Here is a 43,089-nt window from a genome sequence, read left to right as displayed (position 1 = left end):
GCGGGGGCGGGGTGGCGGTCGTGGGGCCGGGGGCCGCGGCGGCGGCGGAGACGGCCGCGGCCTGAGCGCCGGGCGGCACCGTCCGGGGACCGGGCCCGGAACCGCCGCCCGACCGCGTCAGTCCAGACAGAACTCGTTGCCCTCGGGGTCGGCCATCACGATGAAGCCGGCACTCATCGGAGGAGCGGGCTCGAAGCGGCGCATCCGCTTCGCCCCCAGCGCGACGAGCCGGTCGCACTCGGTCTCCAGCGCCGCCATCCGCTCTTCTCCCTGCAGCCCGGGAGCCGCACGGACGTCGAGGTGGACGCGGTTCTTGCCGGCCTTGTCCTCCGGCACCCGCTGGAAGAACAGCCGCGGGCCGCGCCCGTCCGGGTCCTCGATGGCCGACGCCGAGTTGCGCTGCTCCTCCGGCACGCCGGCCCGCGCGAGGAAGTCGTCCCACGCTGCCAGCGGGTCGGCGCCCTCCGGCAGCTCGACCCCGGGCGGGCCGGGGTGCACGTAGCCCAGCGCGTCGCGCCAGAAGGACGACAGCGCCCGCGGGTCGTGGGCGTCGAAGGTGACCTGGATGTGGCGGCTCATCGTGTTGCTCCGTCCGTGGCGGGTCTCGTGTGCGGTCAGGCGGCGGCGTCCGGTTCAGGCCGGTTCCAGCCGGGTCCGTCCGCTTCCGTGACGTCATCCTGACACGCCTGGCGGACAGGATCGGTCCGCTATCTCTGGCAAAGTGGATCACATGGACGCGACGGGCGATGACGGGCGGGGCACGACGGAGCGGGTGCTCACCCTGCTCGGGCTGCTGCAGCAGCGCCGGCTCTGGACCGGCCCCGAGCTCGCCGACCGGCTCGGGGTCACGCCGCGCACGGTACGGCGCGACGTCGAGCGGCTGCGCACGCTCGGCTACCGGGTCCAGGCCGGCCAGGGGGTCGGCGGCGGCTACCGGCTCGGCCCGGGACAGGACCTGCCGCCGCTGCTCCTCGACGACGAGGAGGCGATCGCCACCGTGCTCTCGCTGCTCGCCGGCGCGGGCGACCCGGGAGGCACGGGAGGCACGGTCGCCGGCTCCGGAGACGCCGCGCTCCGCGCGCTGACCAAGCTCGACCAGGTGCTGCCCGCCCGGCTCCGCCAGGAGGTGCGCGCGCTCTCCGGCGCGGTGGAGTCCTTCGGCGGAGGCCGTACGCCCGTCGACCCCCAGGTGCTCATGACGCTGGCCGGAGCCTGCCGCGACCAGGTCGAGGCCGGTTTCGGCTACCCGTCGGGGAGCGAGGTGCGGCCGCGGCGGGTCGAGCCCCACCGCCTGGTCGCCTCCGACCGGCGCTGGTACCTCCTCGCCTACGACCTCGACCGCGACGGCTGGCGCAGCTTCCGCGTCGACCGGATGACCGAGGTGTCCGCCCGGACCTGGCGCTTCCGCCCGCGGGCGGCGCCCGACGCGGCGGCGTACGTGCAGGAGGGCGTGGCGAGCCGGGTCTACCCGCACCGGGCGCGCTTCCTCGTGCACGCGCCCGCCGACACGGTGCGCGCGCAGGTCCCGGCGTCGGCGGCCGTCGTGCGACGGCGGGGGAGCGGGCGGTGCGAGGTGCTCAGCGGCGGCGGCAGCCTCGACTCCGTGCTCATGCACGTGCTCGCGCTGGGGCACGACTTCGAGGTGATCGAGCCTCCGGAGCTCCGGAGCCGCTGCCGCGTGCTGGCGCGGAAGCTGCTGTCGGCCGGCGCGGCGGCCCCACCGGCGCCGGACACGGAGGATCCGGACGCGGAAGGGCCCCCGGAGGATCCGGACGCGGAGGAGCCGTGAGCCGCGACCGCGACGGCGGAACGACAAGGGCGCGGGCGCACCCTGAAGGTGCCCCCGCGCCCCGTGGCCCCTGCCGGGGGCGTCCCCCGGCAGGCCGTACGGCTCGCCGCCTCAGGCCGAGCGCGCCATCCGCGCCTCGTCGGCGTGCTGCGCCGGGACCGGCACGGTCGTGTCGGCCGCGCGCCGCGCGTCGAGGGCCAGCATCAGCCGGTCCTCCAGCTTGAACGTGCCGACGATCAGGTGCCGGTAGGCGCCCGCGAGCGTGTCCGGCGGCGGCTCGAAGGCCTCGTCGTCGAGTTCGATGACCTCACCGATGCGGTCCACGAGCAGGCTCACCCACTCGTCGTCCACCGAGACGATGACGTTCATCGCCGGGACGCTCAGGTCCCGGGGCGGCAGGCCGAGCTGGACCCGCAGGTCCACCGCGTCGATGACCTGGCCGCGCAGGTTGAACAGGCCGCCGACCGAGGTCGGGGCGAGCGGGACACGGGTGTACTCGTGGAAGCGCAGGACCTCCTGCACCTGGGCCACGTCGACCCCGAAGAGCTGATCGGCCACCTCGAAAGTGGCGTACTGGCGACTGGGCATCTCAGGCTCCCACCATGGATTCGGACATCTCCGCGTAGAACCGCGGGTCGGCGGCGAGGATCGCGCGCCGCACGTCGAGCAGCTCGGTGACCCGCTGCTGGATCACCGCAGAGCCGGTCAGGCCGTCGTCGTCGAGGTCGCTGCGCGACTCGATGTGGTCCTCGACGATGTCGACGATCTGCTGGACGACCAGGGCGACGCTCCGCCCCCGCTCGGTGTAGACCACCGCGGGCACGGTCTCGCCCTCCTCCACGTCGTAGCAGCCCAGCAGCGAGGCCAGGCGGATGACCGGCAGGATGTGGTCGCGGTACTGGACCACCTCCCGGCTGCCGACCCGCTCGATCCGCTGCACCGGGAACTCCTCCAGGCGGGTGACCATGTCGAGCGGGATCGCCACCCGGCGCTCCCCGATGCCGGCGATGAGCAGGCGCTCGATGTGGCTGTCGCGGGGACGGGAGTCGGCCTGGTCCACCTGGGCACGCTCGACGGCCTCGGCGGCCAGGTGCGCCCGGCGGGCCAGCGACGGGATGTCGAGGATCAGCGCGACCTTGCCGTCGCCGACGATGGTGGACCCGGCGTAGACGCCGACGTCCTTCATCCGCCCGCTCAGCGGCTTGACCACGATCTCCTCGGTGTTCAGGACCCGGTCGACGACCAGGCCGAAGCGGCGGCCGTCGGCCTGCAGCACCGCGATGTAGACGTCGCGGTCGCTGTTGCGGACCGGCAGGCCCAGCGTCTCGTCCAGGCGCACCAGCGGCAGGAGCTTGCCCCGCAGCCGGTAGACCGGCGCACCCGACACGTGCTCGATCGTCTGGCCGGACTGGCCGTCCACGAACACCAGCTCGTCCACGCCCACCTGCGGGATGGCGTAGCGCTCGGCGCCGCACTCCACGGTCAGGGCCTGGATGATCGCCAGCGTCAGCGGGATGGTCAGCCGCCACGTGGTGCCGGCCCCCAGCGTCGAGTCGACGTCGACGGCGCCGCCGATCTGCTCGATGTTGGTCTTCACCACGTCCATGCCGACACCGCGGCCGGAGACGTTGGTGACCTTCTTGGCGGTGGAGAAACCGGGCCGGAAGACCAGCGCGATGATCTCGCGCGAGTCCATCCGGGAGAGCTGGTCGCGGGTGACGACGCCGCGGTCCAGCGCGGTCTGCGCCACCCGGTCGACGTCGATGCCCGCGCCGTCGTCCTTGATCTCGACCACGACGTGGCCGCCCTCGTGGGCGGCGCGCAGCGTCAGCGTGCCCTGCGGGTCCTTGCCCTTGGCGACGCGCTCGGCGGAGGTCTCGATGCCGTGGTCGACCGCGTTGCGCACCAGGTGCGTCAGCGGGTCCTTGACGGCCTCCAGGAGGCTGCGGTCGAGCTCGGTCTCCTTGCCCTCCATCGCCAGCTTGACCTGCTTGCCCATGGCGCCGCTGAGGTCGCGCACGACGCGCGGCAGCTTGGACCAGATGTGGTCGATGGGCTGCATGCGCGTCTTCATGACGCTCTCCTGCAGCTCACTGGTGATCAGGTTCAGCCGCTGGGTGGTGCGCACCAGGGCCGGGTCGGAGATCTCGCTGACGCCGCGCACGATCTGGTTGCGGGTCAGCACCAGCTCGCCGACCAGCCGCATCAGGGTGTCGAGCAGGTCGACGTCCACGCGGATGGAGCTGTCGGCGATGCTGCGCTTGTTGTTCTGGCCGGTGGGCTCGTCGGAGGCCTGGCCCTTGGCCGCGCGGGCCGGTACGGCCTCGGCGGTCTCGACGGACTCCACGACCTCGGCGGCGAGGGCTTCGGCCGCCTCCGGTTGCTCGGGCGCCTGCACCGGTGCGGTGGGCTCGGCGGACTCCACGGCCTCGGCAGGCCGCGGCTCGGCCTTGGGTGCCGGAGCGGAGGCCTGGGCCGGCTTGGGCGCGGCCGGGTCCTCGATGCACGCCGCCACCATGGCGATGACCGGCTCGACGTCGACGTCGCCCTCACCGCCGCTCTCCTCGATCGAGCCGAGCAGGGTGCGCACGGTGTCCACCATGGCCAGCAGAGCGTCCGCGCTGGCGGGGTTCATCCGCTGGGCTCCGTCCCGGAGCCGGGACAGCAGCGACTCGCCCGCGTGGGTGAGCGTCTCCAGGCGGTGGAACGCCAGGAAACCGCTTGTGCCCTTAATAGTGTGGATAGTCCGGAAAATGCTGGAGAGCATCTCCCTGGAGCCCGGGTCCTGCTCCAAAGCCACCAGGTCCCGGTCCAGCTGGTCCAGGTTCTCGTGACTCTCGACCAGGAACTCCTGGATGATGTCGCCCAACTCGTCCACGACGGTCCTCTCCCTCTCTCATACGCAGCCCTTCCATCGGCCTTCGCCGACGCCACCTGAGGAAGACCGGGGACCGGAACCGCCTTGTCCGCCACCTTTTCCGGGTTTCCCTCAGGACGCCGCCCGGGATGCCGATGCGGGGTCATCGGGCTTCTCGCCCGAGCCCGCGGCGGACGCTCCGGCGGCCGCCGCCCGCAGCGGCAGGGACGCCGCACGCGGGGGAGCTCCCGGGCGCCATGGAAGGGACACAGGATGCGCCGCAACGGCGATCGATCGCGCCGGCGTGCCCGCGCGACGACCCCCACCGGTCCACCGGCCCGCGCACTGCCGTACGGCACGGCCCTGAGCGCCGGAGCCGTCACCGCCCCGCGCCCGGCCTCCCGTCCGTCCTCCACCCCGCACGCTGCGGTCCCGGCCCGCGGTGCCTCCGGATTCCGGGCAGTGCCCTGAGATCTCCGGCGCACCGCCCCTGAAGCGTGCCCGGTGCCCGTGGCGATGCCCCGCCGCAGGCACCGGGCGCAACCAATCCGCGCTCGCAGCGCAACCGGGAACGTGACCCGGATCACAGTCAATAGCACTAGATTGAAGCGTCGACGGAGAGCCATCCGACGCCAGGCGGATGAGGAGATGACGACCTGATGACCATCGAGCTGAACAACACCGTCCGAGCCGAGGCTCTGGCACTCGCGCCCGTGTCCGCCTCCGTCCTGCTGGACCGCGAGGACGCGGACGCCATGATCTCCCAGGCGATCGTCCTGCACGGAGGCGAGGAGGGCTGCGCCGCGGCGCTGGCTCAGGAGTTCGGGGAGCACCCCGAACTCGTCGTCCAGCGGATGCGCTGGGCCAGTTCGATCGTGGGCCGTCTCTACGGCTGATCGTTCCGTGCTGTGCGACCCTTACGGATTTACAATGTAAATCCGTAAGGGTCGCACAGTCGTTTTCCCGGCCCGGCGGGGGGAGTTCAGGTCCCGCAGGTGAACCAGACGGTCTTGCCGCCGGCGACCCGGGTCGAACCCCAGCGCTCGGTCAGCCCCGCGACGACGTGCAGGCCCCTGCCGGACTCGTCGAGATCGCCCGGGGAGCGCAGCACCGGGAGCCGGTGGTCGTCGTCGCCCACCTCGAACAGCACGGCGTCGGTCAGCACCAGGCGCACCGAGACGAGCCGGGTGGCGTGCCGGCAGGCGTTGGCGACCAGCTCGCCGGCCGCCGCCTCCACCCGCCCGCTGAGATGTTCCAGTCCCCACTCGTGCAGGGTCCGCCGGACCAGCGCCCGGACCTGGCCCGGCGTCCGGTTGTGCGGTTCCAGGAACCAGCCCGCGACGTGCTCGCTGGGGATGCCCCGGAACCGCGCCATGAGCAGGGTGACGTCGTCCTCGGTCCCGGTGGCCTGGGTCATCAGGGCGTCGCACGTCTTCTCCAGCGGGCCGTCCGCGGTGCCGGCCGTGGCGCGCAGCCGCTCCAGGCGGTCGCCGATGTCGTCGCCGCGGCACTCCACCAGCCCGTCGGTGTAGAGCACGAGCGTGCAGCCGTCCTCCGCCGCGATCTCCGTGGTCTCGATCGGGGGCCGGCCCAGGCCGATCGGCAGCCCGGTGGACGGGCCCGGGTCGAGCAGCTCCGCGGTGCCGTCCCGGCGCACCAGGACGGGCGGCAGGTGGCCGGCGCTCGCGATGGAGCAGCGCCGCGCGACGGGGTCGTAGACCGCGTAGAGGCAGGTCGTGATGGAGTCGTCGGCCAGGCGCCTGGCGATGTCGTCCAGCGAGCGCAGCACCTGGTCGGGCGGGAGCTCCAGGGCGGCGAGGGTCTGCACCGAGGTGCGCAGCTGGGCCATGATGGCCGCGGCCTCCAGGCCGTGGCCCATGACGTCGCCGACGACCAGGGCGACCCGGCAGCCCGAGAGCGGGATGACGTCGAACCAGTCGCCGCCGACCAGCATCCGCTGGTCTCCGGGCCGGTAGCGGTGGGCGAGGTCCACGCCGGGCAGCGGGGGAGGGGGCGCGGGGCGCAGGCTCTGCCGTACGACCTCGGTGACGGCCTCGTGGGCGAGCTGCACGTGGGCGTGGTGGACGGTCAGCGCGGCGACGGCGGCGAGCTGGCCGGCGACCAGCGCGTCGGCGCCGTCGAAGGGCGGCCGGGCGGGGCAGCGGGTGAGCACCGCGCCGCCCACCCGCTGCCCCCGTGCCTCCAGGGGTACGGCCAGCGCGTGCGTGCCGGGCCCGGCGTTGCGCCCGCCGTCCTGGTCGGCGGCCCGTGCGCGGGTCCCGGGGGAGGGGACGGCGGCCGCCGCGAGGTGCGCGGCCGGGTCCGGGGTGCCGGGGGCGCCGGTGGACAGGGCGGCCGCCCGGTGGTGGCCGCCGGGCGGGCGGCAGGCGGGTCCGGGCGGGTCCGCCAGGTGCACCAGGGCGGCGTCGGCCAGGTGCGGCACGAGCTCCGCGCAGAGCAGCCGGGCGGCCGTGGCGGGGTCGTCCGCCTCGGCCAGGCGCGCGGTGGCCCGGTGCAGGAACACCAGGTCCGGCGGTACGGCGGGCGGGGTCGGGGGGCGTTCCGGCGCCGGTTCAGCCGCCACGGCGCCGGCAGTCGAGGAAGAGCTGGACTTCGGGCGGGGCCTGCGTGGTGGCGGGGGCGTAGGAGATGGTGTCGGTGCCCAGGACCTCGAAGCCGGCGTCCTCGACGACGGCGCGCAGGTCGTCGCGGAGGTATCCGGTGACGCGCACGGGGGCGCCGAGGAACTGGAAGCCCACGTCGTCCATGTCGATCTCGACCATCGACAGGCAGAGCAGCCCGCCGGGGACCAGCAGGGCGTGCAGGCGGCGCAGGGCCGTCGCGATGTCGCGGCGCGGCAGCATGAGCAGGGAGAAGAAGGCGACGGCGGCGTCGAAGGAGCCGATCGCGTCGCCGGGGCCGTCGCGGAGGGCGTCGCCGGGGTCCAGCAGGTCGGCCTCGAGGAACCGGGCCCCGGGCACGTTCTTGCGGGCCAGGTCGAGCATGACGGGTGAGATGTCGATCCCGGTGACGGCCATCCCGGCGTCGGCCAGCTGCCGGGCGGTGGGCAGGCCGGTCCCGCAGCCGGCGTCCAGGACGGGGGCCCCGGGCGGCAGCCTGCGCAGCAGCCGGGCTCCGGCCCGCTCCTGTCCCTCCTTGTGCGGGAAGGCCTCGTCGTAGCGCTCTCCGATGCGGTCGAACGCCGCGGCCTGCAGGGCGCGGTACTCCTCCCGTCCCGGCTCCGGCGGGGCGCTCCCCGGGGTGGACGTGGGATCTGACTCGGCCATTTTCCCGCCTCGTTCGTCTCGGAGTCCTCTGGACCCAAAGACATAGTGGATCTTGATCGGCGAGTCAACAGATTCTCCCGTAAATGGCCGATTCAGGACTTTGTCCGGTCAATGGGGTCCGTACTCCGATGCGGTCCGTCCGAGGATCACGGCGGGGCGCAGTAGGAGGTCGGGCCGGGTGCTGGGGCGGGCGGTCCGCGCCGGGAGGGTGCGTCCGCGGTCTCCTGAGGGTCGTCCGCCTCCGGCTCCCTGGCTGCTCCACGCATTGATGAGATATACGGACATCTGCGAAGATAGGCCTTTACACAGTAGATTTACACCGTCCGAGACCGGCGGTGCGTCACGCGCCCGAGGCCCCGATCGCCGCGCCGGCCCCCGCACCCGGAGAGCCCCAGCGGCGGCCGAGCCGGTCGGTGCCGGGCCGGGAGGCCCGCGCGGGGACCTGCTGGTCGGCGGAGGCCTTCCGGCGCTCCCGGGAGGCGGCGGCGATGGCCTGCAGGCGGGCCCGCAGCGGCCCGATCAGCTCCGCGGGCGGGTCCACGCGCCGGGCCTCCAGCCGGGCCCGCTCCTCGGCCCGGGCGGCCTGTTCGGCCCGGCGCCTGCGGTCGGCCCTGGCGATGACCTGGGACGGCAGCGGGGCGGCGAGCCTGCCGGTCTCCTTGTCGAACCAGGTCGAGACCCGGTGGCGGACCCAGCCGACGAGGTTGCGCGGCGGGTCGGTGTTGGGCCACGGCCGCCCGTCCGGCCGGTGGTTGATCACGTACTTGGCGTCGGCGAGGGTCGCCCCGGCGGCGAAGAGGGGACGCAGCAGCGACCGCAGGTACTTCGCCGACACGCCGCGCAGCGTCTGGTCCTCGTAGCGCAGCCGCTCGCAGGCCTCGAGTCTGTCCGATTTCTTCCCCGGCGTGACGGTGTTCGGCCAGAGCCGCTCGGGTTTCGTGGTCGGAGGGCTTGCGCTCGGCCAGCGCGGCCGTGTATCACGCGCGTCGCGCGCACGTAGGGGTTTACTTTCTCGCGGTGAAAAAGCTGAAACCCGGGGGGTGCAAATTTCGCGCGCAGCCAGCGTTTCCACAGGCCAGGGGGCCTCTTTCCACTCCTCCTGGGACATGGCGGGGAAGGGCTCGCGGATCATGGGCTGGGGCTCGGGCTCGCGGATCAGCTCCTCCACCTGCTCGTCGTCGAGCCCGAGGGTCCGCAGTGCGTCGATGGGGATGGTGAGGAGGTACTCGGCGGCGAGGTTGCCGAGGCCGTCGTCGAGCAGGCCCCGGAAGGTGCCGGACCGGTAGCGGGGGGTCGATCCCTCGGTGATCTGCAGCAGGTAGCCGCGCTCCTTGGCCCAGGCGAGCCGCCCGGCGAAGGTGCGGCGGCGGACGCCGGCGTCGTCGGCCATGACGCTCCAGGTGCCGCCGCGCTTGGGCGAGGTGATCATGTGTCCGTCGATGCGGCGGGCGACGGCCCGCATCACGGCGTTCGTGTTGCGCCACCAGTCCGTGCGGCGCGAGGCCTCCTCGGGGTCGGCCGCGACGGCGGCGAGCCAGAGCTCGACGGAGGGCGCGACGATCAGGTCGCCGCCGGCGATGTTCAGCATGCGGCGGACACGCCGGGAGGTGTTTTTGCCAATGGGGGACATAGAAAAGCGAAACCGTATATTCTGGGGGACGGGTCGAGATCGGGACACGCGGAGACGGCAGTTTCCGGGCGTCACTGGCCGACCCGGGGACTCATCGTCTATGGTGGTCTCCAGGTGTAAAGACCCAGACGACATACAGAATCGAGCTCGGAACGCAGGGGCGCGATCCAGAACCGTCTACGGCGGTCCGGGGCCGGTGCCGGTGCGAAACGATTTCGAACCTGGTCATCTGGTGTGTGTATTGGGGAAGTCCCTCGCGTACGGTTTCTGAGGCCTGGTAGCGCGGGGGCTTCCGCATTTATGGGCCGCTGTCGATCAGCGGTCGTAGATTAACCCTTCGGGATCTCCCTCCGTGTGAAAACGGTAAAGTTCACGCCGCTGCGTGCTGCCGTCCCTCGATGAGTGGGAGCGGCTCCTGAGCCACCGGTCGCGGGGGCGGGGCCAGAACGTAGTCATGCTCACGTGCGAGCACCGTGACGATGTACTCGTTCACAGAACATCCGCGCTGCTGGGCGGAGGCTTTGATGTCTCCGAGCAGGTCTACGGGCACCCGCAAGGGGTGCTGCTTCACAGGTCCCCACTTCGGATCAGGTCCGCGTTTGCTTCCACTCATGACTGCAGTTATATCGAATTGGCGAATCTCCGATCGAGCAGTTCCCCCGGCGCGTCGCGAAAAAGATTCGACGTTCTCCGGTCAGGGCCCGGGGTGCTCGCATTAAAGGCGAATCCCATACCTTTTCGCGGTTTTATCCATACGTCCCGTTATGCGCTTCCCGGTCCGGAGGGTGCGCCAGAGTGCGGGCGGACGCGTACCCTGGCGCCGGCCGTTCCCGCCCACCGCCCTCCGGCGTCGGCGGAACGCCGCCGCCTTCTCCGCGCGCGCCGGAGGGGGCCGCGGCGGATCCGGGGAAATCGCGGCCGCCGGATGGGAGAAAGGCGAGCATCGGCCGTTCCCGGACGGATCTGAGGGCTTCTCGAGGGCGGCAACCGTTCTGCACCTCAAGCGCACTTTGTGTGCTACATCCGGACGGCTTACTGGAGGGAGTCGACCGGACGACGGTCGCAACGGCCTGAAAACCCGAGCACCGCCCTCCGGCCGAGGGATGACCTGCACCCTGACGAAGGATCTTCTCTTCCCATGACTGCCACCACCGCCCGCACCCGCACCCTCACCGCCGCCCTCGGCCTGGCCCTGGCCGCCGGGACCGCCCTGACCACCGGTACGGCCCACGCCGACACCGCGCCGCAGGCCCCGGCCCCCGCGCAGGCCCCGCTGCAGGCCCCGGCGCAGGCCGCGGCCCCGGCTCCGGCGCAGTCCCAGGCCGTCAAGCCGCGGGTGACGGCGGACGCCCTGCTGAAGGTCGCCCGGACGCAGGTCGGCGTGGAGGAGAACTCCGACGGCGGCGGCACCAAGTTCCACAAGTGGTACATGAAGTCCCAGCGGGCGCAGGAGACCGTCGAGCGCGACGGCGGCAGCGTCAAGGCCTACTCCGACGCCCCCTGGTGCGCGATGTTCGTCTCCTGGGTCGGCGAGCAGACCGGCATGCGGACCACCGTCGGCTGGGACGCCTATACCGTCACCTACGCCGAGTGGTTCGAGGCCAACGGCAAGTTGGGCAAGAAGGCCGCCCCGGGCGCGGTCGTCTTCTTCGACTGGGAGCAGGGCGACGACCTGTCCGGCATCGACCACGTCGGCCTGGTCAAGAAGGACAACGGCGACGGCACCATCTCCACCATCGAGGGCAACACCGGCAACGGCAAGGTCGAGGAGCGCGTCCGGCCCAAGTCCCAGGTCGCCGGCTACGGCTACCCGCAGTACGCGTCCTGACGCGGTGCCGCCGCCGCGGAACCGGGCGGCGAGGCGGAACGCGGGGCTTCCCGGGACGGGGATCCGCGCGGTGCGCGCAAGGGGGAGGGGACACGGCACACGCCGTGTCCCCTCCCCCTTTTCACGCGCCGCCGGTGCTCACATCGCGGAGGCCGGCACGAAGGTGTAGCCGAGCTTCCTGATGCCGTCGACGGTCTCCAGCAGCCACTTGGTGCCGAGGTAGGGGTGGTAGAAGAAGCTGGCCACGCCGTCGCGGACGGCGAGGTTGGCCCGGGCGGCCTTGACCAGGTCGGCCGGGAGGACCACCGGGTGGTTGTTGAAGGACTCCGGCTCGATGTTGCCGACGTTCTCCGGGATCACCTTGGAGCCGTAGACGTCGGTGACGGTGTAGGGGAAGAACTGCCCGGCCATGTGGTCGTACTGCGGCGCCGTGCCCGAGAGCGTGCCGGCGAAGTAGAGGCTGCGCTCGTAGCGGGCCTTGAACCCGGCCCGGCGGACGGCCTCGTAGTCCACGGCGGACCCGGCGTAGTGCGGGAACTCGAAGTACTGCGGCACCGGGAGCCGGGCGGCGCGGAACTCCGCCTTCATCTTCTCGATCCGGTCCGCCGCCCAGGCGGGGGAGTCCTCGGCCACGGGGCCGTCGTAGCGGACGTAGTTCTGCTCGTCGACGTGCGCGGTGTAGAACTCGAAGTCGTCGCCGCTGGTGCCGTTGTAGGGGTTGGGCGCGTCGGTGTACTGGTGGGTGTAGCCGTGGGCGATCATCGTGCCGCCGTTGGCGAGCATGTACTTGATCGCCGCGACCACCAGGGGGCGCTGCCGGAGCGCGACGGTCTTGCCCGGCTCCTTGTAGACGGTGTAGACGCCGAAGGAGTAGGGGATCTTCCGGCGCTTCAGCTCGACGGCGATCTTCATCAGCTCGGCCGGCTCGGCGTTGGGGCCGATGTCCTCCAGGCGGAGCAGGGCCCGGTGGCGCTCCTTGGTCTGCGGGGCGAGCGCGTCGAACAGCAGGTCGGAGAAGACCAGGTAGCGGTCGGAGGCGGTGGTGTAGGCGAAGGGGATCTCACCGATGTAGGTCAGCTCGCCCGAGCGGACCGCCCACGGGATCCGCGTGCCGTCCTCGCGCACCGCGGCGGCCAGGACCTCGGCCTTGGTCTCGTCGACCGAGGCGTAGTCCATGATGCCGGAGGCGTTGCGGCCGTCGCGCGACAGGTCCCTGCCCTTGTAGACGACGCCCTCGACGGTGCCGAAGTCGAACTGCGACCACATCCAGCCGTAGTCGGCGGCGAAGGTGGGGATGGAGGCGGTGAGCTGCCAGATGTTGTTGTTCATCCAGATCACCGGGCGGTCGGCGTCGCGCACGTCGGCCAGGAACGCCTCCGGCAGCGGCTCGTCGTAGGTGGAGCCGACGTAGACCACCGCGGTGTAGGCGTCCATGGCGCCGGCGGTGTACGCCGAGACGGGCAGCGCGGCGAACGTGCCGAAGTGGCCGGTCAGGTTGGCGGTCTGGGCGGCGTACAGCTCGCCCAGCCAGCCCCACTGGCCGGTCGTGTCGTACAGCACGAGCGTGGAGCGGCCGGTGCCGGCCAGGCCGCCGGTGAAGGCCTTGGCCCTGGCGGACGCGCCCGCGGACGCGGCGGACGCGGACGCGGTCGGCGTCGCGAGGCCGGTGGTGAGCAGCAGCACGGCGGAGAGCAGGGCCGCCAGCGCGGGCAGGACGGCCCTGCGCCGGAGGGAGGAAGCGGGCATACGGGAAGACCCCCACAACGAAGCGAGATCGACGCCGCCGGGGCGTCGCATGACAGGGTGTGGGTTCGGTCTCGCCATTGGCTCCCCGGAACGGCTAGGCGGCCGAATTCCTACGTGCGCCGTCAAGCGCCGTTGAGGCCGTCCCGGATCATCGCTTACCCCGTGAACTACCGCGGCATATGCCCCTACCTGCGGGTTCTCGTTCAGAGTAACTTTCGGTCACCAGTGCGGCAAATCGATCACCGCGTTCTCCACCGAGAGTGACACGGGCGGCACGGCGGTCGCGGACCGCCCGCCGTGCCGCCCGGTGCCCGGTCCCCCGTCCGGCCTACATGGCGCTCGCGGGCACGAACGTGTAGCCCAGGCTCTTGATGCCGTCGATGATCTCGCCGAGCCGCCCGGTGCCGAGGTAGGGGTGGTAGAAGAAGCTGGCCACCCCGTCGCGGACGACGAGGTTGGCCCGGGCGGCCTCGACCAGGTCTGCCGGGAGCACCGACGGGTGGTTGTTGTAGCCGGTGGGGATGAGGTTGCCGAGGTTCTCCGGGATCACCTTGGAGCCGTAGACGTCGGTGACGGTGTAGGGGAAGAACTGCCCGGCCGAGTGGTCGTACCGTACGGCGGTGCCCGACAGCGTGCCGGCGAAGTACATGCCGCGCTCGTAGCGGGCGGCGAAGCGCGAGCGCACCGCCCGGTAGTCCTCGGCCGACCCGGCGTAGTGCGGGAACTCGAAGATCGTCGGCACCGGCAGGCCGGAGGCGCGGAACTCCGCCGCCGCGGCGTCCAGGCGGCCCTGCGCCCATTCGAAGGAGTCGCCGGCGACGGGGCCGTCGTAGACCACGTAGTCCTTCTCGTCGACGTGGGTGGCGTAGAACTCGAAGTCGTCGCCGCTGGCGCCGTTGTAGGGGTTGGCCTTGGTGCCGTACTGGTGGGTGTAGCCGTGCATGATCATCGTGCCGCCGTTGGCGAGCATGTACTTGATCGCCGCGACGACCTCGGGCCGGTCCCGCAGCCGGATCTCGACGTCCTTCTCCGGCTCCCGGTGCAGGGTGTAGACGCCGAAGGAGTAGGGGACGCGGCGCTTCTTCAGCTCGGCGGCGACCGCCATGAGGCCGGCCGGGTCGGCGGCGGGGCCGATGTCCTCCAGGCGGAGCAGGGCCCGGTGGCGCTCGGCGGTCTCCGGGGCGAGCGCGTCGAACAGCAGGTCGGCGAAGGCCAGGTAGCGGCCGGCCGTCACGGTGTAGGCGAAGGGCATCTCGCCGACGTAGGTCAGGTTGCCCGAGCGCACCGCCCAGGGCAGGCGGGTCCCGTCGGTGCGCACGGCGGTGGCCAGGACCTTCGCCTTGGTCTCGTCGAGCGTGGCGTAGGCCATCACGCTGGCGGTGTCGGCGGTGTCGCGGGCGAGGGTGCGGCCCTTGTAGACGACCTTGTCGATGGCACCCTGGTCGAACGAGGACGGCGCCCAGCCGTGGTCGGCGGCGAAGGTGGGGCTGGAGGCGGCCAGCTGCCAGATGTTGTTGTTCAGCCAGATCACCGGGCGCACGGCGGCGCGCACGTCGGCCAGGAACGCCTCCGGCAGCGGCTCGTCGTAGGTGGAGCCGACGTAGACCACCGCGGTGTAGGAGTCCATCGCGCCGGCGGTGTAGGACGTCACCGGCAGGGCGGTGAACGTGCCGAAGTGGCCGGTCAGGTTGGCGGCCTGGGCGGCGTACAGCTCGCCGGTCGGCGCCCACCGGCCGGTCGTGTCGTACAGCACGAGCGTGGAGCGGCCGGTGCCGGCCAGGCCGCCGGTGAAGCCGCCCGCCCGGGCGGTGGCCGCGGACTGCGGAGCCGAGCCGGCGGCCAGGAGCAGCCCGGCGGTCAGCGCCGTCAGCACGGTCAGGGCCAGCGCGCGGAGGCGGGAACGGGAGCGGGGCGATGCGGTCATGTCAGTCCCGGGACGAGGCGGCGGTCGGGTGTGCGGTCCGGCGGCCGGATGCGGCGGCACGGGCCGGGGACGGGTGCGGAGGCGGTCCGCGTCAGGTGCGGTCTGCGCCGGGTGCGGTCCGCGTCAGGTGCGGGCGGTCTTGAGCCAGGTCTGGCGGCCGGAGAGGGCGCGCCCCACCGCCCACCAGCCGGCCGCGAACCACTGGTAGCCGTAGAGCACGAACGCGTGCCCCAGCAGCAGGGAGCGCAGCAGGCCCAGCTCCCGGTCGCGGCGCCAGTACACGTAGCCGTAGATCAGGCCGACGCCGAAGGAGAGCGCGTACCAGGCGGCGAACACGGCGGGCGAGACCACGCTCTGCCCGGCCTGCAGCGAGGCCAGCGCCAGGGCCGCGCCGGAGGCGAGGAACGCCAGCGGCAGCAGCGAGGTCAGCAGCAGGAACCACGGGCTGAGCAGGTGGTAGACCAGGTCCGGCGCGGCGGCGAACGGCGCGCGGCGGATGACCAGCGGCAGCAGCCTGCCGGCCTGCAGGTGGCCCTGGAACCAGCGCGAGCGCTGCCGTACCAGCCGCTTGGGCGACAGGACCGCCTGCTGGTGCACGGCGGTGGTGTGGCAGAACCGGTTCTGCCAGCCGGCGGCGAGCATGCGCACGCCGAGGTCGAGGTCCTCGGTCAGGCAGTCGCTCCACGGGTCGGCGCCCAGCCGGGTGAGCGCGCTCAGCCGCATGAACTGGCCGTTGCCGCCGAGGCCGACGCTGCCCAGGTGGCGGCGGCCGTTCTGGAAGACGTCGGTGTAGACGACGAACTCCATGTCCTGCAGCCGGGCCAGCAGGCCGGTGTGCCGGTTGTACATCCGCACGCCGACCTGGACCGCGCCGGTGCCGGGGTCGGCGAAGTACGGCGTGACCTCCTCCAGGGCGTCGGTGTCCAGGCGCCCGTCGGCGTCGAGCACGCACACGACCACCCGGTCGGGGTCGCGCCCGGTCAGCAGCCCGGAGTCCAGCAGGTGGGCCAGGCCCGCGTTGAGGGCCGCGCCCTTGCCGCGGCGGGCGTCCGGCAGGGTGCGCTGCAGCAGCCAGATCCGGCCGTCCTCGGCCGCGGCGTCGCGGACGATGTCGGCGGTGGCGTCGGAGGAGGCGTCGTCGACGACCAGTACCGCGAGGTCGCCGGGCAGGCCGCGCAGCCGCTGCAGGCTGGCGGCGAGCACTTTCTCCTCGTCCAGGCAGGCCATCAGGAAGACGTAGAACGGCGCGGGCTCGGCCGGTCGGGCGGGGCGGCGCACGCCCCGCGACAGCACGAACATCACGCAGGTGTAGCCGAGCCCGAGCACGATGACCGCCGAGCTCAGCCAGAGCAGGGGGCTCATCGCAGCAGCTCCGCCACCTGGTTCCGGCCCTCGGCGCCGGCGGCGGTATGACGGGCGCGGCGGTCGGCCCGCGGCAGGGCGCGCCGGCGGCGGGCGGCGTCGACGCCGCGCAGCACGGCGCCGGCGGCCAGCAGGACGGCCATGGCCAGCAGGAAGAGGCCGAAGCCCGCGCCGGTGATCATCAGCAGGGTGCGGGCCACGTCCGCGGCGGGGGACAGGGCGGCGTCGGCGGAGGAACCGGAGTGCAGGGGCGGGAGGGCGACGGAGCCGGCCACGCTCATTCCGGCGCCGGTGAGCGCGAGGGCGCTGTTGGCGTACATCTCAGGCACCCCCGGCGATCGCCCGGAGGGCGGAGGCGGAGAGCGGAGCGCACGGCGGAGGCGCGGAGCAGGCGGGCATGGCAAGGACTCCCACGACGAAGAAGAACCCGGACGCCTTCGATGGAAGGACGTCAGATGACGGCTGGGTTCGGTCTCGCCATTGGCTCCCCGGAACGGCTAGGCGGCCGAATTCCTACGTGCGCCGTCAAGCGCCGTTGAGGCCGTCCCGGATCATCGCGTACCCGCTGAATGCCGCAGGCATATGCCCCTGCCTGCGGCCTCCCGGTCACACTAACTGTCCGTCACGAAAATGGCAAACCGGGCGTCAAATATATTACGTAGCGTGATACTCACACACGGTAACAAAATAGGATCTTCTTCTCTTATAGGGACACCGCACTCGCGTTTCCCTCAGCTCCGGGAGCCGGCGGCCGCTCCCCCGGAGGGCGGGCCGGGTCCCGTGCGGTGGCGGCCTGCGTGATCCCGTCCGGCGGTCCTGCGGCCAGGGCCTCCCGCCTCGGCCGTCCGCCCACCGGGGGAGCGGCGGAAGCCCTCCGAACGGACGTTCGGAGGGCTTCATCGTGCGGTCAGAGGCGGCCGATGCCGCTCTCAGGCGGCGAGGCGGTGGGTGCCGGCGGCGGAGCCCTTGGCCTTGAGGGTCATCACGAAGGCCAGCACCTTGGCGATCGCGCCGTACATCTCGGCCGGGATCTCCTGGCCGATGTCGCAGCTCTTGTGCAGCGCGCGGGCCAGCGGGACGTCCTGGACCATCGGGATGCGGTTCTCGGCGGCGATCTCGCGGATCTTCGCCGCGATGGTGCCGGAGCCCTTGGCGACCACCCGGGGGGCGCCCTTGGCCGGGTCGTAGCGCAGCGCCACCGCGACGTGGGTGGGGTTGACCAGGACCACGTCGGCCGTGGGGACGTCGGCCATCATGCGGTTGCGGGCCATCGCCTGCTGGCGGGCGCGGATCTGCCCCTTGACGTGGGGGTCGCCCTCGGAGCGCTTGTACTCCTCCTTGACCTCCTGCTTGGTCATCCTCAGCTGCTTGCCGATGCGGCGGCGCGCCATCGCGTAGTCGGCGGCGGCCAGCGCCAGGCCGGTGGCGCCCGCGAAACGCATCAGCGACAGGATCGCGTCGCCGGCGCTGGACAGCAGCACGCCCAGGGGCAGGGAGCCGGAGGCCAGCAGGATCGGGATCAGGTCGCGGATCGCCATGTAGGCGATGCCGGTCAGCGTGGCGGTCTTCATCAGCGCCTTGGCGCTCTCCCACAGCGCCTGCCCGCCGAACATCCGCTTCAGGCCCTGCAGCGGGTTGAGCTTCTTGAACTGCGGCTTGAACAGCTTGGTGGCCGGCTTCAGGCCGCCCTGGGCCGCGGCGGCGGCCAGGGTGATGACCACGGTGGCGGCCGCGATCGGCGCGACGGCCAGCATGGCGTCGCCCAGGCCGGAGATGAGGATCTGCAGCACCAGCGCCGGGTCGGGGTTCTCGATGACCTCGCCCACCCGGAGCATGATGCCCTCGGCCGCCTCGACCGAGTCCTCCAGCACCATCGGCATGAGCACGCCCGCCGCCAGCATCGACGCCCATGCGGCGAAGTCCGGCGTCCGGGCGATCTGCCCTTCCTTCTGCGCGTCCTGCTTCTTCTTCGCTGTGGGCTGCTCGGTCTTCTCTCCGCCGCCTCCGCCGCTCATCCGTTCGCCAGTCCCGTCATCATGCGCACCGCGCGGTCGGTCAGCCCGTCGATCACGCCGGGCAGCACCGAGATGGCGATGCCGGCCAGGGCCAGGGTCAGGAAGATCTTCACCGGGAATCCGAGGGAGAAGGCGTTCAGGGCCGGGGCGGCCTTGCTGAGCAGGCCGAGCGCGAGGTCGGCGATGAACAGCACCGCGATGATCGGGCCGGCGATCTGCAGGGCGGAGACGAACAGCTCGGCCAGGCCGCCGGTGATCAGCTCGCTGAGGGTGTCCAGCGACAGGGCGCCGTCCAGCGGGAGCAGCCGGTAGGTCTGGGTGAAGCCCAGCAGCACGAACTGGTAGCCGCCGCTGACCAGCAGCAGCGTGGTGCAGAGCAGGCCGTAGAACTTGCCGAACACCGAGTTGGACGACATCGACATCGGGTCGAAGGCGGTGGCCAGGGAGAAGCCGCCGAAGATGTCCAGGAGGTCTCCGGCGGCCTGGACCGCGGCGAAGACCATGGCGGTCAGGAAGCCGAGGGCGACGCCGACCACGGCCTGCTCGGCGGCGACGACCAGCATGGCGGCGGGGGAGACGTCGGAGATCTGGGCGGCCAGCTTGGGGGCCAGCGGCAGCGCGATCGCGACGGCGAGCAGCGCCTTGACCTGGCCGGGGATCGCCTTGTTGTTGAACGGCGGGCTGATCAGCAGCCAGGCGGCCGACCGGACCGAGGCGAGCAGCAGCGCGACCAGCGTGGTCTCCGACAGCATCCCCTCCACCGGCTCAGCCGCCGTGGATGAGCTGCGGGACCTGGTCGAACAGCTGCGTGGTGAACGCCACCATCTCGTGCAGCATCCAGTTGCCGCTGAAGATGAGGGCCACGCACACCCCGGCCGCCTTGGGCACGAAGGAGAGGGTGACCTCCTGGATCTGGGTCACCGACTGGAAGAGCGAGATGACGAAACCGATGAGCAGCGCGGTCACCAGGATCGGGGCGCCCAGCTTGGTGGCGAGCGTCATGGCCTGGGTGCCGATGTGCAGCACCTGGGTGTCGGTCACGGTCGTGGAGGTCCTTACCTGGAAGCCGGGCTACTGGTAACTGCCGACCAGGGACGTCACGATGAGTCCCCAGCCGTTGACGAGCACGAAGAGCAGGAGCTTGAAGGGCATCGCCACCGTGACCGGCGGGAGCATCATCATGCCCATCGACATGAGAGCGGCCGAGATGACCAGATCGATGATGAGGAACGGCACGTAGATGACGAACCCGATGATGAACGCGGCCCGCAGCTCCGACAGGACGAACGCCGGGATGAGCGTGGTCATCGGCACCGCGTCGGCGTTGGCCGGCTTCGGCTGGTCGGCGATCTTGGTGAAGAGCGCCAGGTCGTCCTTGCGGGTGTGCTTGGTCAGGAACTCCCGCACCGCCGGGGTGCCGGCCTCGACGGCCTGCGAGACGCTCTTCTCGCCCTTGAGGTAGGGCTGGATCGCCTTGTCGTTCACGTCCGAGGCGACCGGGCCCATGATGAACAGGCTGATGAAGATCGCCAGACCGGCCAGCACCTGGTTCGGCGGGACGTTGGCCAGGCCCAGCGCGTTGCGGGTGATGCTGAGCACCACGAAGATCTTGGTGAAGCTGGTGCAGAGCAGCAGGATCGCCGGCGCCACGGACAGCACCGTCAGGCCCAGCATGAGGACGATCGACTGGCTGGGCTTGCCGCCCACGCCGTTGAGGTCGATCGTCACCGAGTCCTTGCCGGGGCCGGTCGGGCCCTTGGGGCCGGGCGAGGCCAGCGGGGCGAGCGCGGCGGGCCGGGCGGCGGAGGCCGTACCGGTGGAGGCGGCGGCCGCGGTGACGGCGGTGCCCGCGGTGGCGGTGGCGGTCGCGGTGGCGGTCCGTACCGGCTGGATGGCCGCGGACGCCGCCGGCGCGCCGAGCACGAGCGTGCCTGCCACGGCCAGGCCGGTCAGGGCCAGGCTGAGGATGCGCTTCATCAGTTGCGAGCCGTCCGTTCGCGCAGGAGTTCCAGGGCGGTCTTCCAGGTCCGGGGCGAGAGCGCCGATCCGGCCAGGGCGCCGGTGCGGGCCGGCTCGGTTGCGGGGAGGGCTCCGGAGGCGGCGCCCTTCGCGCCGGGCCGCAACGCGGCCAGCGAGCGGGGCAGCGCGCCGAGCCCTGCGAGGGGGCCCTCGGAAGGACCCTGCCCGGCCGTTCCCGCATCAGCCGGAGAGGAGTCGGCTGACGGGAGAACGGCCGGCAGGGAGACGGGGATGCGCTGCTCGGACTGCTCCGCGTAGCGCTCCACGGCCTCCAGGTCCGCCTCGGCCAGGAGGGTCACCTGGCCGTCGGTGACGCCGAGCACCAGGGCTCGGTCGGTCACCCGGACGACCGCGACGGAGGAGTTGCGGCTCAGCTGCTGGCGGGCGACCACGGTGAGCAGTCCCCCGCTCCGCCCGGCCAGCGGCTTGCGGGCCACCTTCGACAGCCCCCACACCAGGAGCAGGACGACCAGGAGCGAGAACGTGATTCTCAGAACGGTCTCGAACATTGCGGGGTGCTGCTCCTACGTCGGGACGGTCTGCGGCGGCGGGCGGCGGCTGCGGCTACTGCCGCTCTCCGCCGGGGGAGAGGATCTCGGTGACGCGGATGCCGAAGTTCTCGTCGATCACGACGACCTCGCCGCGCGCGACCAGGCGGCCGTTGACCAGCAGGTCCACGGGGCTGCCCGCGGCGCGGTCCAGCTCGACCACGGCGCCGGGCGCGAGCGAGAGCAGTTCCCGGACGGTCATCCGGGTGCGGCCGAGCTCGGCGGTGACGCTCATCTCGACGTCGTGCAGCAGGTCGAACCGGGCCTTGGCGTTGCCCGTGGAGCGGGCGGCCGCCGGGGCCGGCCACGGGACCGCCACCAGCGCGAGCACGGCCCGCACGGCGCCGTCCTCCAGCAGCGGCACGAAGACCGGCTCGCCGCGGTTGGCGAGTGCGCCCAGGCCGACCCCGGGCTCGGTGGCCAGCGCCGGCTCCAGGACGACGGGGCCCAGCTTGCGGGCCGCCGCCTCCAGGGCGGGCTGCACGGCCTTGGCCAGGTCGAGCTCGCCGAGCGGGCTCTGGCGCAGGGCGTCGACCAGGTCCTGGCCGACGACGACCGCGACCTCGCCCTGCGTGGCGCCGGAGAAGCGGGCGCACACGGCCTGGCCGGCGGGCAGGTCCTGCGGCACGGTGAAGACGGGGGTGCCGACTTCCAGGGCGCCGCCGGTGGGCAGCAGGGCCAGCGCGGCCTCGGCCGCGGCCATGCCGAGCTCCACGCGGGGGGCGACGGTGATCGTGGTGGTCATCAGTGGGCTTCCGTTTCGTTCTGCGGCGTGGGCACGACGAGGCAGGCCAGGCGCGGGCCCTGGCTACCGGGCACTGCGTGGGCGAAGGTGATGTCCGCGGCCGTCACCGACAGCGGCGCCGTCACGGGGTGGCCGAGCGGCACGACGTCGCCCGGCTCCAGGCCGATGATCTGCTCGGGGCGGAGCCGTACGGCCTCGAAGCGGACCGCCACGTCGATCGGCGTGGTGCCGAGCGCGGCGGCCATGTTGCGGTGCGCCTCCTCGCGGGCGGCGCGCTGGCCCGAGCTGAGCGTGACGTCGTTGTCGTTGCCCTGGAGCTTGGGGAAGATCGAGGCGAACGGCATGCAGATCGTCCCCAGGCACTCCTCGGTGCCCACCCGCATGTCGAAGGAGGCCACGATGACCGCGTCGGCGGGGGCGCAGGCCTGCACGAACTGCGGGTTGTAGTCGATGACGCCCAGCTTGGGGTGGATCTCGGTGATCGACTCGAACGCGTAGTGCATCTCCTCCAGGACCCGGGTGAGCAGGTCGCGCAGGAGGGGCGTCTCCATGTCGGTCAGCGGGCGCTCCGCCTGGGCGCCGCCGGGGCCGCCGAGCAGGTGGTCGATGCTGGCCATCGCGGTGCCCAGCGAGAACTCCATGATGGCGGTGCCGGGCAGCGGCTCCAGGTCGACGGTGGCGACGATGGTCGGGTTGCCCAGCGCCGAGATGTACTCGTCGTAGGTGAGCTGCTGGATGGAGACCAGCGAGACCTGGGAGACGACGCGCAGGCTCGTGGTGAGCAGGGTCGTGTACTGGCGGGCGAACGTCTCGTAGGCGATCTGGAGCGTGCGGACGTGCTCGCGGGAGAGCTTGATGGGACGCCGGAAGTCATAGGGCTGCGGATCGGAGGTCTTCGCCCGGCGGGACATCCGTCCGAGCAAGCGGGGCGTCGAGGCCGAAGGCTGCGTCTGACTCACGAGATCACACATCGGCCGTTATCCATCCGATATGAGGAAATGCCGGAAATCGGGTTCACCTCGTGCGGAGGGTCCCGTTCCCGCGGCGGGGGCCGTGTGCGTGCGCACCCCCGCCCACCTGCGTCTTCAGCGTTCCTTCGGCGGTCCTTCGGTCGTCCTTCGATGTTCCTCGGTGGTCCTTCTGCGGTCCTCCGGTCGCCCTCCGGCGGTTCCGCCGCGGGCCGTACGGCGCCGCATGCCTGCCGCAGTGCCTGCCGCAGTGCCTGCCGCAGTGCCTGCCGCGTGCCCGCCGCGTGCCCTGCGGCGGCGCGGTACCGGCGGCGGGCCGTACGGCGGCGCGGCCTACTGCATGACGAACTCGGTGAAGTAGATGCCCATGATCTCGCCCTCGTAGGACTTCTCGATCTTCTCCAGCAGCTCCTGCTTGGCCAGGTTGCGCGCCTTGTCCGAGGAGAGCTCGTCGACCGCCTTGTTGCTGAACTGGTCGATGGCCAGGTCCAGGGCCTTGCTGCCGTCGGGGGCCTCGGCGACCTCGGCGGTCGCCTGCAGGGCCAGCTTCAGCTTCAGGAAGTGCCCGTCGGCGAGGTTGATCGTGATCGCGTCGAGGGCGGCCACGGCGCCGGGCTCCGGCGCGGGCTCCTTCTCCTCCCCGCCTCCGGCGAACAGCAGGAAGTAGGCCGCCGCCGCGGCGGCGAGGAGCAGCACGACCCCGCCGCCGATGAAGAGCATCTTCTTGGACTTCTTGCCGCCCTCCTTCGCCTCCTCGGCGTCCGGCGCGGCCTTGAGCTTCGCGGTGGCCATGGTGTTCGTCTCCCGGGTGTGGTTCGGTCAGCTCGTGCTGGACTGGCCCGCCGCCGACGGCAGCAGGGCCTTGGTCGCGGCGTCGAGGTCGGACAGGACGACCACCTCGACCCGGCGGTTCAGCGACACCGACCGGGGGTCGGTGTCGGGGTACAGGGGCCGCTGGTCGGCGTAGCCGGAGGCGTTCAGCCGCTTGGCCGGGATGCCCCTGGACACCAGCCGGCGCACCACCGTGGAGGCGCGCGCGGTCGACAGCTCCCAGTTCGACGGGTACGGGCCCGACGAGACCGGCAGCCAGTTGGTGTGCCCGTCGACCTCGACGGAGTTCTTCTCGGCGCGCAGCGCCGGCGCGACCGAGTCGATGATCTTCCGGCCGTCCCGCAGCAGCTCGGCGCTGTTGTTGCCGAACACGACCGAGCTGGTGACCACGGTCACCACCAGGCCGCGCTCGTCGATGCGGAACTGCACGCTGTCGGCGGCGTTCTGCTTGCGCAGCGCCTCCTGGATCTTCTTCTTGATCCGCTCGAACTTCTCGACCTCCGCCGACGCGTTCTTCGCGCGGGCCGAGGCCCGGGCGCGGTCGAGCGCGGCCAGGGCGTCGCGGGCCTTCTTCTCGGCCTCCCCGTCGGCGCCCTTGCCCAGCACGGACGAGAACTCCATCGGAGCCGACTGCCCGCCGCCGGCGTCACCGGTCACCGCACTGCCCGGCGCGGTGAAGGTCACCGCGGGCTGGCCGAAGGCCATCGACAGGCTCGACTTGAGCGCGTTGAACTTGTTCTGGTCGACCTGGCTCATCGCGAACAGCACGATGAACAGCGCCATCAGCACGGTGAGCATGTCGCCGTAGGTGACCAGCCAGCGCTCGTCGGCGTGGGCCTCCTCCTCATGGCCTCCGCCGTGTTTCTTGCGGCGGTGGGGCTTGGTGCTCATCAGGCGGCCTTCGCCTTCTCGGCGGTGTTCTCCCCCGGGGGCAGCAGGCTCTTGAGCTTCTGGGAGACCAGGCGCGGGTTGGTGCCGGCCTGGATGTTGGCGATGCCCTCGATGGTGAGCTCCATCTGCGCGGCCTCGAGCTCGCTGATGCGCTTGAGCCGGTTGCCGATGGGCAGCCAGAGCACGTTGGCGCTGGCCACGCCCCACAGGGTCGCGACGAACGCGGCACCGATCATGTGGCCGAGCTTCGAGGGCTCGCTCAGGTTCTCCAGCACGTGCACGAGGCTGACCACGGTGCCGATGATGCCGATCGTGGGGGCGTAGCCGCCCATGTCGGTGAAGATCTTCACGCCGGCCTTGTCGGCCCGGCGCTTGGCGTCGACCTCGGCCTCCAGGATCTCCCGGAGCTCCTCGGGGTCGGTGCCGTCGATGGCCAGCTCCAGGCCGCGGCGCAGGAACGGGTCCTCGACCTCCTTGACCGCGTCCTCCAGCGCCAGCAGGCCCTCGCGGCGGGCGCGCTCGGAGAGCTTGACGATCGAGTCGACCAGGTCGGTGCCGGGCGTGGGCTTGGCGGTGAGGGCGCGCTTGATCTGCCCGACGATGCCGGTGGCGTCGCTCAGCACGCCGCCCGCCATCGCCACGCCGAAGGTGCCGCCGAAGACCAGGATCATCGGGGCCAGCAGCATGATCGACATCGGGTTGGAGCCCTCGAGGATCATCATCACGAAGATGGAGACCACCGCGATGCCGATGCCGGCCAGGGTTGCCGGATCCATGGTCAGCGCTCCTGTCGGTGAAGGCGGACGACCCGCTGCTGGTCGGCGTCGGCGGAGCCCGAGCCCGTGGCCGGGAGGCGGTGCGTGCCGGAGGAGACGAGGATCTCGGCGTCGGCGATCAGCTCCGCGCGGTAGCGGCGCACCAGCCCGAGGAACTCGCTGAGGGACTCGGCGATGATGTACTTGGTCCCGTCCACGAGGGTGATCACCGTGTCGGGGGTCTGGTCCGCCCGTTCGATCAGGTCGGGGTTCAGTGCGAACTCCGGGCCGTTGAGGCGCGTAAGAAGGATCACCGAGGTCCGTCCTTGAGGTCGTCAGGGGTCGACGGGCCGTGGCCGGGCCGCGTTACCTCTTCCATCGGCCGCCCGCCGCGCCGCCTGAGAAAACCGGCGGGACCAAGGTCCTCGCTTTCGAGCAGCGCGAGCATTCCTCGCCGCGGCTGACCGGCCCGACATCGTGGACGTCACCTCGTCATCGACATACGATGATTCCTATGAGGATTTCCAAGACGTACACCGTGGACGAAGCTATCGCGGCCGCCGTGGAAACCGAAGCGAAACAGAACGGCACCAGCGCCAGCGAAGTCGTGAACACCCTGCTACAGCGCGGGCTGCGCGCACGACGCTTCGCCCGCATCGCAGCCCGTCACAACCAGCATCTCGACCCCTCGTACCTTGACACCGCACTGGCCGAACGAGAGCAGGCCCGTACGGCATGACCGGCCCTGTTCCCAGGTTCGGCGACATCTGGACGATCAAGCACAGCCTGGTCCTTCCGCCGGAGCCTCGTCTGATCGTCTCCGCCGACGACTTCAATGAAGATTTCCACGTCGTCCTCACGGCTCGGATCAAAGACGTGGACCTGCCGGAGGACGACCTCACCGAGCCGATTCGCGGATACGGAGCCGCGCTGCTGTACATGGTCGAGTGGCTGCCGCGCACCTCGCTGCACGAGTTGGTGGCCGCCGTCCCCGCCGACCGTCACGATCTTCTCGGGCAGCGCGTACGCCTGCCCTTCGGTCCTTGACCGATCACGGTGCTCCCGAGGACGGTGCCGACATGGCTGTGAAGCTCTCGATCACCCTGCCCGGTGACCTGTACGAAGAGATCAGGATGCTGGCCGGGCAGCAGGGCACGACCGTCTCCGGCTGGTTCGCCGAACTCGCCCGGCAATACCTCGACGACGACCGCCGCTCCCGCGCCGTACTGGCGGAGAGGATCAGGCATGACCGGGTCGCCGACCCCGAAGGCCACGCCGAGATGGCTGCCGATCTGCGGAAGCGGATGCGTGACGCCCAGGAGGCCGCCCGGCGCAGAGCCGCCGGGGCCGCGTGAACGCCGAAGGTCCCGGGGCGCGGCCGTGGCCGGGTCCCGGGACCTTCGCGGTGGGCCCGCCCCGAGGGCGGGGAGCGCTTAGCGCTTGAGGTTGACCAGGTCGTTCAGCAGCTCGTCGGAGGTGCTGATGACCTTGGTGTTGGCCTGGAAACCGCGCTGGGCGATGATCAGGTTGGTGAACTCCTGGCCGAGGTCGACGTTGGACATCTCCAGCGCGCCGGTCTGCAGGGCGCCCATGCCGCCGGTGCCCGCGGTGCCGATGGTGGCGTCGCCGGAGTTGACGGTGGCGCGGTAGGTCGAGCCGCCGGCCTTCTCCAGGCCGCCCGGGTTCACGAAGTTCGCCATGGAGACCTGGGCGAACGTGCGCTTGGTGCCGTCGGCGAGCACGCCGACGAGCGAGCCGTCGGGGGAGATGGTGAAGGACTCCACGTCACCGGGGAGCATGATCGGCTCCGGCGCCCCGGTGGGGGGCACCGGCACGTTGCCGGTCGCGGCGTTCCAGCCGAGCACGAAGTTGCCGTCGGTGGTCACCATGGCGCCGTTGGCGTCGAAGTTGAACGCGCCCGAGCGGGTGTAGAGCTGCTCGGTGCCCTTCTGCACGGCGAAGAAGCCGTCGCCCTGGACCATCAGGTCGAGGTTGCGCCCGGTGGTCTGCGCGGCGCCCTGGCCGAAGTTGGTCTGCACGCCGGCCAGGCGCACGCCCAGGCCGACCTGGGCCGGGTTGGTGCCGCCCGCGCCGGGGGTGCCGGTCTGCGGCGCGCCCGCGGCCTGCATCATCTGGCTGAGGGTGTCCTGGAAGACGGTCTGGGAGCCCTTGAAGCCGGTGGTGTTGACGTTGGCGATGTTGTTGCCGGTGACGTCCATCATCGTCTGGTGGACGCGCAGACCGCTGATGCCGGAGTACAGGGAACGGAGCATGTCACTTTCCTTCGGTGGATTCGGTGCCGCCCGGGGCGGCGCTGGTGACTTCCTTGACCGAGGACAGCGGTACATCCGTGTTCCCGACCCGCAGGGTCGGGGTGCTGCCGAAGGAGGCTGAGGTGACCACACCGACGGCGTCCGTGCCGTCTGGTCCGGTGTAGCCGACGGTCTTGCCGACGAGGCTGCTGGCCGACAGCTGCAACTGGGCCGCCAGCAGTTCGCCCTGCTGCTTGACGAGCTCCTCCATCCGCTCCACCTCGGTGAACTGCGCGGTCTGCGACATGAACGCGGAGGTGTCGGTGGGGTTGCTCGGGTCCTGGTAGCGCATCTGGGCGACCAGGAGCTTCAGGAACGTGTCCTTGTCGAGCTTGCTGTTGCCGCTCGACGTGGCGGCCGCGCTGGTCGCGGTGGTCGTGGCGCCGGTGCCCACGGCCCCGCTGATGGTGGTCACGTACGGATTCCTCCGGATTCCCTGTGAGAGGCGGTGCTACAGGCGGACGTTGAGCATGCGGGATCCCGGTCCGTCGGCCGGGAGGCCGCCGTCGGGCGCGGGGGCGTTCTGGTAGCCGCCGTCCTCGGTGCGGCCGGCGCCGGTGGCGCCGCCGGCGGCCCGGCCCTGGTGGCCCTGGTCGCCCGGGTGGGAGAACTGCTGGGTCTGCTCGCCGGGGCGGCGGCCGTCGCCGGGGGCCTCGCGCTGCAGGTCCAGCGTGCAGGCGGAGAACCCGCCCTCCTCCAGCTCCTGGCGGAGCGAGGGCAGGGCCGAGCGCAGGGCGTCGAAGGCGCCGTCGCTGGTCCCGGCGAGCTGCAGGTGCACGGCGCCGTTGCGCAGTTCGGCGACGACGCTGACCGGGCCGAGGTCGACGGGGTGCAGGTGGACGGTGAGCCGGTGGATGCCGTCCGGGTCCTGCCGGAGCGGCAGCACGTGGACGGCGATCTGGGAGGCGGGGGCGGCGGGCTGCTGGGGGGCGGGCGCGGAGACCCGCTCCGGCCCCGTCACCTGCGTGGTGGCGGTGGCCTGGAAGACGGCCTGCCCGGTCGCGCCGGTGGCCTCGGCCGGGCCGGTGGCGGCGGTGCCGGTGCGGCGGGAGGCGTCCTCGCCGGTGGAGGTGCCCGCGCCGGAGCCCGCGGCCGGTGCCGCGACGGCCTGCCCGGACGCGCCCTGGGGTGCGGGGGCGTCGGCCGGGGCGGCGGTCTCGGGGGCGGCCGTCTCGGCGGTGGCGCCGGTCTCGGCGGCCGTCGCCGCCGTGGCGGACGTGGCCGCCTGGACGGCGGAGGCGGGGGTCTCCGCACCGGTGGGGACGCCGGCGGGCGCGGTGGGGACGGCCGCGGTGGCGGCGGTCGCCGCCTGGCCCGCCGTACCGGTGGAGAGCACCGCGGTCTGCGGGAGCGTGAACGGCGGGACCTGCGCCGGTACGGCCTGGCCCGGGAGGCCCGGCTGGGCCGGGACGGGCGGCTGCGCCTGGGCGGCGAGGTCGGCTCCGGCCTGCTGCTGCGCCTGGAGCCGGGTCTGCAGCTGGGCGGCGAGCAGGGCCTGCGCGGTGAGCGGGCCGCCGGCCGGCGCCGCGGAGATCGTCTGGGCGGACCCGCCGGAACCGGGGGCGCCGCCGGAGGTACCGGGGACGGGCAGGACGCCCTGGGGCAGGGGGCCTCCGGCCGCGAGCAGGGCGAGGAGGGCGGCGAACGCGTCGCCGGCGCCGCTCTGGCCAGTCTGTCCCTCGCCGGAGGGAGCCGTCATCGCCGACGGGCTCCCCGCCAGGGGGATCGAAGGCACAGTCAAGATCGTCTCTCCTGCTATCCGATGCCGTTCATGACCGGCTGGATGGTCCGGACGTAGGCCTGGGCGGGATCGAACAGGCCGTTGCCCAGCCCATCGGCAGCGCCGAGGGACATCTGCGGCAAACCGGTCGATCCACTGAAACTCGTGGCGCCCGCGCCGTACCCGGCCTGGACCGCGGTGGAAGCGGCGGTGGCCGTCAGGGGGGCGGCGGTGGCCGTCAGGGGGGCGGCGGCCGGGGACGCCGTGGAGGACGCCGTCGCCGGGGTGGCGCCCGCGGCCGCGTCGCTCAGGACGCGGCGGATGTCGGTGGGCTTGCGGTAGTAGTCGTCCATGTCGACGATCTTGACGACGTCGCCGGTGCGCGGGGCGTGCAGCATCTTGCCGTCGCCGATGTAGATGCCGATGTGCGTGGCGGGGGAGCCGAAGGTCAGCAGGTCGCCCGGGAGGGCCTGCTTCAGGCTCGGGATGCTGCGGCCCTCGTTCTGCTGGTCCTGCGAGACGCGCGGCAGGGAGACGCCCAGCTTCTTGTAGACGAGCTGGACCAGTCCGGAGCAGTCCAGGCCCCGCTCGGGGTCCGTGCCGCCCCACAGGTAGGGGATGCCGAGGTACTTGCGGGCCTGGCCGACGACGTCCTGGCCGGTGACCCCGCCGGAGTCCCCGGTGACGGCGTCCGCCGCGGAGGCCGCCCGGGTCGCCTGGGTACCCTGGGCGGTCTGCGCGGCCTGACCGGTCCCGGCGGCGGCCGTGCTCCCGGAAGCGGCGCCGGCGGCCGTGGTCCCCGAAGCCGTGGTCCCCGAGGCCGCACCGGACCGCTGGGCCGTCTTGAGCGCCGCGGCGAAGTCGGCGGCCGAGGTGGCGGAGGCGGCGGAGGTCGCGGGGGCGGCGCCGAACTGGGCCTCCAGCTGGCCGACCCGCGCCACGATGTCCATCAGGCTCATCGGCCGTTCTCCCCGTCGGTGCGGCGGCGGTTGAGCGGGAGGTCGTCCACGGCGCGCTGGTCGGCCGCCGCGTCGGCCTGCCGCACGGCGGCCTGGTGGCGCTCGGCGAGCTTGTCCACCATGCGGCGGCGCTGGGAGGCGGCGCTCCAGGTGTCCACGCTGGCGCCGACCCGCCGCGCGGCCTCCTCGGCCTTCTGGATCTTGATCGAGAGCTCCCCGGCGACCGCGCGGCGCGCGGCCATCGCCGCGACGAACGCGGCGGCGTCGGACGGGTCCGGAACGATCATCCGGCCCTGCAGCTCGGCCTCCTTGGCCTCGACCTGGCGGTCGGCGGCCCCGGCCTCGGCGCGGGCGCGGGCCACCCCGCCCTTGGCGGCGTCCTCCTGGGCCTTACGGGCCCGCAGGATCGACGACAGACGGAAACGTGGGCTCATGTCAGATCTCCTTGGATGCCGGGTTCCGGCCGGGGGAGGCGGTCACGCGGGGGCCTTGCCGGGGAGGGTCCTGCGGGGCGGGTGCCGTACCGGGGTGGAAGGCCGGGGCGGGCGCCGTGCCGGAGCGGAAGGCCCCGGCCGGATGGGAGACCGGGGCGCCGCCTCCGCTCAGGCCAGCAGGGCCCGGAGCCCCTCCCACGCCTGCGCGGCCGTGGTCTGCTCCTCCATGTCCTGGCGGAGGAACGCCTCGATGCGCGGCCACAGCGCGCGGGCCAGGTCCGCGTCCGGGTTGGTGCCGGGCACGTACGCGCCGATCTCCACCAGCTCGCGGATGTCGCGGTGGGCGGCGAGGATGCGGCGCAGCGCGGTGGCGTCGGCGCGCTGCTCGCGGCTGGTCACCGCGCCGGCGACGCGGGAGACCGACTCCAGCACGTCGATCGTCGGGAAGTGCCCGGCGGTGGCCAGGCGGCGGTCCAGCACGACGTGGCCGTCGAGGATCGAGCGCGCCGAGTCGGCGATCGGCTCGTTGTGGTCGTCGCCGTCGACCAGCACCGTGTACAGGCCGGTGATGCTGCCGTTGACCCCGGGTCCGGCCCGCTCCAGCAGCCGGGGGAGCATCGCGAACACCGACGGCGGGTAGCCGCGGGTCGCCGGGGGCTCGCCCGCCGACAGGCCGACCTCGCGCTGGGCCATGGCGGCCCGGGTGAGGCTGTCCATCAGCAGCAGCGCGTCGCGGCCCTGGTCGCGGAACCACTCGGCGATCCGGGTGGCGGTGAAGCAGGCGCGCAGGCGCACCATCGGCGGCTGGTCGGAGGTGGCCACGATGACGACGGAGCGGGCCAGGCCCTCGGGGCCCAGGTCGTTCTCGATGAACTCGCGGACCTCGCGGCCGCGCTCGCCGACCAGCGCCACGACGGTGATCTCCGCCTCGGTGCCACGGGTGATCATGGACATCAGGCTGGACTTGCCGACGCCGGAACCGGCGAAGATGCCCAGGCGCTGCCCGCGCCCGGCCGTGATCATCGTGTCCATGGCCCGCACGCCCAGCGGCATCGGCTCCAGGATGCGGCGGCGCTGCAGGGCGGGCGGCGGCTCGTTCTCCACCGGGACCATCTCCAGGCCGGCCAGCGAGGGGCCGCCGTCGAGCGGGCGGCCGAGGCCGTCCAGGATGCGGCCGCGCAGCGCCTCGCCGACCGGGACGCGCAGCGCGTCGCCGGTGGCGGTGACGGGGCTGCCCACGCCGATGCCGGTCAGCGAGCCCAGCGGCAGGCAGCTGAGCCGGCCGCCGGACAGGGCCACCACCTCGGCCGGGACGGCCGCGGGGCCGTCGCCGAGGAGGACCACATCGCCCACCCTGCCGGACACGCCCTCGACGTCGACCGAGAGGCCGACGACGGCCGCGACGCGGCCGGTCACGCGGGGCCGCGCGGCGGCGACGGCCGCCCGCAGGCGGGTGTCGATGGTGGAGATCACAGGCCCAGGGCCTCCTTGGCTCGCTGTACGGCGGTGCTCAGGCGCGCGTCCACGGCGGTGGCGTCGCTTTCGGCGACGGCGTCGCCGGGCTTCAGGCGCGGGTCGACGACCATGGTCACGCTCCGGCCGTCGACCTCGAAGGTGTTCTGTCCGGCGCCGACCATGGCGGCGTGGTCGGCGGGGCTCAGCCGGACGAGCACGGGGCGGCTCTCGGGCACCAGGTCCAGCACCCGGGCGAGGGCCTCGCGGCCGGGCTCGGGGCTGTGCTCGATCTCCCGGCCGAGCACCGCCTCGGCGATGGCGAAGGCCGTCTGCACGACGAGGTCCTCGAGGTCGGCGGCGCCGGGGGCCGTCTGCTGCTCCAGCCGGGCGGCCGAGGCGGCGATCGCGGTCAGCGCGCTCTCCAGCCGGGCGATCTTCCGGGCCTCGGCCCGGGCGACGCGCTCGGCCTCGTCGCGGTGCTCGGCCGCGGTGTTGCGCCGGGCCTCCTCCAGGCCCTGGGCCCAGCCCGCGGCGTATCCCGCGGCCCGCGCCTCGGCGCGGACCCGCTCCATCACCTCGGCCGGCACGTTCGTGGTGACGCCGAAGTCGGTGGCGAAGCGGGCGGCGCTGAAGGTGAGGGTGTCCGTCCCGCGCAGGACGGTCTCAGGCGACGAACTCATCCTCGTCTCCTCTCCGGATCACGATCTGGCCGGACTCCTCCAGGGCGCGGATCGCGTGCACGATCTTGGCCTGGGACTCCTCGACGGTGCGCAGCCGCACCGGGCCGAGCAGCTCGATCTCCTCGACGAGGTTCGCGGCGGCCCGCTCGGACAGGTTCTTGGTGATCTTGTTGAGCACGTCCTGCCCGACGCCCTTGAGGGCGGTGGCCAGGTCCACGGTCTCGACCTGCCGGACCACGAGCTGGACGGCGCGGTCGTCGAGGTGGACGACGTCCTCGAACATGAACATCCGGCTCCGGACCTCCTCGGCCAGCTCGGGGCTGCGCCCCTCCAGCCCCTCGAGGATGAGGCGCTCGGTGACGCGGTCGGCACGGTTGATGATGTCGACCAGAGGTTGCAGACCGCCCACGGCGGAGAGGTCGGACGGTTGCAGAACCGACGAGAGCTTGCGCTCCAGCAACGACTCCACCTGGCGGATGATGTCGGGCGAGGTGCGGTCCATCACCGCGATGCGGTGCGCCACGTCGGCCTGCAGGTTCGGGTTGAGCCCCGACAGGATCTGCGAGGCCAGGTGCGCCGGCAGGTGCGCCAGCACCAGCGCGATCAGCTGCGGGTGCTCGTCCTGGACGAATCCCAGCACCTGGCGGGGGTCGGCCCGCTGCAGGAAGCTGAACGGCATGTCGACCAGCGACGCCGACAGGCGCTCGACGATCTGGCTGGCCCGCTCGCGGCCCAGCGTCGCCTCCAGCACCTCGCGGGCGAAGTCCATGCCGCCCTGGCCGGCGTAGCGGTAGGCGACCGCCAGGTCGCGGAACTCGGTGAGGATGTCCACCGCGTCACCGGGGTCGACGGTGCCGAGCCGCACGATCTCGGCGGTCAGCTCCTCGACCTCGGGCTCGCGCAGCTGCGCGAGCACCTTCGCCGAGTCCTCCTTGCCCATCTGGACCAGGAGCACGGCGGCCTTGCGCAGGCCGCTCATCGTCTCGACCATCGGCATGTCAGCTCCTCCTGTCGGCGAGCCAGCCGCGCAGCAGCTGGGCGACTTCCTCGGGCTGCCGGTCGACCAGACCGGAGATCTCGTCCCGGAGCTCCTCGCGCCTGCCGGAGTCCGGATCGGCGGGCGTCTCAGCGGTGCCGGCGGGCAGCGCCTCGCGCTCGGCGGCCTCGATGGCGGCCTGCAGGCGCACGCGCTCCAGCTCGGCCTGCATGGCCTCCAGCTGCTCCAGCTCGGCCTTGCTCAGCTGCGAGCGGCGCTTCTTCTTGCGGCCGCGCAGCCAGGCGATGAGGAAGAGCAGCCCGATGCCCAGGGCCAGGGCGCCGATCTTGACCAGCTCCATGGTGCGGCCGTCCTGCTCGGCCTTGGCCGCGGCGGTCAGGTCGGCGGCGGCCTTGGTGGCGGCGCTGTCGTCGAACGGCATCGCCGAGACGGCGATGGTGTCGCCGCGCTGGGCGTTGATGCCGGCGGCCGAGGAGACGATCCGCTGGATCTCCGCGGTGTCCACGCCGGCCGCGGCCTGGCCGTCGACCAGCACCGCGACGTCGAGCTTGCGGACCTTGCCGGGGGCGGTCTTGCGGGTCTCGGTGACCAGGCCCACGGCGTTGTCGCGGGTCTCGGTGGTCGACTTGTAGTCGTTGCCGCCGCTGGCGTTCGGGACCTGGATGTTGTCGGGGCCGAGGACGCCGCCGGTGGGCGTGCCACCCCCGGTGTAGGTCTCCTCCTTGGTCGTCGACGACAGCGGCGGGAGGGCCGGGTCGCTGACGTACCGCTGGCTCTTGGTCTCGGTCTGGTCGTAGTCGAGGTCGGCGGTGACCTTGACGACGGCCTTGTTCGGGCCGAGGACCTGGGTCAGCATCTGCTGCAGGGAGCCGCTCATCCGCTGCTCGAACGACTGGGTCTGCTCCTCGCGCTCGCTGCCGGCGCCGGTGAGGGCCTGCTCGCCCGCGGCGGCCAGCACCTGGCCGCTGGAGTCGGCCAGCGTCACGTCCGCCGGGGACAGGCCCTCGACGCTGGAGCTGACCAGGTTCACCACGGCCTTGATCTGGCTGTTGGTCAGCGGCTTGGTGGGCTGGGTGCCCACCAGGACCGAGGCGGTCGGCTTGGCGGCGTCGTCGGCGAAGACGTCCTTCTGCGGGATCGCCAGGTGCACGCTGGCGGAGGTGACGCCGTCGATCGCCTTGATCGTCCTGGCGAGCTCGCCCTCCAGGGCGCGCTGGTAGCCGACGTGCTGCATGAAGTCGGAGGTGGTGACGCCCTGCTTGTCCAGCAGGGAGTAGCCGCCGCCGTCGGCCTGGGTCGGCAGGCCCTGGCCGCTCATCTTCAGCCGCAGGTCGTAGACCTGCGCCTGCGGCACCATGATCGTGCCGCCGCCGTCGGTGAGCTGGTAGGGGACGCCGTCGGCGGTGAGCTGCTCGACGATCGCGTTGCCGTCGGCGCCCGAGAGGTTGGAGTACAGCGTGCCGTAGACCGGCTTGGCGGCCCACTGGGAGAAGAAGAACCCGCCGACCACGATGGCCAGCACGAGGGAGATGGTGACGGCCTTCTGCCCGGTGCTGAACGACGCGAACGAGGAGCGGGCCTTGCGGAGTGCGGCGAGCGCGCGTTCCTGCATCAGGCCTGCATCCTCATGATCTCGGTGAAGGCGGCGACGGCCTTGTCACGGATGGCGACGGTCATCTGGGTGGCGAGTGCGGCCTCGGTGCTGGCGGCCATGTAGTCGTGCGCGTCCTGCAGGTCGCCGGTGGCGGCCTTGACGGCCAGCGAGTCGGCGTTCGCCTGCGTCTGCTGCAGCGTGTCGACGCCCTGGGTGAGCAGGTTGCCGAAGATCTCGGCGGTGCCGCTCGGAGCGGCGGTCCCGCCGACCTCGGCGGGACCGGTGATGCGCAGGGGGCCCGCGACGGGGCCGATCGGCTGGATGCTCATCCGTTCCTCCCGAGCTGGAGTGCGGCCTGGTAGGCGTCGTAGGCGCGGTCGACGACCGAGATGTTGGCCTGGTAGGCGCGCTGGGCCATCATCAGCTGGCCCATCTGGGCGCCGAGGTCGATGTCGGGGTAGCGCACGTAGCCGTTCTCGTCGGCGAGGGGGTTGTCGGGCTCGTGGACGAGGCGGCCCTCGCCGCTGCCCAGCTCGATCCCACCGACCTGGACGCCGCCGGTGCCCGACCCGTAGTCCACGGCCTGGGCCGTCACGTAGCGGGCGCGGAACGCCTCACCGCTCGTGGGGGCGGCGTTGTTGATGTTGGCGATGTTGTCGGACACCGCGTCCAGCCACTTGCGGTAGACGGTCACGCCGGTGCCGGCGATGCCGATCGCGCGGAAGGGTCCTCCTGCGCTCATGTCACGCACCTCCCCTGATCACCGAGCGGAGCATTCCGTACTTGGAGTCGAGGGCCTTCAGCATCGTCTGGTAGCGCAGTGTGGTGTCCATGTGCGACAAGGTCTCGTGGTCGAGATTGACGTTGTTGCCGTTCTCCCGGGTCGGCTCCAGGGAGCGGGCGACCTCCGGGGCCACCTCCCGCGGGGACGTCCCCGTCTCGACGGCGGTGCGCAGGGCGTCTTCGAACTGGACGCGGCCAGCGAGGAACCTGGGAGTCTCGATGTTGGCGATGTTGTCTGCGATCACACGCTGGCGCTGGGCGAGGCCCTTCAGCGCGACGCGCACCACGCTGGACGTGACGTCCTCGAGCACGAACAGACTCCGTTCGTTCTGCTACGGCCGCCGATCCTTGGCGTAACGGGGTGAGCACTCCCTGCTCAGGTAGGCCCATCGGACGCCGCGGAGGGGTCCTGAGGTTTTTCCCGGATCCGATCGGGACGGCAGGTCACGGTTGTCCCTCAAGTCCTCAGATCCACCCCTGAACCTGCCGAAGGGCAGGATGCCCGCTTTCGCCGAGTCCCGTGTCCGCGGCCAGGAGGAGCTCCCACGATGACCGACGGCATCGCCGCGATCCAGTCCCGCGTGGCCCAGTTGCAGGGCCAGTTCACCCAGATCGGGGCCCGCTCCGGTGTCTCCGGCGCCTCCGGTCAGAGGTTCGCCGCCGAGCTCACCGCCGCGCAGGGCGGGCAGCGCGGCGCCGCGACGGCCTCCCCGTCCGCCACGGCCTCCGCCACCGCGACCGCGGGCGCGTCCACCACCGCCGCCACGCGGGGGGCGGCCGGCACGGCCTCCACCGCTCCCGCGCATGGTACGGCCGGCGGCCCGGCCGGCACCGGCGCGACCGGCGCGGTGACCTCCGGCGGCGGTGTCACCGCGACGCACGAGCCGTCCAAGGTCCTGGGCGGCGGCGGCCGCATCACCTCCACCATGCGTGAGGCCATCGAGGAGGTCGACGCGAAGTTCGGGAAGTTCTCCGCGATCGGCGCCTGGCGCGCCGACGGCGGCATGCCCGGCAGCGACCACCCCACCGGCAAGGCCGCCGACTTCATGATCAGCTCGGGCGGCAGGATGCCCTCCGCGGCCAGGCTCAAGGAGGGCTGGGAGATCGCCAACTACCTCAAGGACAACGCCGACCGCCTCGGCGTCAAGTACGTGATCTTCGCCCAGCACATCTGGAACCCCTCCCGCGCGGGCGAGGGCTGGCGCCTGATGGAGGACCGCGGCGGCGTCACCGCCAACCACTTCGACCACGTGCACCTGTCGGTCGCACGCTGACCCGCGTGCCCCTGCCCGCGGCAGGGCATGGAACGCAGGAAGAACAGGAGCAGGGCATGCCGACGACCTCGCGCCCCACCGGACGCCGCCCGCGCGGGACGCGCGGGGCCGCCGGGCTGCGCCGGATCGCGGGCGCGCTCACCGCCGTGGCGAGCCTGTGCGCGCTGCTCGCCGTACCCGCCGCCGCCTCCACCGCGGTCCCCGGACCGCGGGCGATGTGGCTGTGGCAGCGCGGCGACCCGGCCGCCGTGATGAGCTGGGCCACCGCCAACGCCGTCAAGGAGATCTTCGTATACGTCCCTCCGAAGATCACCAAGATCGAGCTGAACCGGCTCCGGCAGTTCAGGAAGCGCGCCGACGCCGCCGGGGTCCGGCTGTCCGCCCTGGGCGGCGAACCCGGCTGGACCTTCGACCACGCCGCCGCTCTGGCCTGGCAGCGCGCCGCGATGGGCACCGGCCTGTTCCGCACCACCCACGTCGACGTCGAGCCGTACCACCTGGACGAGTGGAGCACCGACCGGCCCGGCACCGTCGCGGCCTTCCTCGGCCTGCTCGCCGCGCTCCGCGACGCCGACCCCCGGCCGCTCGAGGCCGACGTGCCGTTCTGGTACGACACCGTGCCCGCGGGCGGCTCCACCCTGGCCGACGAGGTGCTGGCGCGCGTCGACGCGGTCACCGTGATGAGCTACCGCGACACCGCCACCGGACCCGGCTCGATCATCGGGGTCGGCGAGGACATGCTGCTGCGCGGCCGGCGCGCGGGCCGCCCGGTACGGCTGGCCGCCGAGACCCTCGCCCTGCCCGACTGCCCGTACTGCACCTTCCACGAGCAGGGCCGCCAGGCGCTGAACACGGCCCTGTCCGCGATCGACGCCGCCGCCGTCTTCTACCCCGCCTACGCCGGCATGGCCGTCCACGACCACGCCTCCTGGAGCGCCCTGCGCCCCTGACCCCTCCCACCGGGTGCACGCTCCGGGCGTCCCGGCGGGCCGGTCCGCAGACCGCCGGGACGGCCGGCGGATCGTTTCCCGGTTCTCCCTCCTCAGGCCCGCACGGCATGAGTATGATCCCGGGTATGAGCGGAGACAGGAAGACCCGGATCACCATCACCGTGGACCCTGACGTCGTGGAATACGCCGAGCACCTGGTGGCCAGCGGCAAGGCGACCAGTGTGGCCGCCGTCTTCAATGACGCCATCGCCGCCAAGCGCATCGCCGACCAGCGCGCACTGGCTCTCCTGAGGGAACACGCCCGCAGAGCCGATCCGGAACGAGTGGCCCGCATGATGCGGCACGTCAACCGCCAGTTGGTCGAGCAGGGCTTCCCGGCGGCGCCTGGTGAGTGATTTCACCCCCGCTCCCCACATTCTCGATTCCAGCGTCCTGACCGACGTGGCCCGGGGCGACGGCGACCTGATCGGGTTCCTGCAGGACTTCGACCGGGCGGGGCAGCCCCTGGTCATCCCGTCGCTCGCAGCGGCCGGAGCGCTGCTCGACAGCCGGGGCCTGCCGGACGCACAGGCATTGCTCGCGGGCCTGGCCGCGTTCGAGCGCGCCACCGTGGCCCCGCTCGACGGCATCCACCAGGCCGCCAAACTCACCGACATGATGGCGGTCACCGGACTCGACCCGTGGGACGCGCATGCCGCCGCCATCGCCGACGTGGCGGTCTGCCCGATCTTCACACTCGACGCCGCCAAGTGGCGGGAGCCGTCCCGCGTCCTGGACAGGCCTCTGCACGTCATCGAGATCGCCGACCCCGACCGTTGACGGAGAACGCGTGAGGGCGACACGCGGGAGAGCCCCGGTTCATGCGAACCGGGGCTCTCCCGTATGCGTCGGGCCTGCTCACGGCATGGGCCGGGCCGGCGGGCGGGACCGTCAGACGGCGGTCTCGGGGTCCTCGACCGGAGCGGGCTCCTCGGTGGGCTCCTCAGTGGGCTCCTCAGTGGGCTCCTCGGTCGGGTCGGGCTCCGCGACCGGGTCCTCGGTGGGCTCCGGCTCGGCGACGGGCTCGGGGCTGGTGGCGTTGACGTGGGCGGCGAACAGGCCGGCGGCGGTCTTGACACCGTTCACGGTGACCTTGTCGCCCTCGGCGAGGGTGTCGAGGGTCGTCTTCTCGTCGTCCTTGGTGACCTTGGTGGTGGCGGAGACCTTGAACACGGCCTCGGTGCCCGCGACGAGCTTGGAGCCGCTCGCCACCTGCACCGTGACGGTGCCGGCGGCGGCGTCCACGGCGGTGACGACGCCGACCGCGGCGAAGGGCAGGACGGCCTTCGCCGCCTCCGCGGCCTTCTTCGCCGCGGCGGCCTTCGCCGCGGCGGCCGCCTTGGCCGCAGCAGCCTTGGCCGCGGCGGCCTTCGCGGCGGCGGCCTTCTTCGCGGCGGCGGCGGCCTTGGCCTGCGCGGCCTTGGCGGCGGCGACCTGCTTGGCCGTCGCGGCCTTGGTGGGCTTCTTGGGGGCGGCGCTGGCGACACCGGCGGTCACGGGCACGCTCACGGTCACGGCGGTGGCCACGGCGAGGGCGGCCCAGGTCTTCCTGCTGTTCAACACGGTGTCCTCTTCCGATTACCGACAGTAGGGATAGCCATCCCATCGGCGGCCGGACGGCCCGCTGTAGGAAAAACCAGAAGAAATATCGTCGCCGCTCCCGTCCGCCCCCGCTCTGACCTCCGGGGTCAGTGGAGGACGGGCAGGCCCAGGACGCCCAGGCAGGGGTCGAGGAGCCGCCCGAGCAGTGCCGCGTCGAGCAGGTCGGCGACGGTCAGGGCGTGCACGGCGCCGCTGAGGAGGTTCCACACCCCGCCCGCGCGGTCGGCGACCGGGATGCCGGCGGCGTCGACGGCCTGGACCAGTTCGAACTGTGCGGCGGCGGCGGCCCGCACGCGGTCGGACATGTGCACCGCCCACGAGGCCTCGTGCACGGCCTGCGACCAGCCGGAGGAGTCGAGGCGGGTCCGGTCGCTGAGGGCGGTCAGCCGCTCCAGGTCGGAGGCGCCGAGCGTCTCGATGCGCCGGCACAGTCCCGTGACGGCCTGGTGCTGGGGGCCGGTGTCCACCGGGCGGTCCGGCAGTTCGCGGGTGGCGGCGAGCCACCCGACGGCCAGCCGCCGCCGGGTGTCGGCCGGCAGCAGCTCGCGCAGGTAGGTGGCCATCACCGCGTCGCAGACGACGGCGGTGGCGGCGGAGGCCGTGTCGTCCTGGCGGCGGACGCCCTCCTGCTCCTGCCACGTCCAGCCGAGCACGTCGTGGCGGACGCAGTGCAGCAGCGCGTCGGGGGTGCCGATGGGCGCCCGCTCCAGCAGGGCGAGGGCTCCCTCGGCGTCCTGCTGGGAGAGGCTGCGGACGGTGGGGCGCAGCACGGTCGCCGCGTGGATGTCCTGCCACAGCTGGGCGCGGACCCCGTCGTCGGGCAGTCGGCGGGCCAGCGCCGCGAGGTCGCGGGAATCGAGGCGAAGGGCGCGGGAGAGCACTGCGGCGGTCGCCGCTCCGCCGTCCAGCCGCGTCAGGTCGAAACCGAGGACTGGGGCGCTGACCAGGGAATACATGAAACAGTTTTACACCGGAGAATAGCCTTTAACCCAATCGATCAGTTATTTATTACCAAATATCACGGTGCGCTCTCACGGCGATACTTTTAGTTGATAAAACCATTGCTTTGCAGAACAAATACGGGGGCCGCCCACGGTGATCGTGGGCGGCCCCCTACGGCGCCTCGCCGCCGGACGTCCTCCCTGGTGGGAGGGATGGCGGGTCTCAGTAGCGGAAACCGGAGACCAGCGTGTGCAGCCGGGCCGACAGCCCGGCCAGCTCGGCCGCGGCCCGCTGGCTCTCGCTCACACCCTCGGCCGTCACGTGCGCGGCGTCGGCCAGCACCGAGATGTTGGCCGCGATGTCGGAGCTGCCCTGGGCGGCCTCGGCCACACTGCGGTTCATCTCCCCGGTGGTGGCGGTCTGCTCCTCCACCGCACCGGCGATCGTCAGCTGGTAGTCGTTGATCCTGCCGATGATGGCGGAGATCTCCGCGATGGCCGCCACCGCGCTCTCGGTGTCGGCCTGGATCGCCTCGACCCGCTTGGAGATGTCCTCGGTCGCCTTGGCCGTCTCCTGCGCCAGGTCCTTGACCTCGCCCGCCACCACCGCGAAGCCCTTGCCCGCGTCCCCCGCGCGCGCCGCCTCGATGGTGGCGTTGAGCGCGAGCAGGTTCGTCTGCTCGGCGATCGAGGTGATCGTCTTGATGACCGAGCCGATCTCCGCCGACGAGGCGCCGAGCTTGGCGACGGTCTCGTTGGTGGAGGCGGCGACCTCCACCGCCTTCGAAGCGACCTTGGCGCCCTCGCCGGCGTTGTGCGCGATCTCCCGGATCGAGGCGCCCATCTCCTCGCTGCCGGCCGAGACGGTCTGCACGTTGTGCGAGACCTGGGCCGCGGCGGCGGCGGCGCTGCCGGCCTGGGTGGAGGCCTCGTCGGCGCTGGCGGCGATGCGGTCGCTGACCGCCGACAGCCCGGTCGAGCTGACGGCCAGCGTGTCGGCGCTGGTGGCCAGCGCCTCCATGGCCCGCCTCATCGAGCCGGTGGCCTGGTTGACCGCCACCGCCATGTCACCGGTCTCGTCGCGGGAGACCACCTCGACGGTCCGGGTCAGGTCGCCCTTCGCCATCAGATCCAGCACCCGCAGGACCGGCTGCAGCGAGCGCACCATCTGGCGGCTCACCAGCCGGGCCATGCCGACCGCGAAGACCAGGCCGAAGCCGAGCAGCACCAGGACCGTGGTGCGGGCGCTGTCGTAGCCGGCGACGCCCGCGGCGGCCATCTGCCGGGCGTGGTCCTGCTCCAGCTTCTTGAGGGCGGCCATGGAGGTGTTGATCTGAGCGGAGATCTCGGGGAACCGGCTCATGTCCGCCGGGCTGTAGCCGGCCGGAAGGGCGTCACCCAGCAGCGCGAAGTCGCGCAGGACCTGGAAGTCATCCCAGGCCTCTTCGAAGGCGGTGATGTTCTTCTGCACGTCCGCGGCGTCGGACGGCGCGACGGCCTTGTAGGCCTCGAACGCCGCGGTCACCTGCTCGCTGAACTCCTTCATCTGCGCAGCGGACTCTTTCTTCGCCTCCGGGGGAGAAACGGCCGTCGCGACGGACATGTCATGCATGTTGGACATTGCGCTCCAGACGTCCCCGATCCGCGCGACCTTCTCGTTGCTCTGCGCCATGGTCTCCATGTCGTCGTTCATCGTCGCCATCCGGGTCAGCGCGGCCACGCCGACCACCGCCGCGATGAGGGTCATCAGGAGCATGATGATGGACATCTTGGCGCCGATGCGGCGGTCGGCGAACCACCCCAGCAGCGGGTTGCGGCGCACGGTCACCACGGGCCGTGCGGTTTCGTTCAGGTGATCGGTCACGATCAGGTCCTTTCCAGCGCGAGACCGGGGAGCTGCGGGGCAGCGGAAGTCATGAGGGTTGCGGGTTCCCATCGGCATCCGGGGCCGGTCCATGAGGCGGCGGACCGGCGCGGATCACGGCGGATCGCCCCGCCGTACGGGCGGGTGGATCGACACGTCGGCCCCGGTTCGCACGAACCGGGGCCGACGTGTCGATCCAGATCGGTCCGGCGCCGTCAGGGCGCCGGGGCCGGTGTCAGTAGCGGAAGCCGGAGACCAGGGTGTGCAGCCGGGCCGACAGCCCGGCCAGC

Annotated in this window: 46 protein-coding genes; 10 read left to right on the top strand and 36 right to left on the bottom strand. The window is 72.2% G+C overall.

The window, feature by feature from the left end:
• Positions 1-117: 117 nt before the first annotated feature.
• Positions 118-579, bottom strand: a complete 462-nt coding sequence (locus IEZ07_RS32030; RefSeq protein ID WP_191898231.1) for a VOC family protein — start codon at positions 577-579, stop codon at positions 118-120.
• Between the two features lie 151 nt (positions 580-730).
• Between IEZ07_RS32030 and IEZ07_RS32025 the strand changes: the two genes are divergently transcribed.
• A complete protein-coding gene (locus IEZ07_RS32025) occupies positions 731-1,789 on the top strand; it encodes a helix-turn-helix transcriptional regulator (protein WP_191898230.1) in 1,059 nt (352 codons plus the stop codon).
• 111 nt (positions 1,790-1,900) lie between these two features.
• Here IEZ07_RS32025 and IEZ07_RS32020 read toward each other — a convergent pair whose 3' ends face one another.
• The gene (locus IEZ07_RS32020; protein WP_068904064.1) at positions 1,901-2,377 is read right to left on the bottom strand and encodes a chemotaxis protein CheW; all 477 of its coding nucleotides are present in this window, start codon (positions 2,375-2,377) and stop codon (positions 1,901-1,903) included.
• A 1-nt stretch (position 2,378) separates the two neighbouring features.
• Positions 2,379-4,667 carry a chemotaxis protein CheW gene (locus IEZ07_RS32015; protein WP_191898229.1) on the bottom strand — a complete coding sequence of 763 codons (2,289 nt, stop codon included), beginning with the start codon at positions 4,665-4,667 and terminating at the stop codon, positions 2,379-2,381.
• A 638-nt stretch (positions 4,668-5,305) separates the two neighbouring features.
• Between IEZ07_RS32015 and IEZ07_RS32010 the strand changes: the two genes are divergently transcribed.
• A complete protein-coding gene (locus tag IEZ07_RS32010; protein WP_068904059.1) occupies positions 5,306-5,542 on the top strand; it encodes a hypothetical protein in 237 nt (78 codons plus the stop codon).
• Between the two features lie 86 nt (positions 5,543-5,628).
• On the opposite strand, the gene IEZ07_RS32005 is transcribed toward IEZ07_RS32010, so the two are convergent.
• The 3 genes from IEZ07_RS32005 to IEZ07_RS31995 all read right to left on the bottom strand — a co-directional run bounded on the left by IEZ07_RS32005 (position 5,629) and on the right by IEZ07_RS31995 (position 9,521).
• A complete protein-coding gene (locus IEZ07_RS32005) occupies positions 5,629-7,230 on the bottom strand; it encodes an ATP-binding SpoIIE family protein phosphatase (RefSeq protein ID WP_191898228.1) in 1,602 nt (533 codons plus the stop codon).
• Positions 7,220-7,933 carry a class I SAM-dependent DNA methyltransferase gene (locus IEZ07_RS32000; protein ID WP_191898227.1) on the bottom strand — a complete coding sequence of 238 codons (714 nt, stop codon included), beginning with the start codon at positions 7,931-7,933 and terminating at the stop codon, positions 7,220-7,222. The genes IEZ07_RS32005 and IEZ07_RS32000 overlap by 11 nt, the downstream gene beginning before the upstream one ends.
• A 340-nt stretch (positions 7,934-8,273) precedes the next feature.
• A complete protein-coding gene (locus tag IEZ07_RS31995; protein WP_191898226.1) occupies positions 8,274-9,521 on the bottom strand; it encodes a hypothetical protein in 1,248 nt (415 codons plus the stop codon).
• A 1,180-nt stretch (positions 9,522-10,701) separates the two neighbouring features.
• Between IEZ07_RS31995 and IEZ07_RS31990 the strand changes: the two genes are divergently transcribed.
• Positions 10,702-11,391 (top strand): CHAP domain-containing protein, encoded by a 690-nt coding sequence (locus IEZ07_RS31990; RefSeq protein ID WP_191898225.1) that lies wholly within the window; start codon positions 10,702-10,704, stop codon positions 11,389-11,391.
• Between the two features lie 138 nt (positions 11,392-11,529).
• Here the strand turns inward: IEZ07_RS31990 and IEZ07_RS31985 are convergent, their stop codons facing one another.
• From IEZ07_RS31985 to IEZ07_RS31915, 15 genes are all read right to left on the bottom strand, one after another.
• Positions 11,530-13,137 (bottom strand): DUF2334 domain-containing protein, encoded by a 1,608-nt coding sequence (locus IEZ07_RS31985; protein WP_191898224.1) that lies wholly within the window; start codon positions 13,135-13,137, stop codon positions 11,530-11,532.
• Positions 13,138-13,465: 328 nt separating this feature from the next.
• A complete protein-coding gene (locus IEZ07_RS31980) occupies positions 13,466-15,061 on the bottom strand; it encodes a DUF2334 domain-containing protein (protein WP_191898223.1) in 1,596 nt (531 codons plus the stop codon).
• Positions 15,062-15,184: 123 nt separating this feature from the next.
• Complete coding sequence (locus IEZ07_RS31975; protein ID WP_191898222.1) at positions 15,185-16,423, bottom strand: glycosyltransferase family 2 protein; 1,239 nt, start codon at positions 16,421-16,423, stop codon at positions 15,185-15,187.
• Entirely contained in the window at positions 16,420-16,743 is a 324-nt protein-coding gene (locus IEZ07_RS31970) for a hypothetical protein (protein ID WP_191898221.1), read from the bottom strand. Before IEZ07_RS31970 ends, IEZ07_RS31975 begins: the two co-directional genes overlap by 4 nt.
• Positions 16,744-17,352: 609 nt before the next feature.
• Positions 17,353-18,438 carry an EscU/YscU/HrcU family type III secretion system export apparatus switch protein gene (locus IEZ07_RS31965; RefSeq protein WP_191898220.1) on the bottom strand — a complete coding sequence of 362 codons (1,086 nt, stop codon included), beginning with the start codon at positions 18,436-18,438 and terminating at the stop codon, positions 17,353-17,355.
• A complete protein-coding gene (locus tag IEZ07_RS31960) occupies positions 18,435-19,190 on the bottom strand; it encodes a flagellar biosynthetic protein FliR (protein WP_191898219.1) in 756 nt (251 codons plus the stop codon). The genes IEZ07_RS31965 and IEZ07_RS31960 overlap by 4 nt, the downstream gene beginning before the upstream one ends.
• Before the next feature lie 13 nt (positions 19,191-19,203).
• Complete coding sequence (fliQ, locus tag IEZ07_RS31955; RefSeq protein WP_068904043.1) at positions 19,204-19,479, bottom strand: flagellar biosynthesis protein FliQ; 276 nt, start codon at positions 19,477-19,479, stop codon at positions 19,204-19,206.
• 30 nt (positions 19,480-19,509) lie between these two features.
• On the bottom strand, positions 19,510-20,415 hold the full coding sequence (gene fliP / locus IEZ07_RS31950; protein WP_191898218.1) for a flagellar type III secretion system pore protein FliP: 906 nt from the start codon (positions 20,413-20,415) through the stop codon (positions 19,510-19,512).
• Positions 20,415-20,966: a flagellar biosynthetic protein FliO gene (fliO, locus tag IEZ07_RS31945; RefSeq protein WP_191898217.1), complete on the bottom strand. Its 552-nt coding sequence runs from the start codon at positions 20,964-20,966 to the stop codon at positions 20,415-20,417. Before fliO ends, fliP begins: the two co-directional genes overlap by 1 nt.
• Positions 20,967-21,021: 55 nt before the next feature.
• On the bottom strand, positions 21,022-21,750 hold the full coding sequence (gene fliN, locus IEZ07_RS31940) for a flagellar motor switch protein FliN (protein WP_191898216.1): 729 nt from the start codon (positions 21,748-21,750) through the stop codon (positions 21,022-21,024).
• Positions 21,750-22,661, bottom strand: coding sequence for a flagellar motor switch protein FliM (locus tag IEZ07_RS31935; RefSeq protein ID WP_191898215.1), 912 nt, complete (start codon positions 22,659-22,661; stop codon positions 21,750-21,752). The genes fliN and IEZ07_RS31935 overlap by 1 nt, the downstream gene beginning before the upstream one ends.
• A 390-nt stretch (positions 22,662-23,051) precedes the next feature.
• On the bottom strand, positions 23,052-23,510 hold the full coding sequence (locus tag IEZ07_RS31930) for a flagellar basal body-associated FliL family protein (RefSeq protein WP_191898214.1): 459 nt from the start codon (positions 23,508-23,510) through the stop codon (positions 23,052-23,054).
• Positions 23,511-23,537: 27 nt separating this feature from the next.
• Positions 23,538-24,440, bottom strand: coding sequence for an OmpA/MotB family protein (locus IEZ07_RS31925; RefSeq protein ID WP_191898213.1), 903 nt, complete (start codon positions 24,438-24,440; stop codon positions 23,538-23,540).
• Positions 24,440-25,216 carry a motility protein A gene (locus tag IEZ07_RS31920; protein WP_068904030.1) on the bottom strand — a complete coding sequence of 259 codons (777 nt, stop codon included), beginning with the start codon at positions 25,214-25,216 and terminating at the stop codon, positions 24,440-24,442. The genes IEZ07_RS31925 and IEZ07_RS31920 overlap by 1 nt, the downstream gene beginning before the upstream one ends.
• 2 nt (positions 25,217-25,218) lie before the next feature.
• Positions 25,219-25,509, bottom strand: coding sequence for a flagellar FlbD family protein (locus IEZ07_RS31915; RefSeq protein WP_068904029.1), 291 nt, complete (start codon positions 25,507-25,509; stop codon positions 25,219-25,221).
• A gap of 200 nt (positions 25,510-25,709) precedes the next feature.
• Between IEZ07_RS31915 and IEZ07_RS31910 the strand changes: the two genes are divergently transcribed.
• The 3 genes from IEZ07_RS31910 to IEZ07_RS31900 are packed head-to-tail and all read left to right on the top strand — an operon-like array spanning position 25,710 to position 26,550.
• Complete coding sequence (locus tag IEZ07_RS31910; RefSeq protein WP_191898212.1) at positions 25,710-25,934, top strand: hypothetical protein; 225 nt, start codon at positions 25,710-25,712, stop codon at positions 25,932-25,934.
• Positions 25,931-26,242, top strand: a complete 312-nt coding sequence (locus IEZ07_RS31905; RefSeq protein WP_068904026.1) for a hypothetical protein — start codon at positions 25,931-25,933, stop codon at positions 26,240-26,242. Before IEZ07_RS31910 ends, IEZ07_RS31905 begins: the two co-directional genes overlap by 4 nt.
• A gap of 32 nt (positions 26,243-26,274) precedes the next feature.
• Entirely contained in the window at positions 26,275-26,550 is a 276-nt protein-coding gene (locus tag IEZ07_RS31900) for a ribbon-helix-helix domain-containing protein (protein ID WP_191898211.1), read from the top strand.
• A gap of 78 nt (positions 26,551-26,628) precedes the next feature.
• Here the strand turns inward: IEZ07_RS31900 and flgF are convergent, their stop codons facing one another.
• From flgF to IEZ07_RS31840, 12 genes are all read right to left on the bottom strand, one after another.
• The gene (gene flgF, locus IEZ07_RS31895) at positions 26,629-27,468 is read right to left on the bottom strand and encodes a flagellar basal-body rod protein FlgF (RefSeq protein WP_191898210.1); all 840 of its coding nucleotides are present in this window, start codon (positions 27,466-27,468) and stop codon (positions 26,629-26,631) included.
• A gap of 1 nt (position 27,469) precedes the next feature.
• Positions 27,470-27,922, bottom strand: coding sequence for a flagellar hook assembly protein FlgD (locus tag IEZ07_RS31890; protein ID WP_191898209.1), 453 nt, complete (start codon positions 27,920-27,922; stop codon positions 27,470-27,472).
• 36 nt (positions 27,923-27,958) lie between these two features.
• Positions 27,959-29,242, bottom strand: a complete 1,284-nt coding sequence (locus tag IEZ07_RS31885; protein ID WP_275413881.1) for a flagellar hook-length control protein FliK — start codon at positions 29,240-29,242, stop codon at positions 27,959-27,961.
• A 20-nt stretch (positions 29,243-29,262) separates the two neighbouring features.
• Positions 29,263-30,186, bottom strand: a complete 924-nt coding sequence (locus tag IEZ07_RS31880) for a C40 family peptidase (RefSeq protein ID WP_191898207.1) — start codon at positions 30,184-30,186, stop codon at positions 29,263-29,265.
• Entirely contained in the window at positions 30,183-30,620 is a 438-nt protein-coding gene (locus IEZ07_RS31875; protein ID WP_191898206.1) for a flagellar FliJ family protein, read from the bottom strand. The genes IEZ07_RS31880 and IEZ07_RS31875 overlap by 4 nt, the downstream gene beginning before the upstream one ends.
• Positions 30,621-30,788: 168 nt before the next feature.
• Complete coding sequence (locus IEZ07_RS31870) at positions 30,789-32,093, bottom strand: FliI/YscN family ATPase (RefSeq protein WP_191898205.1); 1,305 nt, start codon at positions 32,091-32,093, stop codon at positions 30,789-30,791.
• Positions 32,090-32,755 carry a FliH/SctL family protein gene (locus tag IEZ07_RS31865; protein ID WP_191898204.1) on the bottom strand — a complete coding sequence of 222 codons (666 nt, stop codon included), beginning with the start codon at positions 32,753-32,755 and terminating at the stop codon, positions 32,090-32,092. The genes IEZ07_RS31870 and IEZ07_RS31865 overlap by 4 nt, the downstream gene beginning before the upstream one ends.
• Positions 32,739-33,752 (bottom strand): flagellar motor switch protein FliG, encoded by a 1,014-nt coding sequence (gene fliG, locus IEZ07_RS31860; RefSeq protein ID WP_191898203.1) that lies wholly within the window; start codon positions 33,750-33,752, stop codon positions 32,739-32,741. The genes IEZ07_RS31865 and fliG overlap by 17 nt, the downstream gene beginning before the upstream one ends.
• Position 33,753: 1 nt before the next feature.
• A complete protein-coding gene (gene fliF, locus IEZ07_RS31855; RefSeq protein ID WP_191898202.1) occupies positions 33,754-35,364 on the bottom strand; it encodes a flagellar basal-body MS-ring/collar protein FliF in 1,611 nt (536 codons plus the stop codon).
• Positions 35,364-35,675 carry a flagellar hook-basal body complex protein FliE gene (gene fliE / locus IEZ07_RS31850; RefSeq protein ID WP_191898201.1) on the bottom strand — a complete coding sequence of 104 codons (312 nt, stop codon included), beginning with the start codon at positions 35,673-35,675 and terminating at the stop codon, positions 35,364-35,366. The genes fliF and fliE overlap by 1 nt, the downstream gene beginning before the upstream one ends.
• A complete protein-coding gene (locus tag IEZ07_RS31845; RefSeq protein WP_191898200.1) occupies positions 35,672-36,088 on the bottom strand; it encodes a flagellar basal body rod protein FlgC in 417 nt (138 codons plus the stop codon). The genes fliE and IEZ07_RS31845 overlap by 4 nt, the downstream gene beginning before the upstream one ends.
• Position 36,089: 1 nt before the next feature.
• Positions 36,090-36,440: a flagellar basal body rod protein FlgB gene (locus IEZ07_RS31840; RefSeq protein ID WP_191898199.1), complete on the bottom strand. Its 351-nt coding sequence runs from the start codon at positions 36,438-36,440 to the stop codon at positions 36,090-36,092.
• Between the two features lie 237 nt (positions 36,441-36,677).
• Between IEZ07_RS31840 and IEZ07_RS31835 the strand changes: the two genes are divergently transcribed.
• From IEZ07_RS31835 to IEZ07_RS31820, 4 genes are all read left to right on the top strand, one after another.
• Positions 36,678-37,403, top strand: a complete 726-nt coding sequence (locus tag IEZ07_RS31835; RefSeq protein ID WP_191898198.1) for a VldE C-terminal domain-containing protein — start codon at positions 36,678-36,680, stop codon at positions 37,401-37,403.
• A gap of 56 nt (positions 37,404-37,459) precedes the next feature.
• Positions 37,460-38,353 carry a hypothetical protein gene (locus IEZ07_RS31830; RefSeq protein ID WP_191898197.1) on the top strand — a complete coding sequence of 298 codons (894 nt, stop codon included), beginning with the start codon at positions 37,460-37,462 and terminating at the stop codon, positions 38,351-38,353.
• A gap of 125 nt (positions 38,354-38,478) precedes the next feature.
• Complete coding sequence (locus tag IEZ07_RS31825; RefSeq protein ID WP_068903997.1) at positions 38,479-38,748, top strand: hypothetical protein; 270 nt, start codon at positions 38,479-38,481, stop codon at positions 38,746-38,748.
• Entirely contained in the window at positions 38,741-39,172 is a 432-nt protein-coding gene (locus IEZ07_RS31820) for a PIN domain-containing protein (RefSeq protein WP_191898196.1), read from the top strand. Before IEZ07_RS31825 ends, IEZ07_RS31820 begins: the two co-directional genes overlap by 8 nt.
• 111 nt (positions 39,173-39,283) lie before the next feature.
• Here the strand turns inward: IEZ07_RS31820 and IEZ07_RS31815 are convergent, their stop codons facing one another.
• From IEZ07_RS31815 to IEZ07_RS31805, 3 genes are all read right to left on the bottom strand, one after another.
• Positions 39,284-39,952 (bottom strand): hypothetical protein, encoded by a 669-nt coding sequence (locus IEZ07_RS31815; protein WP_191898195.1) that lies wholly within the window; start codon positions 39,950-39,952, stop codon positions 39,284-39,286.
• A 128-nt stretch (positions 39,953-40,080) separates the two neighbouring features.
• The gene (locus IEZ07_RS31810) at positions 40,081-40,950 is read right to left on the bottom strand and encodes a hypothetical protein (RefSeq protein ID WP_191898194.1); all 870 of its coding nucleotides are present in this window, start codon (positions 40,948-40,950) and stop codon (positions 40,081-40,083) included.
• 208 nt (positions 40,951-41,158) lie between these two features.
• Positions 41,159-42,799 carry a methyl-accepting chemotaxis protein gene (locus IEZ07_RS31805; protein ID WP_301549367.1) on the bottom strand — a complete coding sequence of 547 codons (1,641 nt, stop codon included), beginning with the start codon at positions 42,797-42,799 and terminating at the stop codon, positions 41,159-41,161.
• Positions 42,800-43,089 lie beyond the last annotated feature (290 nt).

This window comes from Planomonospora parontospora (assembly GCA_014647935.1).
Lineage (GTDB): Bacteria > Actinomycetota > Actinomycetes > Streptosporangiales > Streptosporangiaceae > Planomonospora > Planomonospora parontospora.
This window is presented reverse-complemented; position numbering and strand designations above follow the sequence as displayed.

Bases quoted from the DNA above. Each gene is read 5' to 3' on its own strand.
- IEZ07_RS32010 (WP_068904059.1), top strand. From the start codon at position 5,306: ATGACCATCGAGCTGAACAACACCGTCCGAGCCGAGGCTCTGGCACTC.
- IEZ07_RS31935 (WP_191898215.1), bottom strand. From the start codon at position 22,661: ATGTCCCGCCGGGCGAAGACCTCCGATCCGCAGCCCTATGACTTCCGG.
- IEZ07_RS31920 (WP_068904030.1), bottom strand. From the start codon at position 25,216: ATGGATCCGGCAACCCTGGCCGGCATCGGCATCGCGGTGGTCTCCATC.
- IEZ07_RS31835 (WP_191898198.1), top strand. From the start codon at position 36,678: ATGACCGACGGCATCGCCGCGATCCAGTCCCGCGTGGCCCAGTTGCAG.
- fliE (WP_191898201.1), bottom strand. From the start codon at position 35,675: ATGAGCATCCAGCCGATCGGCCCCGTCGCGGGCCCCCTGCGCATCACC.
- IEZ07_RS31910 (WP_191898212.1), top strand. From the start codon at position 25,710: ATGAGGATTTCCAAGACGTACACCGTGGACGAAGCTATCGCGGCCGCC.
- IEZ07_RS31930 (WP_191898214.1), bottom strand. From the start codon at position 23,510: ATGGCCACCGCGAAGCTCAAGGCCGCGCCGGACGCCGAGGAGGCGAAG.
- IEZ07_RS32020 (WP_068904064.1), bottom strand. From the start codon at position 2,377: ATGCCCAGTCGCCAGTACGCCACTTTCGAGGTGGCCGATCAGCTCTTC.
- IEZ07_RS31865 (WP_191898204.1), bottom strand. From the start codon at position 32,755: ATGAGTTCGTCGCCTGAGACCGTCCTGCGCGGGACGGACACCCTCACC.
- IEZ07_RS31925 (WP_191898213.1), bottom strand. From the start codon at position 24,440: ATGAGCACCAAGCCCCACCGCCGCAAGAAACACGGCGGAGGCCATGAG.
- IEZ07_RS31880 (WP_191898207.1), bottom strand. From the start codon at position 30,186: ATGAGCCTGATGGACATCGTGGCGCGGGTCGGCCAGCTGGAGGCCCAG.
- IEZ07_RS31990 (WP_191898225.1), top strand. From the start codon at position 10,702: ATGACTGCCACCACCGCCCGCACCCGCACCCTCACCGCCGCCCTCGGC.
- flgF (WP_191898210.1), bottom strand. From the start codon at position 27,468: ATGCTCCGTTCCCTGTACTCCGGCATCAGCGGTCTGCGCGTCCACCAG.
- fliP (WP_191898218.1), bottom strand. From the start codon at position 20,415: ATGAAGCGCATCCTCAGCCTGGCCCTGACCGGCCTGGCCGTGGCAGGC.
- IEZ07_RS31830 (WP_191898197.1), top strand. From the start codon at position 37,460: ATGCCGACGACCTCGCGCCCCACCGGACGCCGCCCGCGCGGGACGCGC.
- IEZ07_RS32030 (WP_191898231.1), bottom strand. From the start codon at position 579: ATGAGCCGCCACATCCAGGTCACCTTCGACGCCCACGACCCGCGGGCG.
- IEZ07_RS31825 (WP_068903997.1), top strand. From the start codon at position 38,479: ATGAGCGGAGACAGGAAGACCCGGATCACCATCACCGTGGACCCTGAC.
- IEZ07_RS32000 (WP_191898227.1), bottom strand. From the start codon at position 7,933: ATGGCCGAGTCAGATCCCACGTCCACCCCGGGGAGCGCCCCGCCGGAG.
- IEZ07_RS31995 (WP_191898226.1), bottom strand. From the start codon at position 9,521: ATGCTGAACATCGCCGGCGGCGACCTGATCGTCGCGCCCTCCGTCGAG.
- IEZ07_RS31845 (WP_191898200.1), bottom strand. From the start codon at position 36,088: ATGAGCGCAGGAGGACCCTTCCGCGCGATCGGCATCGCCGGCACCGGC.
- IEZ07_RS31905 (WP_068904026.1), top strand. From the start codon at position 25,931: ATGACCGGCCCTGTTCCCAGGTTCGGCGACATCTGGACGATCAAGCAC.
- fliG (WP_191898203.1), bottom strand. From the start codon at position 33,752: ATGCCGATGGTCGAGACGATGAGCGGCCTGCGCAAGGCCGCCGTGCTC.
- IEZ07_RS31810 (WP_191898194.1), bottom strand. From the start codon at position 40,950: ATGTATTCCCTGGTCAGCGCCCCAGTCCTCGGTTTCGACCTGACGCGG.
- fliN (WP_191898216.1), bottom strand. From the start codon at position 21,750: ATGACCACCACGATCACCGTCGCCCCCCGCGTGGAGCTCGGCATGGCC.
- IEZ07_RS31965 (WP_191898220.1), bottom strand. From the start codon at position 18,438: ATGAGCGGCGGAGGCGGCGGAGAGAAGACCGAGCAGCCCACAGCGAAG.
- IEZ07_RS32025 (WP_191898230.1), top strand. From the start codon at position 731: ATGGACGCGACGGGCGATGACGGGCGGGGCACGACGGAGCGGGTGCTC.
- IEZ07_RS31900 (WP_191898211.1), top strand. From the start codon at position 26,275: ATGGCTGTGAAGCTCTCGATCACCCTGCCCGGTGACCTGTACGAAGAG.
- IEZ07_RS31875 (WP_191898206.1), bottom strand. From the start codon at position 30,620: ATGAGCCCACGTTTCCGTCTGTCGTCGATCCTGCGGGCCCGTAAGGCC.
- IEZ07_RS31960 (WP_191898219.1), bottom strand. From the start codon at position 19,190: ATGCTGTCGGAGACCACGCTGGTCGCGCTGCTGCTCGCCTCGGTCCGG.
- fliO (WP_191898217.1), bottom strand. From the start codon at position 20,966: ATGTTCGAGACCGTTCTGAGAATCACGTTCTCGCTCCTGGTCGTCCTG.
- IEZ07_RS31985 (WP_191898224.1), bottom strand. From the start codon at position 13,137: ATGCCCGCTTCCTCCCTCCGGCGCAGGGCCGTCCTGCCCGCGCTGGCG.
- IEZ07_RS31970 (WP_191898221.1), bottom strand. From the start codon at position 16,743: ATGTACGCCAACAGCGCCCTCGCGCTCACCGGCGCCGGAATGAGCGTG.
- IEZ07_RS31975 (WP_191898222.1), bottom strand. From the start codon at position 16,423: ATGAGCCCCCTGCTCTGGCTGAGCTCGGCGGTCATCGTGCTCGGGCTC.
- fliF (WP_191898202.1), bottom strand. From the start codon at position 35,364: ATGCAGGAACGCGCGCTCGCCGCACTCCGCAAGGCCCGCTCCTCGTTC.
- IEZ07_RS31980 (WP_191898223.1), bottom strand. From the start codon at position 15,061: ATGACCGCATCGCCCCGCTCCCGTTCCCGCCTCCGCGCGCTGGCCCTG.